The sequence below is a fragment of the Streptomyces sp. T028 genome, assembly GCF_048159505.1.
Lineage (GTDB): Bacteria > Actinomycetota > Actinomycetes > Streptomycetales > Streptomycetaceae > Streptomyces.
Map to the genome: position 1 here is coordinate 109,445 of NZ_JBLRVZ010000045.1, position 45,854 is coordinate 155,298.

Consider the following 45,854-nt stretch of genomic DNA (forward strand, 5'->3'; position numbering starts at 1 on the left):
CCCTGTCGCTTCTTTGTCCTTTTCGCGCCCCTTCCAGGACCGCACGAGCGGTCAAGGCTGAGAGAAAGTATGACTGCCACCGGAATGGGCGAACGATTTTCCGGCAAAGAAACACGTCCTTGCCGCACTTGTGCGGCAGTGGTGAGCGGCCCCGGGCCGCTCCTTTCATCCTGTGGTCATCCAGCACCCCCTCCGTCGTTGACTCTGTGCTGTCACAGTTGAGCCGTACGTGAGCATTCGACGCGAGGAGTACGCATGCACGCGCGCACAGCAGCCGTCACCAGCACCGCGCTCCTGGGCGCCGTCGCCCTTCTGCTCCCCGCGCACGACGCCCGGGCGGGCATCGCGGCCACCCACGCCGTGGTGGTCGCCCACAGGGGCGCTTCCTCGCTCGCCCCGGAGAACACCCTGGACGCCGTCGACGAGGCCGCCGCCCTGGGCATCGCCTGGGTGGAGAACGACGTGCAGCGCACCAAGGACGACGAGCTCGTGGTGATCCACGACGACAATCTGCGCCGTACGACGAACGTGGAGGAGGTCTTTCCCGACCGCGCGCCCTGGAAGGTGAGGGACTTCACCGCGGCCGAGATCTCGCGGCTGGACGCGGGCAGCTGGTTCGGCGCGACGTACGCGGGCGCGCGCGTGCCGACGCTGAAGCAGTACATGGAACGTGTGGAGCACAACCACCAGAAGCTGCTCCTGGAGATCAAGAACCCCGAGCTGTACCCGGGAATCGAGCAGCAGACGCTGAAGCTGCTGAGCAACGAGGGCTGGCTCGACCGGCGGCATCTGAGCAGTCGGCTGATCGTGCAGACTTTCAGTGCCGACTGTCTGCGCACGGTGCACGAGCTGAGGCCGGAGGTGCGGACCGGTCTGCTGGGTGCGCCGGCCAAGGCGGACCTGGCCCGGTACTCGGTCTTCGCCGATCTGATCAATCCCTCGCACACCGCCGTGTCCCGGGGCTACGTCGACGCGGTGCACGCGCTGAAGGGACCGCACGGCACACCGATGAGGGTCTTCGTCTGGACCGTCGACGACGCCGCCACCGCGAGGGCCGTCGCCGGGTACGGTGTCGACGGCGTGATCACCAACAAGCCCGACGTGGTGCGCAGGGCCCTGTACTGGTTCTGACTCCGCCGGCACCGACCCCGCTGTCAGTGGCAGGCCGTACGGTGGGGGAATGGACAGCAACGGGCGGAACGGGCAGCAGGTCGTGTGGGCCGTCGTCGGCACCGACATCGGGCCGCTGCTGCTGGCCGCGACCCACGACGGCCTGGTCAACGTCGTCTTCCACGCCACCGAGGCGGTCCGCGACAGGGCCCTCGGCAGGCTCGCGGACCGGCTGGGCACGGAGCCCGTCGAGGCGCCCCGCTCCCCGCTGCTGGCCGAGGCGATACGCCAGGTCGACGCCTACTTCGCGGGTGAGCGGCGCACCTTCGAGCTGCCCCTGGACTGGGCGCTGATCTCCGGCTTCAACCGCCAGGTACTGCGCGAGCTCGCCTCCGGTGTGCCGTACGGCGCGGTCGTCGGCTACGGCGACCTGGCCCAGCGGGTCGGGCAGCCGGGGGCGGCACAGGCGGTGGGGACGGCGATGGGCGCCAACCCGCTGCCGGTCGTCGTGCCGTGTCATCGGGTGGTCGAGAGCGACGGCGGCATCGGCGGGTTCGGGGGCGGTCTGGAGACCAAGCGGAAGCTGCTCGCGCTGGAAGGGGTACTGCCCGAGCCGCTGTTCTGAGGGCCTCCGGGGCCGGCGGGGCTCCTCGTCGTCAGGAGCGCGGCCGTCATGCGTCGCCGGCCGGTGGCGTCCCCCACAGGCCGCCGGGGTTTGGCCGGGTGCGCCGCCCGCCAGAGATGAGGGAAGACCCGAGGACAGGAGACGGACGCATGGTGCTGGTGGTGTCGGAAGAGGTGCGGGAGGCGGTCGACGCGCGTCGACCCGTGGTGGCTCTGGAGTCCACGATCATCGCTCACGGGCTGCCACGCCCCCGCAACCTCCAAGTGGCGCTGGAGCTGGAATCGGCCGTCCGCGCGGAGGGTGCCGTTCCGGCGACGATCGCCGTGCTGGACGGGCGGCCCCATGTCGGTCTGGACAAGGAGCAGTTGGAGCGGGTCGCCAACGAGGACGGCATCCGCAAGCTGGGCCACCGTGACCTGCCGCTCGCGGTGGCCTCGGGGGCCAGCGGGGCGACCACGGTGTCCGCGACGGCGTTGCTGGCGGCGCTGGCGGGTGTGCGGGTGTTCGCGACGGGCGGGCTCGGCGGGGTGCACCGGGAGTGGACGGTGACCCAGGACGAGTCGGCCGACCTGGGTCTGCTGGCGCGCACCCGGATCACGGTGGTGTGCGCGGGCGTGAAGTCGATCCTGGACGTTCCGGCGACCCTGCAGCGCCTGGAGACACTGGGGGTGGCCATCGCCGGTTACGGCACGGACCGCTTCCCCGGCTTCTACCTGTCCGACTCGGGGCATCCGGTGGACTGGACGCTGGAGACACCCGCGCAGGTGGCCGGGGTGATGCGGGCCCAGGACACGCTCGGCGGGCCGGAGTCGGCGCTGATCGTCGCCAATCCGGTGCCCGAGGAGGAGCAACTGGATCCCGAGTTGCACGCGCGCGTGCTCGCCGACGCGCTGCACGCGTGCGAGGAGGCGGGCGTCACCGGCCAGGGGGTCACACCGTTCCTCCTGGACTATCTCGTCCGGCACACCGACGGCGCGTCCCTGAGCGCCAACCTGGCGGCGGTGCGCGGCAACGTACGGCTGGCGGCCCGGATCGCGGCGGCTTGGGCCGAGGGGTGACCGGACGCCGAGGCGGGTCGGAACACGCGCACGGCGGGCCGGAACGCGCGCGGGTCGCTGCCGGGATGCCGTCGGGCGGGGCGCTGCTGGTCGTCGGGGACGTGGTGACGGACGTGATCGCTCGGCATCGGGGGTCGCCGGCGCCGGGGACGGACACGTCCGCCGTGATCCGGACCCTGCCGGGCGGCGCGGGCGCCAATGTGGCGTGCTGGGCGTCGCACTGGGGGTGTGCGGACGTACGGCTGCTCGGCCGCGTGGGTGCGGACTCGGCTGCCTGGCACGAACGGGAGCTGACCGCCTGCGGGGTAAGGCCCCGGCTTGTCGTCGATCCGCGTGCCCCGACCGGAACGGTGATCTGTCTGGTCGACGCGGAAGCCGCGGCCGAGCGGACGTTCCTCACCGACAGCGGCGCCGCGCTGCGGCTGGAACCCGGCGACTGGTCGGAGGAGTTGCTGAACGGGGTGGGCCGCCTGCATCTGTCGGGCTATCTGCTGTTCTCCGAGTCCGGGCGGGCGCTGGTGCGCACGGCGTTGGCGTCGGCACGCACGCGTGGGGTGCCGGCGAGCCTCGATCCGGCGTCGGCGGGCTTCCTGACAAAGCTGGGCGCCGACCGTTTCCTCGACCTCGTCGAGGGGGTGGAGGTGCTGCTGCCCAGCCGGGACGAGTCGTGTCTGCTGACCGGGTTGCCGGACGGGGCGGAGGCAGCGGCGGAACTGAGTCGCCATGTTCCGCTCGTGGTGGCCAAGCAAGGGGCGGGCGGGGCGCTGATCGCGGGCGCCGGCGCCGTCCTCGCCACGGTCCCGGCCGTCCCGGCGACACCCCGGGACACCACGGGTGCGGGGGACGCCTTCACGGGCGCCTTCCTCGCGTCCCTCCTCCGGGGCGACGAGCCCGTGGCCGCGGCGGCCGAGGGATGCCGGGCGGGAGCGCGCGCGGTGGAACGGATGGGCGCCCGGCCACCCACGTCCGGGGATGCGGCGACGCCGACGGAGGCGAACGCGGCCCCTGCCGTCGGCTGAGGCCGCGTCGCCGGCGTTGCGTCGGCTCGGGCCGTGCCGCCTCGGATGTGCTGGGCAGCCCCCGCAGCCCCTACGCCTTCCGCCCCCAAGCCGAGATCATCGGTGCCGTGGCGAGGTCCATGGTGCCGGAGGCCACGTCGGCCAGGTGGCGGTCGATCTCCTCGTCGGTCGCGAGTCCGGCGGTGACGAGTCGCTCGCGGATCTGGCGGACCGTCGCCGACTCCAGGGCCGCGCAGGCGGGTGAGGTGACGGGGAAGTAGGCGTCGGCCTCGACGCGCTGCAGTCCGGCCTCGCGGAGCAGACGCGGCAGCTTGCGACCGTAGGAGAGGTCGGCGCCCCGGTCGGCGAGCAGCTTGCGGAAGCCGTGCCGCAGTCGGTTCGCCAGCTGCTGTTCGGGGCCGTACTCGTCGGGGCAGAGCAGAGGCTGCAGTGCGGGGTCGCCGTCCTCGACCAGGATGCGTCCGCCGGGGCGCAGGGCCTTCACCATGGAGCGCAACGCCCGTTCCCGGTCCGGGACATGGACCAGGACGAGCCGGGCGTGCACCAGGTCGAAGCCCTCGGCGGGGGGCGCCTCGGCGCCGACGTCGTGGACGCGTACCTCGACCGGCGGGCGGGCGGCCGAGGTCAGCCGGGAGGTGTCGATGTCGGTCGCGACGACCTTGCCGGTGGGACCGGCCTTCTTCGCCAGCCAGGTCACCACCGAGGTCCCGCCGGCCCCCACCTCCCAGCAGCGCCAGCCGGGGCCCACGCCCAGCTCCTCGAGATGGCGGAACGTCGTGGGGTCGAAGAGGGCGGCGAAGGCGTCGAAGCGTTCCGCCGCCTCGGTCTGCCGGTTGTCCAGAAGGTACCCGTCGGTTCGCGTCATGGGCTGATCATCCCAGTTGTCCCGCTTGCCGGAGGCGGTCGACGCGGCCATGAATCCATGGCGGGAAAGAGCGCGGGGCAGGGCGGTGTTCATGCCGGAGCGGGCGGGGAAGCCGTACCGGACGTGACCCTGAGCCTCGTTGTCCACAGGCGGGAACAAAGCGGAACCGGCCCTTTCCACAGGCTTGCCCACGGCATCCGCGAGCCTGGCAGACTGGCTGGCCAGGGCGCGGAAGTACGGCGCGAGGAGAGCCACGCAAGGAGATCCAGATGACCATGGCAGGGAATCTGCGGAAGGTCACCGGCCTCGGAAGGGTCGGCGGCCTGCGCAGGGTCGCGCGGTTGGCCCGGCAGCGTGCCCGGGTCGACCTCAGTCACCCCGCGCGCTCCCCGCTGGGCTCCTCGGTGGTGAACTGCGTGACCTACAAGGAGGGTGTGCGGACGCCCGTCAGGGACGACCTGGTCGAAACGGTGGAGCGGGTCCGCAAGAGCGGCCAGGGCTTCGTGTGGCTCGGTCTGCACGAGCCGACGAACGCCGAGTTCGCGGGCATCGCCGAACTCTTCGACCTGCATCCGCTGGCCGTGGAGGACGCCGTCGAGGCCCACCAGCGCCCCAAGGTCGAGCGGTACGGCGAGACGCTCTTCGCGGTGTTCAAGACGGTCTGCTACGTCGAACACGAGGAGCTCACGGCGACGAGCGAGGTGGTGAACACAGGCGAGATCATGGTGTTCGTCGGTCAGGACTTCGTGGTCACGGTACGGCACGGGCGGCACGGCTCGCTGGGTCCGCTGCGCGAGGAGCTGGAGTCCGATCCGGCGCAGCTCGCCAAGGGCCCGTCGGCGGTGCTGCACGCGATCGCGGACCATGTCGTCGACGACTATCTGAACGTCACGGACGCCGTGCAGGCGGACATCGACCAGGTCGAGGCGGACGTCTTCGCGGAGAGCGGGGCACGGGCCGACCCGGGGCGCATCTACCAGCTCAAGCGTGAGCTCCTGGAGCTGAAGCGGGCGGTGGTCCCGCTGAAGCGCCCGCTCATGGACCTCGCCGACCGGCCGGTGCGGGTCATCGAGCCGGAGATACAGGCGTACTTCCGGGATGTCTCCGACCACCTGCTGCGGGCCACGGAGCAGATCGCCGCGTTCGACGAACTGCTGAACTCGATCCTGCAGGCGCATCTGGCGCAGGTCACGGTCGCGCAGAACGAGGACATGCGGAAGATCACGGCCTGGGCCGCGGTGATCGCGGTGCCGACGATGGTCTGCGGGGTGTACGGCATGAACTTCGATCACATGCCCGAGCTGCACTGGAGGTTCGGCTATCCGCTGGTCATCGGCGTGATATCCGTGGCCTGTCTGGTGCTGTACCGCGGCTTCCGGCGCAACGGCTGGCTCTGAGGGGCGCCGGGCCCCGCGCCGGGCGGCGGCGGGACCGGGTCGTCGTCAGTGCGGGGCGGGGCCTGTCCTGGCGTAGACGCTCTCCGCCCAGGAGGCGATCTGCCCCTCGCTCAGGTGCCGGGCGAGGTCGGCCTCGCTGATCATGCCGACCAGGCGCTTGTTCTCGATGACGGGCAGTCGGCGGATCTGGTGGCTCTGCATCTCGCCGAGCACGTCGCCGACGTCGGCGCTCGCGTCGATCCAGCGCGGGGTGCCGCGGGCCATCTCTCCGGCGGTGACCCGGGCCGGGTCACGGCCCACGGCCACGCAGCCGACGACGATGTCGCGGTCGGTGAGGATGCCGCAGAGCCGGTCGTTGTCGTCGCCGATGGGCAGGGCTCCGACATTGAGTTCGCGCATCAACTGTGCGGCGCGGTCCAGGGTTTCATGGGCGGCGATCCAACGGGCGCCCCGGTGCATGATGTCTCCGGCTGTGGTCATGGGTACCTCCCGGTGCCGGACGGCCGGCGCGGCGCGGGGGGCACCGCTGGTCCCGGCGCCCCTCCATTCTCGCCGCGCCCGCGGGCACCCGCATCTCACCGGAGCGGGGCGGGCCGAGAAGGCCGAGAAACCCACGATCTTCCGCGGGACGACCCGGATGACCGGTTCGGGACCGCTCCTCGAGAACCGTCCGGGCTCCGGGTCGCTTCACCCGCCCCATGCCGGATGGCGGGGATCGTCCGCGCGGACGAGGACGTCGGCCGTGGCGGCGGGGTCGGTGTCGTCGGCGTACGCGTCGAAGGCGGGCAGGGTCCACCGGTCCGCGTCCGGGGTACGGCGGCGCAGGGCGGCCGGGGAGAGCTGGACATGGACGGTGAGGTCGAAAGGGAACCAGTGCCGCAGCAGGAGGGGGCCGTGCAGCAACAGGAAACCGCCGGGTGGGAGGTGAACGTAGGGGCTGCGGGTGGCCCGGTCCGTGGCCGGATCCCAGAAGTCGGGCAGGATCCGCCCGTCGCCGCCGGGCTCGAGGGGGCCGAACACCTCGCGCCAGAGGGTGCCGGTGTCGAACCAGCCGTTGTAGTAGGCCTCGACGTCGTGACGGCCGTACTCCAGGCGGAGGGAGGCGGGGCGCAGGAAGCCGTGCGTGTCCACGACGCGGGAGGCGCGGCCGCGTATCCGCAGCGCCTCGGCGACACGTGCGGCGAGGTCCCCGGGGCGGGCCGCCGGAGCGCCGTCGAAGGCGATGCGGGGCCAGGGGCTGCCGTCCGCCGGCTTCAGGTCGAGGAGGCGCTGGGCGAGCAGGTCGCCGAGCCGTTCCCAGGTGATCGCTTCGAGTCGCACACGGCCCATGATGCGTCAGGCACCTACCGGAACGCTTCGGAGTCGCCACCGGACACCGGATCGCTCCGTTCCGACGGGAACAGAGCCGGCGGAACGGAGCCGGCGGGCACGTGCTACCGCGACCACCGGCGGGAATGAAGCCTGCATGGCAGCACTGGCAACTCTCGTGTCCCCCACCGGTCTTCTCGTCGTGCAGCCGCTTCGGCGGAAGTACTGTGCGGGATGCCGTCGGGGTCCGCAGCCGATGCTGGTGCTGGAGGAGGGCGGGGCCCGCTGCCTGGACTGTGCGGACCTGGGGCACCTGGTGTTCCTGCCGCGTGGGGACACGGCGCTGACGCGCAGATCGCGGGAGGAGAGCGCGCTGTCGGCGGTGGTGGTGCGGTTCAACCGACGCAAGGGGCGTTACGAGCGACAGGGCGTCCTGGTCGAGGAGGCGGGACTCGCGCGGGCCGAGCAGCGGTGTCTGGCAGACGCGGAGGCGCGACGGCGGCGCCGGCTGCGGGACGCGCGGCGGCGGGCCGTGGAGGACGACCGGTTCGCGGGGGTGTTCGCGGCGGAGATCCTGCGGCTGCTCCCCGGCTGTCCGGTGGAGCGGGCGCGGGAGATCGCGGCGCACGCCTCGGTGCGGGGCAGCGGGCGGGTGGGGCGTAGCGCCGCCGGGCGGGCGTTGTCCGAGGGCGCGGTGGTCTCGGCGGTCGCGGCGTCCGTACGGCATCTGGACACGCCGTACGACGAGCTGCTGATGAGCGGTGTGCCCCGCAACGAGGCGAGACGGCGCATCGCCGCGCAAGTGGAGGGGCGGCTGCGGGAGTGGGGGGGAGGGTGGGGAGGGGGAGGGGGGAGGGGCCCCCACAGACACCGGCTCGGCCGCCCAGCCGGGTGGACCCGGGGCGCGGCGCCCCGCCGAGCCCCACCCCGCATGACCACATGCGCCCTCGCGCACCGCGCCCGCGGTCACGGATCATGTACGGGTTTTCACTTGAGGTGACGACGTCGGGCCGGGCAGGATCTTCGGACGACACGGGGAGTTGACGGTGACAGTGATCGATGGACCGTATCGGATGCTCGCGCTGCTGGGCTCCGTCACGACGGGGGTGATGGCGGGGGTGTTCTGCGCGTTCTCGGTGCTGGTGATGCGGGGGCTCGCGAAGCTGCCGGCCGCGCAGGGCGTCGCCGCGATGAACGCGATGAACGCGTCGGCGCTGACGCCGGTGTTCATGGTGCTGTTCCTGGGTTCGGCGGGGCTGTGCGCGGGGATCGCCGTGGTGACGTTCCTGTTGTGGCCGGACGAGGGGACGCTGCCGCTGCTGCTGGGCAGCGGGCTGTACCTGGTCGGTGCCTTCGGGGTGACTGTCATGGCGAACGTGCCGCGCAACGAGACGCTGATGAAGCTGGGGCCGGGGACGCCGGAGGCCGAGGCGTACTGGCCGGCGTACGTGCGCGGGTGGACGCGCTGGAACCATGTGCGGGTGGTCGCCTCGGCGGCGGCGGCGATCGTGTACGCGCTGGCCCTGGTCTGATTCGGCCCTGGTTCGAATTGGGCCCGGTCCGGCTCTCTGCGTGGGTGGCGGACGGGACGTATCGTGGCCGAAAGAGTGCCGCCCGATGACGCTCGGCCTGTCCCACGCGTACGCAAGGAAGACGCCCATGGCCGATCCCAAGGGATTCATGACGACCCCCCGCCAGGACTGGCCCCGCCGGCCGGTCGAGGAGCGGGTCCGGGACTGGGACGAGGTGTACGTCCCCGGGGCGCTCCTGCCCATCGTCAGCAGGCAGGCCGACCGTTGCATGGACTGCGGGATCCCCTTCTGCCACGACGCGTGTCCGCTCGGCAACCTGATCCCGGAGTGGAACGACCTGGTGTCGCGGGAGGACTGGCGGGCGGCGAGCGACCGGCTGCACGCGACGAACAACTTCCCCGAGTTCACGGGGCGGTTGTGTCCGGCGCCGTGCGAGGCGGGGTGTGTCCTCGCCATCAACCAGCCGGCCGTGACCATCAAGAACGTCGAGGTGGCGATCGCCGACCGGGCCTGGGCCGAGGGGTTCGCGCCGCCGCGCCCGCCGGACCGGCTCTCGGGGAGGACGGTGGCGGTGATCGGGTCGGGGCCGACCGGGCTGGCCGCCGCGCAGCAGCTGACCCGGGCCGGACACACGGTCGCGGTGTACGAGAGGGACGACCGGATCGGCGGTCTCATGCGGTACGGCATCCCCGAGTTCAAGATGGAGAAGCGTCATCTGGACCGGCGGATCGAGCAGATGATCGCCGAGGGGACCCGGTTCCGTACGGGGACGGCGGTCGGCCGGGACGTGGGCGCGGACGAGCTGCGGTCGCGCTACGACGCGGTGGTGATCGCCACCGGCGCGACGGCCTGGCGGGAACTGCCGGTGCCGGGCCGGGAGTTGGCCGGAATACATCAGGCGATGGAGTATCTGCCGCTGGCGAACCGGGTGTGCGAGGGCGATCTCGAGGTCTCGCCCGTGTCGGCCGCCGGCCGGCACGTCGTGATCGTCGGCGGCGGGGACACCGGGGCCGACTGTCTGGGGACGGCGGTCCGCGAGGGCGCGGCCTCCGTGACCCAGCTGGACATCTACGCCCAGCCCGGTGTGGATCGCGACGAGGACACGGATCCCTGGCCGACGTATCCGAAGATCTACCGGTTGTCGGCCGCGCACGAGGAGGCGCGCGATCTGCGGAGTGCGCCGGCGGCCGACGCGGACGCGCGCCTGTTCGCGGCGTCCACGCTCCGTTTCACCGGTGACGGGGACGGGCATGTGCGGTCGCTGCATCTCGTCGAGGTCGACGCGCGGCGCCGGCCGGTGGAGGGCAGCGGGCGGGTGCTGCCCGTGGACCTGGTGCTGCTGGCGCTCGGTTTCTCCGGGCCCGACCGGAAGGACGGGCTCGTGGACCAGCTGGGGCTGACGCTCGACCCGCGCGGCACCATCGCGCGGGACGGCGACTTCGCGACGAACGTCCCGGGGGTGTTCGCGGCGGGGGACGCGGCGCGTGGGCAGTCGCTGATCGTGTGGGCGATCGCGGAGGGGCGTGCGGTGGCGGCGGCGGTGGACCGCCGGCTGTCGGGCGGTTCACGGCTGCCGGCGCCGATATCGCCGTACGACCGGCCCATGAGCGTGTGACGCCCCCGACGCCCCCGCGGTCGTCGAGGACGGCGACGGCCTCGACGACCGCGGGAAGAAGTTGGGCGGCGCTGAAGGCCCTGTGCGAGGTTCTGCCGCCGCCGGGGTCGCGGCCCGGTCCTGGTTCCGGCCGGGGCGGCCGCGGGCCGTCTCAGGCCGGAGGGGGAGGCTCCGCGTGCTGCTACCGGACCAACGCCCGGCGAGCCCTGCGGCCGCCTCCGCACCTCCCCTCCTGGATGTCCGAAAAGTGGCTTACGGGCTGCAGGGATCGGAACAGCGGTGGGATCATCGGAACAGGAGGTGTGCTGTCGTCGTGTCCGGAACCGGAGCGGTAGCCCGATCCTGATCGGCAGCGGCCCACCCCATCCTTCGTTCCGCCGTCAGGCGCAGGGCCCATCCCGCGCGTCCCCCCTGTTGGCGGTCGGTCCGGGAGGGTGTTGATGACGACGCTCGACGAACGTCACGGAGAACGTGACGGAAACGGTGCCCACGGCGGGGAAGGCCCCCGGGGCCAGGTCGCCCTCGGCCCGGTGGGGATCCACGGCCCAGCCACCGTCCCCCTGGAAGAACCCGGCGCCGGTGTCCCCCGCCTGGCGGGGTCCAAGGCCGCGAACCTCGCCCGTGCGGCCCGCGCAGGACTGCCCGTACTCCCCGGATTCGTGGTCCCGCACGGCGCGGGAGGCCACCCTGTCGCCCTGTGGCGAGCCTGGGACGAACTCTCCGACGGCGGCGTCCGCCCGCTCGTCGTGCGCTCCTCGTCGCCGCAGGAGGACACCGAGGACTCCTCGCTGGCGGGCCGGTTCGCCTCGGTGCTCGACGTGCGCGGATGGCCCGCCTTCCGTACGGCCGTGACGACCGTGCTCGACTCGGCGCATCGGCCCGACGGGTCCACGGCGCCCATGGCGGTGCTCGTGCAGCCGATGCTCACGGCACGGGTCGGCGGGGTGCTGTTCGGTGCCGACCCGGTCGAGGGGCGGGCCGACCGGATGCTGGTGAGCGCGGTGCGCGGCGGGCCGGACAGCCTGGTCAGCGGCGAGCAGGCCGGGACCAACTACTGGCTGGGCGGACGCGGACGGCTGCTGCGGACCGAGCCCGGCCGGGCGGAGCCGCTGCTCACGCGCGCGGAGCTGGCCCGGCTGGCGCGGCTCGCCCGGCGGGCCCGGAAGGTCTTCGGCGGGCCTCAGGACATCGAGTTCGGGTTCGGTGCGGACGGGCGGCTGTGGCTGTTCCAGAGCCGCCCCATCACGGCGATGGCGGTACGGCCGCCGCGCGGGGCCCGGCTGCTCGGGCCGGGGCCGGTCGCCGAGACCCTGCCGGGGCAGTTGGCGCCGCTGGAGGAGGACCTGTGGGTGACTCCCATGGCCCGGGGACTGGCCGCCGCCCTCGACATCGCGGGCAGCGCACCGCGCCGGCTGCTGCGGACGGTGCCGGTCGTCACCACGGTGGGCGGGCGCGCGGCAGCCGATCTGCGCCTGCTCGGTGTGGTCCCGCCCGCGCACCGGTGGCTCGCGCTGCTCAATCCGGCGCCGGGCGCGCGCCGGCTCGCGGCGGCCTGGCGGGTGGGACGGCTGGCCTCGGCGCTGCCCGGCCTGGCCACGGACCTGGCCGCGGACGTCGACCGCCGGCTGGCCCGTATCCCCGCACCTGACGCGCTCCCCGCTCCCGGTCTCGCCGCCGAGCTGCGCTGGACGCGCAGGGCCCTGGTGTCGCTGCACGCCCAGGAGACCCTCGCGGGCGCACTCCTGCGGGAGCCCTCCAGGAGCCGTACAGCGGCCGGCACGGCCCTGACCGCGCTGGCCGCCGCCCGCGCGCGGGGCCTGTCCGACGACGCGGCGATCGCCGCGCACCCGGTGATCCTGGCCCTCGCGGCACCGAGCCTGGAGCGCCGGGCGCAGCCTCCGCGGACACCTGCGGCGCGCCCGCCCGCGTCGGCAGTGGCCCCGCCGCTGCCCCTGCCCGCCGGCACCCCCGTCCTCCCGCCCCGCGAGGCGCTCCGGCTCCGGATCCGCTGGGTGCAGGAGCTGCAGGTCCGGCTCGTGCGGGAGGCGGCGGGGCGGGTGGGGGCCGGCGTTGCGGACGTGGCGCTGCTGCGCTGGCGGGAGCTCGGCGCCGCGCTCGACGGCGGACCGCTGCCCGACGACCTCCACGCGCGCGTGCCGCGTGCCGCCTCTCCCCCGCTGCCGGACGCGTTCCGGCTGGCGGAGGGTGAGGTCGTGGTCGCCGAGGACCGTGACGGCCACGGTGACGGCGGGCGGGGCGTGTCCGGCGGGCGGGCGGTGGGCACGGTCTGGGACGGGACGAGCGCCCGGCCCGAGGACCCGGTGCTGGTCGTGCGCACCCTGGACCCCTCGCTGGCCCCCCTGCTGCCCGGGCTCACCGGCCTGGTCGCGCAGACCGGCAGTCCCTTGTCGCATCTGGCGGTGCTGGCCAGGGAGTTCGGGCTGCCCGCGGTCGTCGGTGCCGCCGAAGCCGTACGCCGCTTCCCGGTCGGCTCCCGACTCACGGTCGACGGGACGACGGGGGACGTACGGATCGCGAGCACGGGTGACGTACGGCTCGGGGACGACGTACGGCTCGGGGACACGGACGACGTACGGCTGGGGGGCGCGGACGACGTACGGCTGGGGGGCGCGCCGTGAGGAGAGTCGCGTTCGTGCTCGCCGGACTGGCCGCCGCCGGGGCGGCCACCTATCTCGTCGTCTATCTGTACTGGTGGCAGTGGCAGCGGGCGCTGATCTGCGGAGTGCTGCTGCTGGTCGTGGAGGTCATGCTGTTCGGCGTCGTCCTGCTGGGGCGGCTGGCCCGGATCGAGGAGCGGCTGCGCGACACCGACCGGCGTCAGCGCGAGCTGGACGCACGGCAGGAGGACGTCCTCGCCCGGCTCCGGCAGCCCGCGGCGGAGCGGGAGGAGGCCCGGTTCAGATGGCTGGAGGACCCCGCGGACCGTACGTACGTCTTCGTACCGGTCCTCATGGTCACCGGTGTCCTGCTGTCCGGGCTGGCCTGGGTGGTGCAGCGGATCGCGTCCGCCACCTCGCGGCCGGCGGAGCACCGGCTGGCCGGGCGGCTGGCCGTCCTCACCGCGCCTGATCCGGGTGGCCCCGACAACCCCTACGGCGCCGGTGGTTCCTACCTGCCCCGCCAGTCCTACGACCCCTACAGCCGTTACGGCCCCTACGCCCGCTACGACCCCGACAGCGCCTACGACCCCTACGACCCCGACGACCTGGACGGCCTCCCCCGGCCGGGCGGTGCCCCGCCCGGCCGGGGCCGTCGCGCGCGCGTGGCCGCGGTCTACGTCACTTGCGCCGCGCTGCTCGCCGGGCTGGTCGTGGGGATCGCGCAGCTCACGCAGACGCGGGAGGAGAAGGAGAACCGGAACGAGGCGACCTCCGTGATCGTCCGGGTCGACATACGGGGCGCGGACATGACGGCGGCACGCCGGTCCCTGGCCGCCCAGCAGGTCTGGGAGCGCTGTCGGGACTCCACCTCCGTGCCGCTGCGCCACGCGACCCTCGGGGACCTCGGTGACGGTCTGTTCGCCGGGACCGTACGGCCCGCGCTGACCGAGCACGACCGCTTGCGGCTGACCGGCTGTCTTGAGGACGCCACCCTGGAGCGGGCGCACCTCACGGTCGTCGCCATCGGCGACGCGGACACGGACGACGACTGATCGCCTGCCCCACGCACGCCACATGCCTGTTGCGTGGAGGCCATATGGTCCAGATATGCATGCGTACACAGACAAGACGGACAAAGGGTTCCCGGGCTACCATGCCAGAGCGCCCACGTCCCCTAGTCCCGTCTGGTCGCTCATGGCTGTCCTCGCCGCTACCCTGCCCCACCCGGCTCTGCGCAAGCGCCCCGTCACCCGGCGTGCGCTGCGCGTCCTGATCACCATCGTCATCGGTTACCTCGCCCTGTGGGCCGTCGGTGCCGGCGGCATCGCGGCCGCGTCGTACTGGGCACGGGAGGAGACCCCGGCACCGGTGGGCACCCACGCCGTGCAGGGCATCCACAACTTCCAGCCGGTGGGCACGAAGGGGAAGCTGTGGCGCGGCGCCGCGCCGTCCCCGGCGGGATACCGCGCGCTGGCGGGCCTCGGCTTCACCACGGTCGTCGACCTGCGCGCCGAGGACCTGAGCGCGTCCCAGCTCGCGGAACCCGGCAAGGCCGGGCTGAACGTCGTACGACTGCCCATCCGTGACGGGCAGACGCCGAAGCCCGAGCAGGTGCAGCGGTTGCTGGCCGCCGTGACGAAGGCGCCCGGGAAGGTGTTCGTGCACTGCGGCGCCGGAGTCGGCCGCACGGGCACGATGGCCGCGGCCTACCTGGTGGAGACCGGGCAGGAGTCCCCCGCGGCGGCAGTCCGGCGCAATCTCTCGGTCGGACCGCCGTCGATCGAACAGATCTACTACGGGCTGCGTCTCGAACGCAGCGAGGCCGAGCAGCCGCCGCTGGCGATCGTCGCCGTGAGCCGTCTGGTGGACGCCCCACGGCGCATGCTGACCTGGTTCTGACCTTTCGGTGCTACGGCTTGCGGGCCACCGCCCCGTAGCCCGGGATGACCCCGTCCTCCTGACCCGGGACCGGCTCGCCGAGCTCGGGGTGCCAGTCGGGTACGACCGCCACGCCCGGGTCGACCAGCTCGAGGCCGTCGAAGAAGCGCCCGAACTCCTCGCGCGAGCGCAGGGCGAGCGTGATGCCCGCCGCCCTGAGCTTCTCGGTCGCCGCCGCGGACTCCTCCGGGGTGAAGTCGGCGGTGGCGTGGGTCATCATCAGGTAGCTGCCCGAGGGGAGCTCGGCCAGCAGCCGGTCGACGAGTTCGTGCGCGCCGTCCTCGTCGGAGATGAAGTGCAGCAGCGCGACCAGCGACAGGGCCACCGGCCGGCTGAGGTCCAGGGCCTTCCTGGCCCCCTCGACGATGGCGGCCGGATCGCGGACGTCCGCCTGCAGATACTCCGTGACGCCGTCGGGTGTGCTGCGCAGCAGCGCCGCCGCGTGGGCGAGCACAATCGGGTCGTTGTCGCAGTAGACCACCCGGGCGTCCGGTGCGATCTCCTGGGCGACCTGGTGCAGGTTGGGCTCGGTGGGGATGCCCGTGCCGATGTCCAGGAACTGGCGTATGCCGTTCCCGGCCAGCCAGCGCGTGGCGCGGTGCATGAAGGCGCGGTTGACTCGTGCCATCACCGGCACGCGCGGGTCGAGCGCGAGCATCTGGCGGCCCATGGCCTCGTCGACGGGGTAGTTGTCCTTGCCGCCGAGGTACCAGTCGTACATCCGAGCGGGATGGGGCTTGCTGGTGTCGATCTCGACGGCGGGGGTGGGCTCCTGCCCGGTCATGAGACGCTCCGTAAGACGCAATGAGTAATCAAGTCAGTGCCAAAATCAGGAAGTTGAACGAAAGAAACGAAAGGCCGAAAGAACGACAATCGAAAGGCAAGGGAAGGACGCTCAGGTCCAGGTCCAGGTCCAGGTCTCAGGGCTCAGGTCCAGGTCATGACAGCAGGAAGTCCGCATCTCCCGCCTTGGCGCCCTGGATGAAGGCCGTCATCTCGTCGGTGGTGTAGATCAGCGCCGGACCGTCCGGGTCGGTCGACTGGCGGACGGCTATCCGGCCGTCGGCGAGCTTCATCGCCTCCAGGCAGTTGCCTCCGTTGCCGCCGCTCCAGGGCTTGTGCCAGCCTTCGCTGCCCAAGTCCCGCGCGGGCATGCCGTTGTAGACCCGTTTGCGCGGCTTGATGAAATCCATTCACAGCTCCTTGCGGAAATCCCTGAGGATCTCCTTCGTGCGATGTGCAGTAGCGGCCTGCGCCGCCATGCGGTCCATGACCTCGAGATGGGTCGCCACCTCGGTGCGCGCGTCGAGATAGACGGCGCCGGTCAGGTACTCGCTGTAGACCATGTCCGGAAGCTCCGGCATGGCGAATCGGAAGAGCACGAAGGGCCCGTAGGTGCCGGGGTGCGGCCCGTTCGCGAACGGGGCCACCTGCAGCGTCACGTTGGGCAGCTTCGTCACCTCGAGCAGTTTGTCGATCTGCGCGCGCATCACCTCCGGGCCGCCCACCGGGCGGCGCAGCACCGTCTCGTCCATCACGACCCACAACCGGGGCGCGTCCTGACGAGTGAGCAGTTCCTGGCGTTGCATGCGCAGGTCGGCGAGACGCTGGATGTCCTCCGGCCGGGTCTGGCCGATGGCACCGGACTTCAGGACCCCGCGCGCGTAGTCCTCGGTCTGCAGCAGACCGGGGACGAAGTGCGGTTCGTACTGGCGGATCAGGGCAGCCGCGCCCTCCAGGCTGACGTGCATCGAGAACCAGCCGGGCAGGACGTCGTGGAAGCGCTGCCACCAGCCGGGCTTGTTGGCCTCCTCGGCCAACTGCACAAAGCCCTCGGCCTCCTCGTCGGTGACGCCGTAGGCCTTCAGCAGCAGTTGGAGGTACGGGATCTTGAGGCCGACCTCGGCCATCTCCATCCGGCGGACGGTGGCGGGTGCGACCCGGAGGATGCGTGCGGCCTCCTCGCGCTTGAGCCCTGCGCGTTCCCGCAGATCCAGCAGGCGCCGGCCGAGGACGACCTGTCCGACGGTCGGCGCGGACCGCGGTTCGCTCACGCTCCACCTCCACGAAGAGCCCCGGCCGACCGGTGTCCTGGCGGCGCTGGGCAGCCCCGACCGGCCGGTGACGGAACGAATCCTGACAGCCTTACGGCGCCATTCGAAGACCTATTCGAAGATCTGTACGACCGCGTACGGGTCTCCGGTGATCCCAACTGGCGCCGCTCAACATGCTGTTGCGAGCAGTGTGCCACGGCGCTCCACCGCGTCACACAGCACTCTGCATTTTTCAGAGTGACACTTGCCAAGTGTTCACGGCGCGGCGATAGTGGCAAGCGTGATTCCGTCCGCGCCCTTAGGAACAGACGCCGCCGCAGGCCGCCCCCAGGGTCTCGGTGCCGCCCCGGGAGCAGGCCCCGACCAGGCCGCTGCCGAGCGCCGGTTCCGATTCGAACTGGCCGCCCATCCGGGTTCCCCCGCCCAGGCCAGACACCTGGCACGGGCCCGGCTGACCGGCTGGTCGGTGTGCGAGGACACCTGCGACACCGCGGCTCTCGTCATATCCGAGCTGGTCACCAACGCGATCGTGCACACGGCCAGCGATGTCGTCGTGTGCGAGCTGCTCGACGGTGACGACGTGCTGCGCATAGCCGTACGCGACCAGGGCTGCACTCCCGACGATCCGCATCCCTCGCCGCAGCGTCCCGAGGAGGAGCACGGGAGGGGGCTGCTGCTCGTCGAGGCCCTCTGTCACTCCTGGGGCGCCCAGGAGCACGGCTCCGGCCTGCTGGTCTGGGCGGACCTGCCGCGCGGCGCGGACGCGCAGGCCGAGGCCGCCGAGCCTTGTGACAGCGCGAGCGCGGACGGTGCGCAGGTCGAGCACGCCGAGCCGCGCGACGACCTCGGCTGGGGCGCCCGTCCCAAGCCCGGCCCGGCCGACGGCTCCGGGGACGAGGACGAGCCGGTCGAGCAGGCCCACTGCGCCCGAGGGCCGCAGGGCGGCGGCGCCCAGGCGATACGCCCGGCTCCCTCGCGCGGTGCGGCGGAGGCGTACGCGGCCGAGCTGATACGCAGGGCCCCGCTCGGCGTGCCGAAGCCCGGCGGCCGGACCCCGGTCATGCCCCCGGCCAAGGAACACCACGGCCCGGACCAGCGCGCGGCCAACCCCTTCGGCCCGGACCGCCGCACTCCGGACCAGCGTGTGTCCGACCTCTGCGTCCTGGACCACCACGGCCCGAGCCATCACGCTCTGGACCCGACGCCCTACGGGCACACCCCGCTCGGTCACGCTTCCGCGAGCCACGGCCACAGCCCGCTGCACCACCGCCCGCCGGATCACCGTACGCCGGACCACCGCGCCCTCGACCCCCACTGCGCGGACGAGCGCGGCACGGATCACCGCACCCCGGGCCACCACACCCCGGCCCACCCGGTCACCGGCCACTCCCCCGCCCCCGTCACTCCCGTCGGTGAGGCCTCCGTCCCGCGTCCGTTCCCCGGTGTCGGGGTCGGCACGGGGCTCGCCCGGTTCGAGAGAAGCCGAGAGCGAGGGAGGGCATGAGCGGCGCGCCCGGCCGGAGGCCGGTGCGCTCCCTCGACACACTCGTCCGGCTGCGGCGCGACCTGGGCCCCGCCCCGGAGCCTCCCCGCCGGCTGACCGTGCCGGACGGTATGACCGCCCCGCTGGGCTGCGACGCCGTGGCCGTACCCGCCGGAATCGGCCCGCTGCTCATGCCCCGGCTGCCGCGTGTGGGCTGTGTCTACGCCGACGAGGGTCACTGGTGGTGGCTCGTCCCGTCCGATTCCGACTACGCCCTGGAGTGGCCCGCCCCCGCGCGCTACACACCGGGCGCGATCGTCCCGGAGTCCCTGCCCGCCCCGGACCTCATCCACCGGCCGGACGGCACGCTTCCGTACACCCCGCCGATCCCCCTCTACCTGGCCCTGTGCCGCCTCACGGGCACGACGCCCACCTGGTCGCGGCCCATCAGCGCGTAGCCGCCGCCGCGTACGGCCGATCGGCCCGGGCCGCCGTGCAACCGGCCCCCTGGAAACCTCACGCCGCGTACAACGGGCCACGCCGGAAACCCACGCCGCCGTGCAACCGGCCCCCCAAACACCCCACGCCCCGGTGAGACCGCCCGGCCCAGCGGCCTCACGCCGCGTTGCCACCCGGCCCCCGGCGTACGCCCCCGCGCATCCTTCTTCCGCGCCCCGCGCTCTGTCCTGACCCGCCGCCTCCCGCGATAGTGGCCGTTCGTCCACGATCGCGGGAGGCGGAAAAGGTGGGGAAGGCGGGAAAGGCGCACAATCCGAAGGGTCCCGACGAACGCGAGGTGTCCGAGTCGGAACGGCTGCTCTTCGGTGGCCCGCTCCGCTACGACATGGGCTGGAACCAGCACGGGGACGCCTTCCTGGAGCTGGGTTTCCGCGCCATGGTGATCCGGCTGCCCTCCCTGCTGGCCGTGAGCCTGCGGCTGGCCCGGCAGGCCGACCCGCGGGCCGCCCGTACCGTGCTGGCCGCCGAGGTCGGCCGGGGCGCGGCCCAGGCGGTGAGTCTGCTGGCGGTGAACTCGGTCCTGGGCCGACTGATCGACGGCAGCCCGATCAGTGACCGGCTGCGCGGTGCGTTACCCGCCCTGGTCGTCATGGCCGTCGTACTCCTTGTGGGAGCGCTGCTGCGGGCCGCGTCGACGTATGCCACCGGGCGGCTGGAGCCCAAGGTGGAGCGGGTGGCGACCGAGCTGTACCTGGAGCGGGCGGCGGCGGTGGAGCTGGCCGCGATCGAGGACCACGCCTTCCACAAGCTGCTGGACACCGCGCAGTACGGCGCCTCGTCCGCCCGGCGGATGATCATCTACGGCACGCGCGTGGTGAACGCGATGATCTCGCTGGTGGCGGCGGCCGGTGTGCTGACGGTGCTGCATCCGCTGTTGCTGCCGCTGCTGATCACGATGACGCTGCCGAGCGCCTGGAGCGCGCTGACGAACGCGCGGCGCCGCTACGAGTCGTTCCACACGTGGGTGCAGCACGCGCGCGCGGGTCATCTCATCGCCTCTCTCCTCACCGAGCCGGAGGCGGCGCCGGAGATCCGGGTGCACGGTGTCGGCCCGTTCCTGCTGCGGCACTTCCGGGCGATGTCGGAGACCGCGGAGGCGGAGCAGGCCCGGCTGGCCCGGCTGGCCGCCCGCACCGGTCTGATCGCGACCACCTGGACGGGTCTGGCGACGGTGGCGACGTACGCCACGCTGGGCGGGCTGCTGCTCAGCGGGACGATGGCGCTGGCGGTCGCGGGCACCGCGGTGATCGCGATCCGCAGTGGCTCGGGGAGCCTGAACACCCTCGTCCTGGAGGTCAACCAGCTGCACGAGGAGGCCTTGTTCGTCGGGGATCTGCAGCGGCTCTACGTCGAGGCGGCCGAGCGGGCGATCCCGGAGGGCGGGGTGGCCCTGCCGGAGGACCCGCGGGAGATCCGCTTCGAGAACGTCACGTTCGGCTATCCGGGCGAGTCGGCCCGGCCCGCCCTCGACGACGTGACGCTCTCCCTCCCGCTCGGCCGGATCATCGCGCTGGTCGGGGAGAACGGCTCCGGCAAGACGACCCTGGTGAAGCTGTTGGCCGGGCTGTACCGGCCGGACCGGGGGCGGATCCTGTGGGACGGCGTGGACGCGGCGGACGCGGACCGGCGCCTGCTGGCCGAGCGGATCGCGATGGTGGCGCAGGACTTCAAGCGGTGGCCGTTCACGGCGCGGGTGAACGTGGCCGTGGGGCGTTCGTCGGTGTCGCTGACCGAGGAGCGGCTGGCGGGTGCGGTCGCCGACGCGGGCGCCGAGGAGGTGGTCGCGGATCTGCCGCGCGGCCTGGACACCCTGCTGGCCCGGAACTTCAGCGGCGGGCACGAGCTGTCCGGCGGCCAGTGGCAGCGGCTCGGCATCGCGCGGGCGGCGTACCGGCGCGGCCGCATCCTGATCGTGGACGAGCCGACGGCGGCCCTGGACGCCCGGGCCGAGCTGGAGGTGTTCGACAGGATCCGCGCGCTGGCGGGCAGCGGCCAGACGGTCGTCCTGATCACCCACCGGCTGGCGTCGGTGCGCCACGCGGACCTGGTGCACGTCCTCGACCGGGGTCGGCTGGTGGAGTCCGGGACCCCGGACGAGCTGCTGGCGTGCGGGGGTGTCTACGCGGAGCTGTACGCGCTCCAGGCGGAGCAGTTCAGCCCGACGGCGCCCACGTCGAGCGTCGGCTGACGGATCACTCTGCGGCGTCGCCCCGGACGATCACCAGGAAGGTGTCGGTCGCGAGGTCCATGACGACCTCGGCGGCCAGTCCCTCCATGCGCCGCGCGTGCGCGAACTCCTCCGCGGGCCACGATCCGCGCGGCCCGCCTGCGGGAAAGCACTCGAGCACGGTTCGCCCGTTCACCATCTCGCACCTCCAGAAAGCGTCGTACTTGTAGGAGTTAACGCCCTACGGAGGCCGGGAAGCTCGCTCAGTTGCGTTACTGAGACGTAGTTGACACGGGTTCGGCGCGGACCGTGAGGTTCCAGTCACGTTCCGGGTGCGGATCGGCTGACGTGGGAGCCCCCCGTACGGCGAGTTCGCCGAGGAGTTCGGCGAGCTGGGCGCGGTGCCCGGGGGTGAGCCGGCCGGTGTCGTCGAGGTGGACGGCGCAGGCGGTGGTGGTGTCGACGAGCCGTTCGAGGACGGCGGCGACCTCGTCGGTGCCCTCGGTGTGCCGGGCGAGGGCGGGCAGTTCATGGGCGGCGAGGGCGATGGCGGTACGGGCCTCGGCGAGGGTGCGGTAGGCCTCGCGGCGCAGGGTCCAGCGGGCGGCGCGGTCGTCGGAGCCGTCGAGGACATGGGTGAGGTAGGCGTGCGCGGCGGTGGAGGCCGCGGCGAGCCGGGCGCGCACCTGGCCGCCGCGCTCCCCCGGCATCGGCAGGTGTCCGACGATCAGCACGATCGCGCAGGCCAGCAGGGTCTCCGCGATCCGGCTGACGGAGGCCTGGGGCTCGCCGCCGACCATCACCAGGGACAGCACGAGGACGGTGACGACGGCGGTCTGGGCGGCGAAGTGCCGGGTGGAGACGGGGACCAGCGCGCCGCAGACGGCGACCAGCGCGATGAGCCCCTCGGGCCGGGGCAGTACGGCGGCGAACGCGGCGAACAGCAGTGCGCCGAGCACGGTCCCGGCGGCCCGGCACAGCACCCGGGACACCAGCGGCCCGAGGTCGGGCTTGACGAGGAACACGACGGTGGCGGGCAGCCAGTACCAGTGGGTGTGCTGCCCGTACCAGTGGGACCAGTGGGAGTGGTGCAGGGCCTGGGCGATGGCCGCGCCGGCCCCGAAGCAGAGGGCGACCCGCAGCCCGTACTCGCGCCCGCCCGCCCCGAACGCGGTCCGCAGCAGATCGCGCGCACTGCGCCGGCGGGTGTGCAGATCGCTTCCGCCGCCCTGGTCGAAGGCCTCGGCGGCGTGCAGCAGCGCGTCGTCGAGGGCGCGCAGGGCGGGCGCGGACCGGGAGGGCGCGGGCAGTGGCCCGGTGGGTGTGTTGTCGCGTACGGAGGCGGCGAGCCGCCGGGGGCCTTCGGCGGCGCGTTCGGAGACGGGTTCCCCGGCCCAGGCGAGGGCGGTCGCGGCTTCGGCGAGGGGCAGGGCGGCGGCGTACTGGGCGTGCAGCCGGCGTTCGGCGGACGAGCTGGCGAAGCGGCGCAGGCGGGGGCCGGTGAGGGCGTCCTGGGCGTGGTCGAGGGCGGCGGTGAGCGCGGCGCGGCGGGCGGTGGCGTGCCCGGTGCCGGTGGCGTCGAGGAGTCCGGCGACGGCGTCGTACACCCGGGCGACCGCGGCGCGTTCCCCGTCGAAGCGGAAGTCGCCGGTCATGGCGCCGGGCGTGGGCAGGACGAGTCGCAGCGCGATCAGCCAGCCGGCGCCGGCGAGAAAGGCGAGGGCGCGCGTCCATCCGGCCTCGGGCACCGGCATCCCGGCGCCGATGGCCGCCGCGACGAGCAGCTGTGTCCCGGCCCCGGAGGCGACGGGCCCGATGGCGCTCATCCCGCCGGCGAGCAGGCCGAGCCCGGTCAGTACGGCCGTCAGCGCGACGGCTCCCACGTGGTCCCCGACGTACGTCCCGACGAGCATTCCGCCCGCTCCCGCGAGCGCGGGCGCCCCGAGCCGGTTGACGGCGGCCCGTCGGCTGCCGGGCCGGTCGTTGATCCCGGCGAGCATCGCGGCGATGGCGGCGACGACTCCGAGGGAGGCGTGGTCGGTGAGGACCGCGACCAGCAGGAGCGGTCCGGCGGCCAGTGCGCCGCGGGTGACCGCGCTCCAGGGGACGGGTCCGCGCTGGGCGCGCAGGGCGTGGGCGAGCCAGGGCGGCAGGACTGTGCGATCGGCAACGGCGGAACGCGGGAACACGGGGCTCCTGTCGTGGAGGGCCTGCCCGGCGGATCAGGCCGGAGCAGAGCTGCGGCACCGAATCAGCGTCTCCGGCCTGATCCGCCGGGCAGGCCCTGGGGCGGGTGTGCCTTCGGGCGACGGTGGCCGGGGCGGCAGCGGGGATATGACACAGGCTCTGAGCTGTGGTGTCCACGGTAAAGGGTGGTTTTGGGGATCGTGGGGCTGTTGCGTTTCGGCGAGGTGACGTCTGCGCCGGATCCCGCTTTCTTTATGAACGCAACGCCGGAGCGGGGCCGGAGGCGTAGCCTGCCTCCGGCCCCTGTCGATGCCGCCCATGTGGCACGCCGGCACGCTTGAGGACCCAGGTCAGTCGTGATGTCGTCGCGTCCTGCCTTTGGACCACCGCACATCGAGCTGCGCGGGCTGGACTTGAACCAGCATTTCGACGTCCGGGGGCCTGGGCCCGGTCGATCCGGCGATCGGCGGCGAATGCTGAGTCTGGAGCGAGAGTCTGAGATTCAATGAATGATCACGACAAGCTTCAGCTTCAGCTTGCGCTCCTCGCGCACCCCGGCCTCATGGGGCCGGGGGGTCTGAAATCGGCTGCTCGGAAATTCGGTTACTCGAAGAGGTAGCCGAATACCGCGTCACCGACACGCTGGTCGACGACGTCGACACCATTCGCCTCTTCCCGGGCGAATTTCACGGCCTGCTGCACCTTCTCCACGCGGGCCAGGAGTTCGTTGACCCGGCGGGCCGGAAGCGCTCCGGAGAACTTCACGGTCGTCCAGTAACCGATCGGCACGTCCTCGTAGTACACCTCGACCTGCGCCGGGTGCTTCTCGGTCGCCTCCGCCTTCACATGGTTGCGGGGCACCTTCTTGGTCCTGAGGGTCCGTACCGGCTCGGTCTTCCACGCGTCGGTGGAGGGGTCCTCGACCCAGGCCTCGGAGGCGTCGAGGACCGGCAGCTTCCGTACGAAGGTGTTGAGGTCGACGAGCTGCTTCTCCAGGAAGAGCAGATAGGACACGGGTACGTCGGCGACGAGGACCCGTCCGTCCACCTTCACGTCGGCGCGGGCGGTGCAGTTGGCCCAGTCCTTCGTGGCGGTCACGTCGAACAGCCGGGTCAGTGTGGCCGCGGTCTCCCGCAGCACGTCCTCGGCCTGTACCTGGACCCGCGTCGACTCGGGCGGCAGTTGCTCGCCCTCCTCGTCCTTGGGCTGGTAGGTACGCGAGATACCGGCCAGCAACGCGGGCTTCTGCAGCCCGTGATGAGCTGCGGTCAGGTCCTGGTGAGCCTTGGACTTGATGCCCTTCTCGACTGCGATGATCTGGTTGAGTTTCGCCACGAGAAGGACCGTAGCAACGGCAACTCGCCCCTTTCCAACGATTATTCGAGGGTGCGATTTTCCAAGGCGGCCCGTACGCATTCCTCGAGCAGATCCGAGGCCCGCTCCAGCACACTCACCAGCGCGCCACCCTCGGCGTTCCCGAGAAGGCGGACGAGTTCGTCGACGCCGCGCAGTCCCGCCCTTTCCAGCAGTCGTTTCTCGTTCGTCACCCATTCCCCGCGGGCCGCGAGCACCGCGTGCCCCGTCTGCGCGGCCGCCACGGCGAGCGCTCCGGCGGTCTCGGTCCGCCGTCCGGCGGGGGCGTGGTTGGTCGCGGCGTAGCCGAGAGTGGCGCGGGCGGTGCCGTACCAGCGGTCGGGTGCGGTACGGCGGAGCTCCGCGGGGTAGGCCGAGGGCTGCCGCAGCTCACCGCGCAGCACCCGGTCCACCGCCAACTCGGCGACGACGAGATAGCTCGGGATCCCCGCCAGATGGAACATCAGCGGCTCCACCCGGAACCGCCCCTCCTCCGCCTCCGCCCACTCGTGCTCCACGACGTCGAGGTCTCGGTAGTGCACATCGACGCGCCGCCCGTCGATCGTCAGCCATGCGCCCCCGTTGAAGACCCCGCCGCCCCACCCGCCGATCTCGGACACCTCGCCCTCCCAGCCGACGGCGCGCAGGTCGGCGGGGTCGAAGGCGCCCCGGTAGTAGACGGCCAGGTCCCAGTCACTGGCGGCCCGGTGTGTGCCCTCGGCCCGCGACCCGCCGAGCGCCACGGCCCGGACTCCGGGGAGGGCTGCGAGACGGTCGGCGGTGGTGTCGAGGAACTCGGCGTCGCTGAGGGCGGGCACGGGCATCGGCCTCCCGGAGGTCACGGTGGCAGTGGCGGGGCGGGTGCTCCGGCACGCCAGGGTGGCAGTGATTGGGCGGGTGCCACGGCAGACAAGGATGGTGGGGCGGCGCGGCGGATGTCGAACGGTTATCGCCGGCGACTTCCGGGCGACGGCGTCAGGACGTCCCCCACGCCCTTCTCTTCGGCACCGGCCGCGCGAAGCTGCCCGCCCTGCTCGTCGTCAGGCCCAGGCCCACCAGGGACTCCGCCAGTTTCACCGCGGCCCCCACGCCGTCCACGACCGGCATCCCCAGTTTGTCCGCCACCGCCGACTGCAGGCCGGTCATCCCGGCGCAGCCCAGGACCAGTACCTCCGCGCCCGCGTCCCGTGCCCGTTCGGCGGCCGTGAGGAAGGCGGCCTCGGTGCGTTCCTCGTCGCCGAGGTCGAGGACGCCGAGGCCGGTGCCGACCACGGCCGCGCAGTTGCGGCCGACGCCGGCGAGTTCCAGGCTGTCCTCGATCTGGCCGCAGGAGCGCTCCAGGGTGGTGACGACGCCGTAGCGGCGGCCGAGCAGACAGGCGAGGTGGGCGGCGGCCTCGGTGATGTCGACGACGGGGACGTCCACGAGTTCCCGCACGCCCTCCCGGCCGTGCTCGCCGAAGCCGGCCAGGACGACGGCGTCGTAGGGCGGGCCGTCGTAGACGCGCAGGCGGTCGATGACGGCCGCCGCCGAGAGGTAGCTGTCCAGCCAGCCCTCCGCCGACTCCGGTCCCCAGGCGGGGGTGAGGCCGAGCACGGCGGTGCCCGGGCCTGCCGCGGCCCGGGCACCTCGCACGATCTCCTCGGTCATCTCCTGCGTGGTGTTGCAGTTGGTGACGACGATCCGTACGTTCCGCACGCTTCTCAGACCTCCGCGGGCTGTTCGGGGACGGCCGCCCGCTCGGTGCGGGTCAGCAGGACGTACAGGCCGGCCGCGAGGGCCGTACCGATGAACCAGGAGTACGGGGCGATGTCGCTGAAGGTCTTCACCAGCGCGAGCACCGCGGCGACCGCGGCGGAGGGCAGGAACGCCCACAGGGCCTTGGGGTTGACGCCCTTGCGGTAGTAGTAGCGGGAGCCGGGGGTGGCGTCGAACAGTTCGTCGACGTCGACGCGGCCGCGCTTGACCAGGTAGTAGTCGACCATGATCACGCCGAAGAGCGGGCCGAGGAAGGCGCCGAGGCCGCCGAGGAAGTAGTTGACGACGGTCGGGTTGGAGAAGAGGTTCCAGGGGGTGACGAGCAGCGCGGCGACCGTGCTGATCATGCCGCCGACCTTGAAGGTGATCTTCTGCGGCCAGACGTTGGCGAGGTCGTACGCCGGGGAGACGAAGTTGGCGACGATGTTGACGCCCATGGTGGCGATGGCGAAGGTCAGCGCCGCCAGGACCAGCACCCAGGTGTTGCCTACCTTGGCGACGAGCTCCGCCGGGTCGGTGATGGCCTCGCCGAACACCTCCAGGGAGCCGGCGGTGACGATGACCGAGACGACCACGAAGGCCGTGGAGTTGACGGGCAGGCCCCAGAAGTTGCCGCGGCGGACGGTGCGGTCGTCGGGGGCGAAGCGGGAGAAGTCGCAGAAGTTGAGCATCAGGGTGCCGTAGGTGGCGAGGATCAGTCCGATCGCGCCGAACCACTGCCGCCACTGCTCGCCGACGGAGACCGGGTGCGGGGTGGTGGTGAGCGAGATGGTCCAGTCGGCCTTGGCCAGCACCCACACCGCCAGCGCGATCATCACCAGCCAGATCGCGGGGCCGCAGAAGTCCTGGAACTTGCGCACCGACTCCATGCCCTGGCTGATGATCAGCGCCTGGATCAGCCAGAGGGAGACGAAGGAGACCCAGCCGAGGGCGTCGAGGCCGAGGAAGGAGTGGTGGGTCCAGGACTGAAGGCCCGGCCAGGCCGCCAGCAGCATCACGTTGACGGCGACGGAGGCGAGGTAGGTCTGGATGCCGTACCACATGATGGCGATCACGGCCCTGATCAGGGCGGGGATGTTGGCGCCCCAGACGCCGAAGCTGATCCGGCTGACGACGGGGAAGGGCACGCCGTGGCGCTGGCCGATCCTGCCCATCCAGTTCATGCCGATGTAGATGAGCACGAAGCCGACGAGGAGGGAGGTGAAGACCTGCCAGACGTTCATGCCGAGGACCAGCAGACCGGCGGCGAACGTGTAGTTGCCGAGGTTGTGGACGTCGGACATCCACATGGCGAAGAGGTCGAAGACCTTCCAGTTCCGCTTCTCGGCGGGGGCGAGGTCTTCGTTGGTGAGCCGGGGGTCGGGGACGAACGCGGGTGCGCCGGTGGCTTCGGCGCTGTCGGCGAGGGACACGGGGGCCTCCATGAGGTGGATCGCCTGATGCGGAATCCTCATTTGGTATACCAAACTGCGGTCATGGTCCTCCCGTCAAGCGTTCCGACCGATGTCCGTCCCGTTACGGCCCCGTAAAAGCGCCTCCGGGTCGGCGAAGATGGCCCCATGAGCTCCACGGCGAAGACCGAACCCCTCGGAGCGGTGCGCGAACACGTCCTGGCCACCCTGCGGCAGGACATCATCGCGGGCCGCCTGCGCCCCGGCGACCGGCTCGTCGAGCGCGAACTGGCCGAGCGGTTCGGCGTCTCACGGGTACCGGTCCGGGAGGCCATCCGCTCCCTCGTCGCCGAGGGCTTCGTCCTCTTCGAGTCGGCGCGCCGCACCGTCGTACGCCGCCTCACCCCCGACGACGTCAAGGAACTCTTCGAGCTGCGCGAGGCGTTGGAGGTGTACGCGGCCGGACTGGCCGCCGCACGGGCCACCCCGCAGGCACTCGCGGAGCTGCGCGAACTCCTCGGCCAGGCGGCCACGGCGACCGCCGCCGGGGACGCCGAGACCATCACCGACATCAACACCCGCTTCCACGACGGCATCCTCGCCATGGCGGGCAACAGTCTGCTGATCTCGGTCATGGAACCCGTCGACGGCCGCATGCGCTGGCTCACCCGGCAGAACGAGGAGTGGCCCCAGCTCCTCACCGAACACCGCGAGCTCTACGACGCCATCGCCTCCGGCGATCCGGAGCGGGCCCGCGCCCACGCTCTGCGTCACGTCCAGGCCAACTACCGCTCCAGCGTGCGGCATCTCTTCGGAGACCTGTCCGAACAGTCATCCGAATAGACTCTCCCGGGGTCGACCCTCCACGTCGACCGGCCAACGGGAGGAGAACAGGAACATGGTCAGCAGACGCGGGCTGTTGAGCGGAGCCGCACTCGTGGGGGCGGGCGCGGTGACCGGTGTGATCGGCGGTGCGGGGAGCGCCGCCGCCGACGCCCCGCTCGACACCCCGTTCACCCCGGTCGCCGCCCCGCACCTCGTCGAGGCCGAGCGGATGGTCCAGTACCAGCGGATGCTGGCGGCCGGTCATCTGCCCGCCGGCCTCGCCGGGCACTGGTCGCTGGACGGCTCCGGCGCCGACCGCTCCGGCCGCGACCAGCCCCTCACCCTCGGAACCGGCGCGACCTGGTCGACCCTGCGGGCCGGCGGCGAGCTCAGCTTCGACGGCACCTCCGGGGCGTACGCCGCCACCGCCTCCGTCCTGGACACCACCGCCCCGTTCACCGTCTCGGCCTGGGTACGCCTCGCCGCCGACGCGAACCCCGCGAACATGTACACCGCCGTCAGCCAGGACGGCACCAGCTGCAGCCGCTTTCTGCTCCAGTACGACGACACGGCCGCCACCTGGGCCTTCAAGGTCCGCGCCGAGGACCAGAGCGCAAAGGTCTCCGCCCTCGCCACCACCACGCCCGTCCTCGGCCGCTGGACCCATCTGACCGGCGTCTGGGACGGCACCCGCATCCAGCTGTACGTCGACGGAACCCTGGAAGGCAGCGCCGACGCGACCCTCTCCTGGGCCGCCGGCCAGGGCTTCAACATCGGCCGGGCCCGCTGGGACGGTGCCTACGTCAACCGCTTCAAGGGCGCCGTCGACGACGTCCGCGCCTACGGCCGCGCCCTCACCGCCGCCGAGATCTCCCTGATCAGCGGGCGCACGGCCCAGGCCAACAACGTCTACCTGATCGGCTCCCCCTCGACCGTCACCTGGGGCACCCCCGACGACCTGACGAGCTGGATCGCCCACGCCCGCTGCTCGTCCTTCCTCACCTGGGTGCTCCGGCACACCTACGGATGGGCCACGGACGACTACTTCAGCCAGTACTTCCAGGACCGCATCCCCGAGGCCGCCGACTACCGCAAGGCCTTCACCGACGGCACGGGCGGCCCCCGCTTCCAGCGTGTCCGCAAGGTCACCGACCTGCTGCCGGGCGATCTGATCGCCGTGGACTACATGGGCACGGTCGAGAACAACACCGGGCACATCGTCATGGTCCGCGAGGTCAAGGGCGTCTTCAGCGGGGTCGCGGACTTCAGCGGCGAGACCCAGTACGCCGTCGAGGTCGTCGACTGCACCGCCGAGCCGCACGGCGTGTACGGCCTGACCAACTACCCCAGGTATCCCGACACCCGCATGGTCAGCGACGTGGACGGCGAGAACCTCGAGGGCGTCGGCATCGGCCACATGATGTTCTACGCCTCCGACACCACCGGCGAGTTCTCCCGCTACCGCTGGAGCGTCAACTCGTCCAAGACGACCAGCACCTGGCCGGTGTCGGAACGGCCGGTCGCGGCGGCGCGGGTGGCGTGATCCGGGGTGCGCGGGGGGCGGCCGGTGGTCCCACCGCCCGCACGCCGGAGGCGTGTGGAACATCGTCGCGGAGCTGGTCACCCGGCTGGGTGCGGTCGTCCTCGACCCGAGCGGTGCCGGAGTCGTGTGCCGGGCGGAGGAACATGCGCACCTTCCGCCGGCCATGCGGGACGATGCCATCGTGATCGAGATGACGGGTGAAGCCCTCGAGACCGCGCTCACCGGACCACGGCACTCCTGAGCGGCACCCCGCGCTTCAGTCCGGCAGCCCCGCCGCCTCCGCCGCCGTGCGCAGTACGTCTCTCAGCATGTCCGGGGTGAGCCGGCCGGTGAAAGTGTTGCGCTGGCTGACGTGGAAGCAGCCGAACAGCTCCAGCGTCCTTTCGTGGTCCTCCGCTCCCGCCAACTTCACCCGTGCCCCATGTCCGAAGGCCGGGCGAGGCCGGGGAACCGTCCACCCCGCCTCGGCGAACGCGGGCAGTGCGGCCTGCCAGCCGAACGCCCCGAGGACGACGGCCGCACGCAGCGTCGGCCGCAGCAGCCTCAGCTCCTGGACCAGCCAGGGCCGGCAGGTGTCGCGCTCCGCCGGGGTGGGCTTGTTCGCCGGTGGTGCGCAGTGCACCGGCGCGGTCACCCGGACCCCGTACAGCCGCAGTCCGTCGTCGGCGGAGACGGAGGTGGGCTGCGAGGCGAGCCCCACGTCGTACAGCGCCTGGTACAGCACGTCCCCGGAACGGTCGCCGGTGAACATACGGCCCGTGCGGTTGCCGCCGTGCGCCGCCGGCGCGAGCCCCACGATCAGCAGCCGGGCGTCCGACGGGCCGAAGCCGGGGACCGGGCGGCCCCAGTACGTCCAGTCGGCGAAGGCCGCCCGCTTGGTACGGGCCACCTCCTCACGCCACGCCACCAGCCGAGGGCACGCCCGGCAGTCCGCGACCCGCCGGTCGAGCCCACCGAGACCGGCGGGAGCGGCGGGACCGGAGCGGTCTGGGGCGGCCATGCCTCCACCGTACGACCGGCTCCTGGTCGAGATCGCGATCAGGCGGGCTGCCACAGCTCGATCCGGTTGCCCTCGGGATCGGTGACCCAGCCGAATCGGCCGACGCCCTCCATGTCCTGCGTTTCCTCGGCCACGTCCGCTCCCTGGGCACGCAGTTGCGCGAGCATCGCGTCCAGGTCGCGGACCCGGAAGTTGAGCATGGTCTGCTGGGCTCGGGAGCCGAAGTACTCGGTCTCGGACTCGAACGTCGCGAACACCGTCAACCCGGCTCCCTGACGCCACAGGCCGTGCTCATCGGCGTCCAGCCCAGGCACTCGCGATACCAGGCGCCCAGGGCCGCGGGGTCGGCGGCCCGCAGGAAGTAACCACCGATCCCCAGCACACGTTCCATGCCGCCATCTTGCCAGGACCGCGATCGGACGGGCCCGCACAACGCCCTCGCCCGCTTCCCCCGTCCCTCCCCTCTTTCTTGTCCCCGGCCCCCTCTCCGTCTCTGTCTCCGTGGCGGGGGACTTCTCACTCCTCCATCCGCACCGCCCTCACCCAGATCCCGTCCTCCGTCAGATAGCGGTCCACTCTCAGGCCCGCCTCCGCCAGCGCCTCCTCGAACTGGTCCTTGGTGAGTGGTCTGGCCAGGAACGTCTGGGTCCATGTCGCGTCCGGGAACACGAACTCCGAGTGGACCGAGTGGACGCCGTCCCCTACCGGCTCCGAGGACACCATCCGTAGCGTGAAGCCTTTCGGGTCGGCCCGTTCGCGGGGCAGGTTCGTGTGGTAGTCGGCGCCCTCGCGCTGGATCAGGACGCACCCGCCGTCGGCCACATGCTGTGCGCAGGCGCGCAGCAGGCCCCGGCGGACCTCGGTGTCCCCGCTGTGCACGAGGAACGAGGCGAGCATCACCACGTCGAAGGTCTCGTCGAGGTCGAGGTTCTCGATGGAGGTACATAAGGTGCGCGCCCCGCGGACGCGCTCCAGCATCTCGGGGGACTCGTCCACCGCGGTGACGGTGAAGCCGCGTTCCAGGAGGGCGTGGGTCACGCGTCCGACTCCGCTGCCGAGTTCGAGGATGTGGGAGCCCGCGGGCACGGCCGCGGAGATGATGTCGGGCTCGTCCCTCACCGGCAGGCGTGAGTAGAACTCGACCGCGCAGCCGTCCGGGGTGATCGCTCCGGGGCCCGTGCCCGCATATCCCTGTCGCATTTCAAGTCGCATGCCCGTCCAACGGCCCGCTCCCGGTCAGCCGTTCCCCTCTCGCACACGTTCACCCGTCCGAGTTACATCGGGAGCCGGCCGCGTCCGATGTCACCGGGCTTTCCCTCCCTGGAGAACGTCCGGACGGAAGAGTACGTTTCAAGGGAGGAATGGTGATCCCGATGCGTACGGGCAGTGAGCCGGTGACAGCGCGCAGTGCGCTGCGGATGCGTCTGTGGCTGACCGTGTGGGGGCTGCTGTGGGCGATCTTCGGGACGACCGCGTTCGCGCTCGCGGGGCGTCCCGGGTGGGCGGCCGCCTGCGGGGTGCTGTGGGTGGTGGTCACCGTCGACCTGATGGTGATCCTCCGGCACCTCCGGCAGGGCCCGCACTACCAGCCCGGTCGCGACATCCCGCCGTACCGGCCGCCGGATCACCGCTACCGGTGAGCACCGGCATCGCCGGTCAGGTCTCGAAGCGGGCCGCCTTGAGGTACTGCGGGTTGGGGTCCAGCGCGGCAGCCAGGCGGAAGTGGCGCTTCGCCTGGTCGCCACGGCCCTGCCGCTCGTAGGTGCGGGCGAGCGCGAAGTGCGCGTACGCGTTGTCCGGCTCGCGCTCCAGTACGACGGTGAACTCCAGCTCGGCGGGCCTGAGTTGCGCGGCGGCGAAGAACGCGCGGGCGCGCAGCAGGCGGGCGGCGGTGTTCTCGGGGTGTGCGGCTATGACACCGTCGAGCAGCTTCACCGCGCCCCGCGGGTCCCGTGCGGCGAGCAGATGCTCCGCGGCACGGAAGTCGATGACATGCGTCTCCGGAGTACGTCCGGTCGAACCGCTGGTTTCGGGCACGGAAAAATCCTTCCCTTGCTGGCAGGGTTCAACGCGCGGAACGAGCGCCCCTATTCCGAGCTCCCCTGTTCCGCGCGCCCTATCCCGTGGGCTGCTGCGCTCTGCGCGTCAGCTCGGCCCACACGTCCTTCACGCGCCGCTCCAGCTCCGCCAGGGGTACGTCGTTGTCGATGACGACGTCGGCGATCTGCCGGCGTTGCTCGCGGGTCGCCTGGGCGGCCATCCGGGCGCGGGCGTCCTCCTCGGTCATGCCGCGCAGCCGGACCAGCCGGTCGAGCTGGGTTGCGGGGGTGGTGTCGACGACGATCACGAGGTCGTAGAGCGGGGCGAGGCCGTTCTCGGTGAGGAGCGGGACGTCGTGGACGACGACGGCGTCCTCGGGGGCGGCGGTCTCCAGTTCGCGGGAGCGGGCGCCGACCAACGGGTGCACGATCGAGTTGAGGACGGCCAGCTTCTCGGGGTCGGCGAAGACGACCGAGCCCAGCCTGGGCCGGTCGAGGCTGCCGTCCGAGGTCAGTACGTCCTCGCCGAAGGCGTCGACGACCGCCGCGAGCCCGGGCGTTCCCGGCGCGACGACCTCGCGGGCGATGCGGTCCGCGTCGATCAGCACGGCCCCGCGCTCCACGAGCAGCCGCGACACCTCACTCTTGCCGGCACCGATCCCGCCGGTCAGCCCCACCTTCAGCATGAGGCGAAGCTTAGGGCCTGCCGCCGTTGATCAGCCGGGCAGGCCCTGTGCCGCTCCCGCTCGGGTGGCTCAGTTGTCGCCTTCGCGTTCCGCCAGGAAGCGCTCGAACTCCAGGCCGATCTCCTCCGCCGACGGGATGTTCGTCGGCTCGGCGAGCATGTTGCCCCGGGTTTCGGCGCCGGCAGCGGCGTCGTACTGGTGCTCCAGGCCCTGGACCAGGGAGGTGAGCTCCTCGTCGCCCTCACGGATCTGGCGGTCGATCTCCGTCTGTGTACGGTGGGCGTCGGTGCGCAGGCTGTGCGCGATGCCGGGCAGGACCAGGCCGGTCGCCGCGGTGATCGCCTCGAGGACGGTGAGCGCCGCGTCCGGGTAGGCGGAGCGGGCGATGTAGTGCGGGACGTGCGCGGCGACGCCCAGGACGTCGTGGCCGGCCTCCATGAGGCGGTACTCGATGAGCGCCTCGGCGCTGCCGGGGACCTGGGCCTCGTCGAAGGGGCTGCGATGCCCCGGGACCAGGTCCGTGCGGTTGCCGTGCGGGGTCAGGCCCACCGGGCGGGTGTGCGGGACGCCCATGGGGATGCCGTGGAAGTTCACCGACAGGCGTACGCCGAGACGCTCCACGATCTGCTTCATGGCCGCGGCGAAGCGCTCCCACTCGACGTCGGGCTCGGGGCCGGACAACAGCAGGAAGGGTGCTCCGGTGGTGTCCTGGACGAGCCGCACCTCGATGGTGGGCTCCTCGTACTCCGTCCAGCGGTCGCGCTTGAAGGTCAGCAGCGGCCGGCGGGCGCGGTAGTCGACCAGTCGGTCGTGGTCGAAGCGGGCGACGAGCTGGTGGGGCAGCGAGTCGAGGATCCGGTCGACGATCTGCTCGCCGGTCTCGCCCGCGTCGATGTATCCGTCGAAGTGGTAGAGCATGACAAGTCCGGCCGACTCCTGGGCGAGCGCCATGTCGACGACGGCCAGCCCCTTCGGCTCCCACGCGTACAAACCCTGCGGATCAAGCACCTGGACCGCTCCTCCTCGTGTTCGTACATCACAACGCGCGTAGGTGCCGCGACATTCCCAACGAGGGTGAGAACAACTCCCTTGAGGGGCGCGGGGAACTGCGCGAAGCACCCCCACTGTCCCGCACCCGACCCTGTTTCTGGACAGCGCTGAGGGGCCGCACCTCGAAAGGTACGGCCCCTCAGACAATCGGCTAAACCTCAGCGGTTGGGGGTACCCCCTCTGGGGGAGTTCAGCTCTGGCCGCCCGCCAGCTTCTCGCGCAGCGCCGCCAGCGCCTCGTCCGAGGCCAGGGCACCGGAGGTGTCCGCGCCCTCGGAGGAGTACGAGCCACCGGTCGCGGCCGGAGCCGCAGCCTCGCCGCCCTCGGCGGCAGCCGCCGCGTCGGCCTCGCGGGACTTGATGACCTGCTGCTGGTGCTGCTCGAAGCGGGTCTGCGCCTCGGCGTACTGGCGCTCCCACTCCTCGCGCTGCTTCTCGTAGCCCTCGAGCCAGTCGTTGGTCTCGGGGTCGAAGCCCTCGGGGTAGATGTAGTTGCCCTGGTCGTCGTAGGACGCGGCCATGCCGTACAGGGTCGGGTCGAACTCGACCGAGGCCGGGTCGGCACCGAAGGACTCGTTGGCCTGCTTCAGCGAGAGGCTGATGCGACGACGCTCGAGGTCGATGTCGATGACCTTGACGAAGATCTCGTCGTTGACCTGGACGACCTGCTCCGGGATCTCCACGTGGCGCTCGGCCAGCTCGGAGATGTGGACCAGACCCTCGATGCCCTCGTCGACGCGGACGAACGCACCGAACGGAACCAGCTTCGTGACCTTGCCGGGCACGACCTGGCCGATCTGGTGGGTGCGGGCGAACTGCTGCCACGGGTCTTCCTGGGTCGCCTTCAGCGACAGGGAGACGCGCTCGCGGTCCATGTCGACGTCGAGGACCTCGACCGTGACCTCCTGGCCGACCTCGACGACCTCGGAGGGGTGGTCGATGTGCTTCCAGGACAGCTCGGAGACGTGGACCAGACCGTCGACGCCACCCAGGTCCACGAAGGCACCGAAGTTGACGATCGAGGAGACCACACCGGAGCGGACCTGACCCTTCTGGAGGGTCGTGAGGAACGTCTGGCGGACCTCGGACTGGGTCTGCTCCAGCCAGGCACGGCGGGACAGGACCACGTTGTTGCGGTTCTTGTCCAGCTCGATGATCTTCGCCTCGAGCTCCTTGCCCACGTAGGGCTGGAGGTCGCGGACGCGACGCATCTCGACCAGGGAGGCCGGGAGGAAGCCGCGGAGGCCGATGTCGAGGATGAGACCACCCTTGACGACCTCGATGACGGTACCGGTGACGATGCCGTCCTCTTCCTTGATCTTCTCGATGGTGCCCCAGGCACGCTCGTACTGGGCGCGCTTCTTCGAGAGGATCAGGCGGCCTTCCTTGTCCTCCTTCTGGAGGACGAGGGCCTCGATCTCGTCACCGACGGCGACGACCTCGTTGGGGTCGACGTCGTGCTTGATCGAGAGCTCGCGGCTCGGGATGACACCTTCGGTCTTGTAACCGATGTCGAGCAGGACCTCGTCCCGGTCGACCTTCACGATGACGCCGTCGACGATGTCGCCGTCGTTGAAGTACTTGATCGTCTCGTCGATCGCGGCGAGGAAGGCTTCCTCGTTACCGATGTCGTTGACCGCAACCTGCGGGGTGGTGGCGGTGGTCTCGGTGCTGCTCGTCATGTGGGAAAGGGCTCCGGTTACGGACAGAAAGTCGTAGGTACTGCTACGCCGGGAGCCCGTATCGCTCTGAAGAAGCCGGACAGCTTAGGAAGCGCCCCACCGCTGAAACCGGTGATGCGCCTCGACAACCGAGGGGACATACAACAGATGCGAGCGCAGCCTGCTCCGTCTGAGGTGCGCAGGCCCGCAGCGCAACTTGTAGCATACGGGGGCAGCCGGGCAGGGTCAATGCGCGAAGGCGCACACCCGGGGCAGAACGCCGCATACCCGGCACACAACCTTTCTCCTGAGGCCACGCAGGCCGCAGGAGGCCCCTCCGGTGACACGCGCTGACACCGTCGGGCGGGTTGCACGGAAGAGCCCGCAGACTAGTACGAGGGAGCCGATCATCCAAGAGCCCGCATCGTCCGCGCCCCTGTCCGGGCCGGCCTTCGAGCCCGAGGCCACCCGGCGCGACGCCGACGTCATGGAGAGTTCCCGGGCCAACCGGGGCTGGTGGGACCGCAACGCGGACGAGTACCAGGTCGAGCACGGCACGTTCCTCGGCGACGACCGCTTCGTGTGGGGTCCCGAGGGCCTGGACGAGGTGGAGGCCGAGCTGCTGGGCCCGGCCGAGGACCTCAAGGGCAGGGACGTCCTGGAGATCGGCGCCGGCGCGGCCCAGTGCTCGCGCTGGCTGGCCGCCCAGGGCGCGCGTCCGGTCGCCCTGGACCTCTCGCACCGCCAGCTGCAGCACGCGCTGCGGATCGGCGGGGCGTTCCCGCTGGTGTGCGCGGACGCGGGCGCGCTGCCCTTCGCGGACGGCTCCTTCGACCTGGCCTGCTCGGCGTACGGGGCGCTGCCCTTCGTCGCCGACCCGGTGCTGGTGCTGAAGGAGGTCCGCCGGGTGCTGCGACCCGGCGGGCGGTTCGTCTTCTCGGTGACCCACCCGATCCGCTGGGCGTTCCCGGACGAACCGGGCCCGGAGGGGCTGACCGTGTCGGCCTCGTATTTCGACCGTACGCCGTACGTCGAGGTGGACGAGAAGGGCCAGGCGGTCTACGTCGAGCACCACCGCACGCTCGGCGACCGGGTCCGCGACATCGCGGCGGCCGGTTTCCGTCTGGTCGACGTGGCCGAGCCGGAGTGGCCGGCGTGGAACACAGCCGAGTGGGGCGGCTGGTCCCCGCTGCGCGGCAACCTGATCCCGGGCACGGCCATCTTCGTCTGCGAACGGGACTGACCCGCCGTACGGCACTGCCGTACGACACTGGGGGCGTGATCCTCCGTGACGACGCCCTCGACGCGCTGCCCGTGCGCGCCGCCCTGCCCGCCCTGCACGAGGCTCTGGACGGGCACGGCACCGCCGTCCTGGCCGCGCCGCCCGGCACCGGCAAGACGACGCTCGTGCCGCTGGCGCTGGCCGGGCTGCTGGGCGAGGGGCCGGGGCGGCGGGTGGTCGTGGCCGAGCCGCGGCGGATCGCGGCGCGGGCGGCTGCCCGGCGGATGGCGTGGCTGCTGGGCGAGAAGGCCGGCGACAGGGTCGGGTTCACCGTGCGCGGGGAGCGGGTCGTCGGGCGGCACACGCGCGTGGAGGTCGTCACGACCGGTGTGCTGCTGCAGCGGCTCCAGCGCGACCAGGAGCTGACCGGCGTCGACGTCGTCGTGCTCGACGAGTGCCACGAGCGGCATCTGGACGCGGACACGTCGGCCGCGTTCCTGTGGGACGTACGGCAGACCCTGCGGCCCGAGCTGCGGCTGGTGGCCGCCTCCGCGACGACCGACACCGAGGGGTGGGCGCGGTTGCTGGGCGGGGCGCCGGTGGTGGCGGCCGCGGGAACGTCGTACGACGTGGAGGTGGTCTGGGCGCCGCCGGTCCGTCCGGTACGGCCGCCGCACGGGATGCGGGTCGATCCGGCGCTGCTCGCGCACGTGGCGTCGGTGGTGCGGCAGGCGCTCGCCGAGCGGTCCGGGGACGTGCTGTGCTTCCTGCCGGGCGTCGGGGAGATCACGCGGGTCGCGGGGCTGCTCGGGGGTCTGGACGGGGTGGACGTGCTCCAGGTGCACGGGCGGGCGCCGGCCTCCGTGCAGGACGCGGTGCTCGCGCCGGGTGGGCGGCGGCGGGTGGTGCTGGCCACCTCGGTCGCGGAGTCCTCGCTGACGGTTCCCGGGGTGCGGGTGGTCGTCGACTCGGGGCTGGCGCGGGAGCCGCGGGTGGACCACGCGCGCGGGCTGAGCGCGCTGACGACCGTGCGGGCCTCGCGGGCGGCGGCGCGGCAGCGGGCGGGGCGGGCCGGGCGGGAGGCGCCGGGCGCGGTGTACCGGTGCTGGACCGAGGCGGAGGACGCGCGTCTGCCGCGTTTCCCGGCGCCGGAGATCAAGGTGGCCGACCTGACCGCGTTCGCCCTTCAGGCGGCCTGCTGGGGCGATCCCGAGGCATCCGGGCTGGCGTTGCTGGATCCGCCGCCGGGTGGGGCGATGGCGGCGGCGGGGCGTCTGCTGACGGCCATCGGAGCGGTCGACTCCGTGGGGCGGGCCACTGATCGGGGGGTTCGGCTCGCGCGGTTGGGGTTGCACCCGCGGCTGGGGCGGGCGCTGGTGGACGGGGCCGCGGTGGTGGGGGTGGAGCGGGCCGCGGAGGTGGTCGCGTTGTTGAGTGAGGAGGTTCCTCGGGAGTACGGGGATGATCTGGGGGGTGCGTTGCGGGCTGCGCGGCGTGGGGGTGACGCGTATTCCGGGCGGTGGCGTGCGGAGGTTCGGCGGCTGCGAGGGGTCTTCTCCGGCATTTCCCACCCACCCGCCCATGACTCCTGGCTGAAAGGCGAGGCCGAGGTCGGGCCGACTGCCCCAGCCGACGAAGCCACCGGACTCACGGCCGACAACCATCCCGCCACGCCCGACGCCATCGACCGCCGTCCCGTCAGGCTCGTCGCCGGCGACGAGCGGGTTGTGGGGCTCGTTGCCGCTCTTGCCTTTCCTGAGCGGGTTGGTCGGGGCGGCGGTGGTTCTTGTCTCATGGTGTCCGGGACCCGCGCCGAACTGCGCGAGGGGTCGGTGCTGCGGTCCGCTCCGTGGGTTGCCGTGGCTGTTGCCGACCGGCCGTTGGGGAAGGGGCATGCGCGGGTGCAGCTTGCGGCGGCGGTGGACGAGGAGGTCGCGCGGAGGGCGGCGGGGGCGTTGCTCGACGAGCGGGACGAGGTGCGCTGGGCGGACGGGGACGTCGTCGCTCGGCGGGTCGAGCGGCTCGGGGCGGTGGAGCTGACGGTGCGTCCGCTGAAGGACGCCGACGCCGGTCTCGTACGGGAGGCTCTGGTGGAAGGGCTCCGGCAGGAGGGTTTCCGGTTGTTGCGGTGGTCCGCGGAGGCGGAGGTGCTGCGGCAGCGGCTGGCGTTTCTGCGGCTGCATCTGGGTGAGCCGTGGCCCGATGTGTCGGACTCGGCGTTGCACGCGCGCGTGGGTGAGTGGCTGGAGCCGGAGCTGGGGCGGGCCCGGCGGCGGGCGGACCTTGCGCGGATCGATGCCGGGGAGGCGCTCGGGCGGCTGCTGCCCTGGGCGTCCGGGGAGGCGGCGCGGCTGGGGGAACTGGCGCCGCAGCGGATCACCGTGCCGAGCGGGTCGGGGATACGGATCGATTACTCGGACCCCGAGCAGCCGGTTCTCGCGGTGAAGTTGCAGGAGATGTTCGGGCTGCAGGAGTCGCCTCGGGTCGCCGGGGTGCCGCTGCTGGTGCATCTGCTGTCGCCCGCGGGGCGGCCGGCCGCCGTCACCGCCGATCTCGCGTCCTTCTGGAAGGACGGGTACAAGGGGGTGCGGGCGGAGCTGCGGGGACGGTATCCGAAGCATCCGTGGCCGGAGGACCCGGCCTCCGCCGAGCCGACGCGGCACACCAACGCGCGGCTCAGGCGGTGACCGGTTCCCGTTCGACCGCTCGGGCCGGTGGCGGGCCCGCCGGGCGGCGTCCGCGGGCCTCCAGGTACAGGGCGAGGGCGAGGAGCAGGATGCCGAGGGTGAGAAAGCCCCAGGGCAGGTAGGAGGTCATCAGCAGGACCAGGGTGCGGTTGTGCTTGACCAGGGCGACGGTGTGCTCGGTGTAGTCCTCGCGCATCTTCACGTGGCCCGCGAACGCCGTGACCTCGGCGCGGTCGCCGAGGAGGGTGCCGCCGCGCAGTTCCTCCTTGTGGATCTCCTCGCCGTAGACGGGCGCGCCGGTGAGCGGTTCCACCCAGAACTTGCGGACGGTCGTGTACCAGCGGGTGGTTCCGGTCTTGGCGACGGTCTCGGGGGTGATGCCGGCGACGGGCATCGTCTTGGGCATGGAGACCTTGGTCCAGGGGATGGTCTGCTCGAAGTAGTAGACCTTCACCCCGCGGAAGTTCTGGGTGCCCTTGTAGTGGATGGGGTTGCTGGTGCGGGTCTGGGCGTCGAAGTACTGGTAGTCGCGTTTCTCCGTGAGGAAGGGCCACTTGAACTCGATGCCCTCACGGCGGACGGGGTCGCCGTCGACGGACTCGCCGGTGGCGTGGACGGGTTCCTGGGTGTGGGCGTCGAAGATGTAGCGCTCGGGGACCTTGGAGACCATCTTGCCGTCGGGGCCCTGGATGTAGGAGAGGCCGTCCCAGACGACGACGTCCCGGCCGGCCGTCTTCTCGATCTTCTCGGAGGCCGCCACATCGCCCTTGAGGGTCTGCACGATGGTGACCTTGGGGACCGTGCGGGCGGTCATGGTGCCGTAGTCGAGGAGGGTGGCGTTCTTCGCCTCCAGGACCATCGTCTGGTACTCGTTCGCCGGGATCTTGGCCAGGCGCGGGAAGGCGTACCAGCGCACCAGTGGGGCGAGTGCCGCGCAGAACACGGCGAGGGCGAGCAGGACCAGGCTTGTCTTGCGGCGCATCTCGGCCTCCCTGCGGGCGTTACGGGTGGGCGGGCACGGTGGTCAGCAGCGGTTTCGGTGATGTCCTGCCGGTGGGTGTGCCGATCGCGGAGAGGGTCAGGACGAGGGCGAGCGCGACGGCGAGACCGGTCGCGGCGGCGATCAGGGCGCGCATACGGGCCTCCCGTCGAGCACTGCCTCGGAGCTGACTGGGCGTCAGGTGCGGCACCGTAGCAACGGGCGGGTGAGATGAGAACACGTCGGACAACAGCACTGCGGCGCCCCTCCGTCGGGAAGGGCGCCGCAGTGGCCGTACGGGAGCGTGTTCTGCCGGGTTACGACCCGGAGGTGGTCGACGACTCGCTCGCCGAGGCGCTGCTGCTCGCGCTGTCGCTCGGGGACGGGCTCGCGCTCGACGACTCGCTGGGCGTCGGTTCCGGGGTCGTGGACGCGGCGGCGGTGACGGTCAGTTCGACCGTGAGGGTCGCTCCGCCGGTGGTGGTGATGCGCAGCAGGTACGTGCCGGCGGTGTCGTCCGCGTACAGCTTCGGCAGCTGCAGGACGCCGTTCGCGTCGGTCTGCAGGTCCGTGAGGGTGCGGACGGGGTTGCCGGAGGCGTCCTTGAAGTAGGGGCCCTTGTCGTTGGCGGTCGGGTCCTCGGCCGACTTGATCAGGGTGGCCGTGGCGGCGACCTTGTCGGCGACGGCGCCCTTGTAGGTGGCCTTCACCGTGACCTGGTCCGCGAACTCGCCGCCGGCGACACAGGTCAGCGCGGTGTCGGCGGTGCGGGCGAGGGTGTCGGCGGCGCGCGCGGTGACGGTGGCCTTGTAGTCGAGGGCGGTGATCGTGCGGCCGACGATGGTGGCACGGACGGTGAACGTACCGGTCTTCTCGCCCGCCTGGAGCGCGGGCGCGACGGCGACGCCCTTGCTGTCGGTGGCGACCGTGGCGACGCTCTCTCCGCCCGCGAAGGTGAGGTCGGCGTCGCCGACGATGGTGAAGCGGACCCTGACCTTGGCGACGGCCTTGCCGGCCGCGGTCTCCGCGCGGGTGCTGACCTTGGTGGTGAAGGCGTCGCCCGCCATGGCGGTGAGCTTGGTCGTGCTGCCCGCGTTCTCGAGGTGGTCGACCGTGTCGGTCGGCGTGGGCGCCGGGGTGCTCGGCGTCGACGGGGTGCTGGGCGTGCTCGGGGTCGACGGCGTGCTGGGCGTCGACGGGGTGGACGGTGTGGAACTCGTGTCGTCGTCGCTGCGGTTGGACGGCACGCTGCCCGTCCCGTCGGGGATGGAGTGGGTGCCCTTGCGGTAGTACTCCAGCCACGAGATCACGGTGTTGTAGTAGGCCGTCGAGTTGTTGTAGCTGAGGATCGCGCTGCGCATGCCCGATGTGGTGGACATGTCCCAGTTGTAGCGGCACAGGTAGTGGCCTGCGGCGAGCGCGGCGTCGTAGATGTTGTTGGGGTCCTTCTTGCCGTCGTCGTTGCCGTCGCGGCCCGCCCACGCCCAGGTGGAGGGGATGAACTGCATGGGGCCGACGGCGCGGTCGTAGGTGCTGTCGCCGTCGTAGGCACCGTTGTCGGTGTCGCTGATGTTGGCGAAGCCGTTGCCGTTGAGGACGGGGCCGAGGATCGGCGAGAGGGTGGTGCCGTCGGCGCTGACGTTGCCGCCGCGGGCCTGGCCGGACTCGACCTTGCCGATGGCGGCGAGCAGCTGCCAGGGCAGGTTGCAGCCGGGCTTGGACTGGGCGAGCTCCGCCTCGGCCTTCTTGTAGGCGTCCAGGACGGTCGCGGGGATGCCCGCCTCGGAGCTGCCGGTGCCGACCGGGCTGGTCGTGGCGCTCGAGCTGGGCGCGGGGTTCGGGCTGTTCAGCGGCGGCAGGTCCGTGTAGTACGGCGAGTTGCCCGTCGCGCTGTCGTCGGTGCTCGCGTCCGCTGCCGCCGGGGTGTCGGTGGCGGCCTGTCCGCTTTCGCTCACGCCGCCCGCTGCCACGTCCGGTGCCTGGGAAGCGGCCAGGGCCGCGACCGCCAGTGCGGCCACGGTGGTGTTGACCGCTCCCTTGCGCAGCCTCCTGCCGAAATGCGCCGACGCCATGAAGCGAACCCCTCCCGTGGACGCCCGAGCGCCCGTGTCCTTGTCTGCGCCCCGCCCGTGATGACGGTGGCGACCCCTGTGACTGTTGTGACGATCGGACCGCCCCGAGGGTTGCCCTCCATGCGGCCCGCGCCGGTCTGTTCTTCTGTTCGAACGGCACCCGACGGCATACGACCGCACGGCAACCCCAGTGACCCTACGACAACTTCTTTTGCACCGGCACCCGTTCGCACGTCGATTTCACCGGTTGGCCGGGTTCCGTTCGTGCGGGAACCACTCCCGCACACTGGGCGTCTTCGGTCATCGTGCCGGTCAAGACCTCCACCATCCGCCCCCGGGAGCCGCGTTGCCGTTCACTCTGAGCCACGCGGCGGCGGTGCTGCCCGCGGTGCGCACCGACGGAACCGGCCGTGGACGACTGGTTCCGGCCGTTCTCGTGGCGGGTTCCTTCGCGCCCGACCTGACCTACTACGCGGCGAGCGTCCTGTCCGGGGCCATGGAGTTCGGGGACGTCACGCACTCCTTCCCCGGTGTCTTCACCGTCGACGTGGTCATCGCCTGGACGCTGGTGGGGCTGTGGCTGCTGCTGCGCGAGCCGCTGGTGGCGCTGCTGCCGTCGTCGCGGCAGGCGCGGTTGGCCGCGCTGACCCGCTGTGGAAAGCCACGCGCGCGCGTGCGGCCCGCCATGGTGGCGTGGTGGTACGTCTCCGCGGTGCTCGGCGCGTTGACACACGTGGTGTGGGACGCGTTCACGCACCTGGATCGCTGGGGCATGCGGCTGTTCCCGGTGCTGGGCGAGACGGTGGCCGGCTCCCCGCTGTACTGGTACCTGCAGTACGGCGGTTCGGCCGTGGCCGCCGTCGTGATCGCCGCGTTCGTCGTGCACGCGCTGCGCCGGGCGCCGGCGGGCAAGCCGACCGGGGTGCCCGCGCTGTCCGCGCGGTACCGGTGGACGGCGGCGGCGGTGATCGGCGGGTGCGGACTGGTGGGGGCCGTGCAGCGGGTGTCGCGGTGGTGGGCGTACTGGGGGCCGCGCGGCGCGAAACCGTGGGAACTGATCCCGACGGTCTGCTTCGGGGCGGGCACGGGCCTGGTGCTGGGCCTGCTCCTGTACGCCGTCCGCGTGCGCGTGCGGCCTCCGGTCACCAAGGGTGCGGTCATGATCTGTTCGGGCCGCATACCCGAAAAGCTCGACGTGAACTGGAACCTTGAGGACCTGCGCTGAGAGGCGTCGTCGCGACGAAGACGGTGATACGGCGGGCCGGACGTCGTCCGCGCAGGCGGCCGAGGGTGCAGAGGGCCAGGGCCAGATGGGCGCGGGTCTGCTCAAGCCAGAGGCGCAGGGTGTCGTCCGGGAGGGCCGGCCGGGTCAGGATCCGGGCCGACGGGCCGGTCAGGCAGGTCGGGACCAGGCGGGCGGTGGCCTTGCGCAGGGCAGTGGCCGGGGTGGCGGGGACCCGGGCCGTGGAGGCGCCGGGCGCGAGGGCGGGGCGCGGTCGCCGGGGGTGGGCCGTGCCGGAGTCGCCCCGAGTGTCTGTGGTCGCCGTGGCGTCAACGCGTGCGGTGGCCGTCCGGCGGTGGTGCATGCGTATACCCATGGCGGCATCGTGGCGTGCGCAGGCCGTGAAGGGCGTGTTCTCGGGGGCCACGTGGGTGAGGGCCCTTCGGGGGATGTACCGGGGGTGACGGGTTGAGGGGCACCGCCGGGCCGCGCCGCCCTGGCGGATCGCCGTTGCGGCGGTAAGAAGCGCATCGCCGTTGCGGCGGAAAGAAGCGGAAGGACAACGCGCCGGCCCGGTGGGGAAGCGGAGGGAAAGCGGGGCCCCCCGTCCGGAGCGGGCCCTGTCCGTGCCGACCGGGCCCTCTCCACGCCAACCTCGGGAGCAAAGTCCCCGTTCCTCCGCCGCAGGCTAGAGCCTGTCCGGCGGATCAAGTCGCAGGAAAGCGACGGCGCCTATTAAGCACAGGTGAGCGGGGGCGATGGGGGTGCCCCCGCACGAGGTCGTTCGAGCGTGGGGGAGCGTCCAACTGCAAGGCGGAGGAGGGCGTCGACGCGATGGGGGTCCCCCCGCTCGAGCGCAGTCGAGAGTG

At 72.0% G+C, this 45,854-nt stretch carries 40 protein-coding genes and 3 pseudogenes; 21 read left to right on the forward strand and 22 right to left on the reverse strand.

Features of this window, described 5'->3' with window-relative positions; translation table 11 throughout:
* The first annotated feature begins 255 nt into the window (after positions 1-255).
* The 4 genes from ACLZN2_RS37500 to ACLZN2_RS37515 all read left to right on the forward strand — a co-directional run bounded on the left by ACLZN2_RS37500 (position 256) and on the right by ACLZN2_RS37515 (position 3,812).
* Positions 256-1,131 carry a glycerophosphodiester phosphodiesterase gene (locus ACLZN2_RS37500; RefSeq protein WP_416984052.1) on the forward strand — a complete coding sequence of 292 codons (876 nt, stop codon included), beginning with the start codon at positions 256-258 and terminating at the stop codon, positions 1,129-1,131.
* Between the two features lie 49 nt (positions 1,132-1,180).
* Positions 1,181-1,735 carry a methylated-DNA--[protein]-cysteine S-methyltransferase gene (locus tag ACLZN2_RS37505; RefSeq protein ID WP_416984053.1) on the forward strand — a complete coding sequence of 185 codons (555 nt, stop codon included), beginning with the start codon at positions 1,181-1,183 and terminating at the stop codon, positions 1,733-1,735.
* 149 nt (positions 1,736-1,884) lie between these two features.
* Complete coding sequence (locus tag ACLZN2_RS37510) at positions 1,885-2,793, forward strand: pseudouridine-5'-phosphate glycosidase (protein ID WP_416984054.1); 909 nt, start codon at positions 1,885-1,887, stop codon at positions 2,791-2,793.
* Positions 2,794-2,858: 65 nt separating this feature from the next.
* Positions 2,859-3,812, forward strand: a complete 954-nt coding sequence (locus ACLZN2_RS37515) for a carbohydrate kinase family protein (RefSeq protein ID WP_416984055.1) — start codon at positions 2,859-2,861, stop codon at positions 3,810-3,812.
* A 70-nt stretch (positions 3,813-3,882) separates the two neighbouring features.
* Here the strand turns inward: ACLZN2_RS37515 and ACLZN2_RS37520 are convergent, their stop codons facing one another.
* The gene (locus ACLZN2_RS37520) at positions 3,883-4,677 is read right to left on the reverse strand and encodes a methyltransferase domain-containing protein (RefSeq protein ID WP_416984090.1); all 795 of its coding nucleotides are present in this window, start codon (positions 4,675-4,677) and stop codon (positions 3,883-3,885) included.
* A gap of 269 nt (positions 4,678-4,946) precedes the next feature.
* Between ACLZN2_RS37520 and corA the strand changes: the two genes are divergently transcribed.
* Positions 4,947-6,074 carry a magnesium/cobalt transporter CorA gene (gene corA, locus ACLZN2_RS37525; protein ID WP_416984056.1) on the forward strand — a complete coding sequence of 376 codons (1,128 nt, stop codon included), beginning with the start codon at positions 4,947-4,949 and terminating at the stop codon, positions 6,072-6,074.
* Positions 6,075-6,119: 45 nt separating this feature from the next.
* Here the strand turns inward: corA and ACLZN2_RS37530 are convergent, their stop codons facing one another.
* On the reverse strand, positions 6,120-6,554 hold the full coding sequence (locus ACLZN2_RS37530; RefSeq protein ID WP_416984057.1) for a CBS domain-containing protein: 435 nt from the start codon (positions 6,552-6,554) through the stop codon (positions 6,120-6,122).
* A gap of 207 nt (positions 6,555-6,761) precedes the next feature.
* On the reverse strand, positions 6,762-7,403 hold the full coding sequence (locus ACLZN2_RS37535) for a uridine kinase (protein WP_416984058.1): 642 nt from the start codon (positions 7,401-7,403) through the stop codon (positions 6,762-6,764).
* A gap of 136 nt (positions 7,404-7,539) precedes the next feature.
* Here ACLZN2_RS37535 and ACLZN2_RS37540 point away from each other — a divergent pair.
* From ACLZN2_RS37540 to ACLZN2_RS37565, 6 genes and pseudogenes are all read left to right on the forward strand, one after another.
* Positions 7,540-8,214 (forward strand): annotated as a pseudogene (locus ACLZN2_RS37540) (DUF2293 domain-containing protein); the annotation flags it as partial.
* 220 nt (positions 8,215-8,434) lie between these two features.
* A complete protein-coding gene (locus ACLZN2_RS37545) occupies positions 8,435-8,914 on the forward strand; it encodes a DUF1772 domain-containing protein (RefSeq protein WP_416984091.1) in 480 nt (159 codons plus the stop codon).
* A 127-nt stretch (positions 8,915-9,041) separates the two neighbouring features.
* Positions 9,042-10,529, forward strand: coding sequence for a glutamate synthase subunit beta (locus ACLZN2_RS37550; RefSeq protein ID WP_416984059.1), 1,488 nt, complete (start codon positions 9,042-9,044; stop codon positions 10,527-10,529).
* 440 nt (positions 10,530-10,969) lie between these two features.
* Positions 10,970-13,168, forward strand: a complete 2,199-nt coding sequence (locus ACLZN2_RS37555; RefSeq protein ID WP_416984060.1) for a PEP/pyruvate-binding domain-containing protein — start codon at positions 10,970-10,972, stop codon at positions 13,166-13,168.
* Entirely contained in the window at positions 13,165-14,202 is a 1,038-nt protein-coding gene (locus ACLZN2_RS37560) for a hypothetical protein (RefSeq protein ID WP_416984061.1), read from the forward strand. Before ACLZN2_RS37555 ends, ACLZN2_RS37560 begins: the two co-directional genes overlap by 4 nt.
* Before the next feature lie 142 nt (positions 14,203-14,344).
* Complete coding sequence (locus ACLZN2_RS37565; RefSeq protein WP_416984062.1) at positions 14,345-15,049, forward strand: protein-tyrosine phosphatase family protein; 705 nt, start codon at positions 14,345-14,347, stop codon at positions 15,047-15,049.
* Between the two features lie 10 nt (positions 15,050-15,059).
* Here the strand turns inward: ACLZN2_RS37565 and ACLZN2_RS37570 are convergent, their stop codons facing one another.
* From ACLZN2_RS37570 to ACLZN2_RS37580, 3 genes are all read right to left on the reverse strand, one after another.
* A complete protein-coding gene (locus tag ACLZN2_RS37570; protein ID WP_416984063.1) occupies positions 15,060-15,872 on the reverse strand; it encodes an SAM-dependent methyltransferase in 813 nt (270 codons plus the stop codon).
* Positions 15,873-16,026: 154 nt separating this feature from the next.
* Positions 16,027-16,281, reverse strand: a complete 255-nt coding sequence (locus ACLZN2_RS37575) for a DUF397 domain-containing protein (RefSeq protein WP_416984064.1) — start codon at positions 16,279-16,281, stop codon at positions 16,027-16,029.
* On the reverse strand, positions 16,282-17,142 hold the full coding sequence (locus ACLZN2_RS37580) for a helix-turn-helix domain-containing protein (protein WP_416984065.1): 861 nt from the start codon (positions 17,140-17,142) through the stop codon (positions 16,282-16,284).
* Between the two features lie 271 nt (positions 17,143-17,413).
* Between ACLZN2_RS37580 and ACLZN2_RS37585 the strand changes: the two are divergent.
* From ACLZN2_RS37585 to ACLZN2_RS37595, 3 genes and pseudogenes are all read left to right on the forward strand, one after another.
* Positions 17,414-18,046: pseudogene (locus tag ACLZN2_RS37585) on the forward strand (ATP-binding protein); the annotation flags it as partial.
* A gap of 596 nt (positions 18,047-18,642) precedes the next feature.
* Positions 18,643-19,083, forward strand: a complete 441-nt coding sequence (locus ACLZN2_RS37590; protein WP_416984066.1) for a hypothetical protein — start codon at positions 18,643-18,645, stop codon at positions 19,081-19,083.
* 386 nt (positions 19,084-19,469) lie between these two features.
* Positions 19,470-21,332 (forward strand): ABC transporter ATP-binding protein, encoded by a 1,863-nt coding sequence (locus ACLZN2_RS37595; RefSeq protein WP_416984092.1) that lies wholly within the window; start codon positions 19,470-19,472, stop codon positions 21,330-21,332.
* Between the two features lie 4 nt (positions 21,333-21,336).
* On the opposite strand, the gene ACLZN2_RS37600 is transcribed toward ACLZN2_RS37595, so the two are convergent.
* The 6 genes from ACLZN2_RS37600 to ACLZN2_RS37625 form a co-directional block, all read right to left on the reverse strand.
* Positions 21,337-21,510, reverse strand: a complete 174-nt coding sequence (locus ACLZN2_RS37600; RefSeq protein WP_416984067.1) for a hypothetical protein — start codon at positions 21,508-21,510, stop codon at positions 21,337-21,339.
* Positions 21,511-21,583: 73 nt separating this feature from the next.
* Complete coding sequence (locus ACLZN2_RS37605; protein ID WP_416984068.1) at positions 21,584-23,500, reverse strand: FUSC family protein; 1,917 nt, start codon at positions 23,498-23,500, stop codon at positions 21,584-21,586.
* Between the two features lie 601 nt (positions 23,501-24,101).
* Complete coding sequence (locus ACLZN2_RS37610) at positions 24,102-24,833, reverse strand: hypothetical protein (protein WP_416984069.1); 732 nt, start codon at positions 24,831-24,833, stop codon at positions 24,102-24,104.
* Between the two features lie 41 nt (positions 24,834-24,874).
* Positions 24,875-25,675 carry a nucleotidyltransferase domain-containing protein gene (locus ACLZN2_RS37615; RefSeq protein WP_416984070.1) on the reverse strand — a complete coding sequence of 267 codons (801 nt, stop codon included), beginning with the start codon at positions 25,673-25,675 and terminating at the stop codon, positions 24,875-24,877.
* A 151-nt stretch (positions 25,676-25,826) separates the two neighbouring features.
* Complete coding sequence (locus ACLZN2_RS37620; RefSeq protein ID WP_416984071.1) at positions 25,827-26,549, reverse strand: aspartate/glutamate racemase family protein; 723 nt, start codon at positions 26,547-26,549, stop codon at positions 25,827-25,829.
* Positions 26,550-26,554: 5 nt separating this feature from the next.
* Positions 26,555-28,021 carry an NCS1 family nucleobase:cation symporter-1 gene (locus ACLZN2_RS37625; RefSeq protein ID WP_416984093.1) on the reverse strand — a complete coding sequence of 489 codons (1,467 nt, stop codon included), beginning with the start codon at positions 28,019-28,021 and terminating at the stop codon, positions 26,555-26,557.
* A 147-nt stretch (positions 28,022-28,168) separates the two neighbouring features.
* Here ACLZN2_RS37625 and ACLZN2_RS37630 point away from each other — a divergent pair, with 147 nt between their 5' ends.
* The 3 genes from ACLZN2_RS37630 to ACLZN2_RS37640 are packed head-to-tail and all read left to right on the forward strand — an operon-like array spanning position 28,169 to position 30,609.
* Positions 28,169-28,843 carry a GntR family transcriptional regulator gene (locus ACLZN2_RS37630; RefSeq protein WP_416984072.1) on the forward strand — a complete coding sequence of 225 codons (675 nt, stop codon included), beginning with the start codon at positions 28,169-28,171 and terminating at the stop codon, positions 28,841-28,843.
* Between the two features lie 55 nt (positions 28,844-28,898).
* Entirely contained in the window at positions 28,899-30,368 is a 1,470-nt protein-coding gene (locus ACLZN2_RS37635) for a LamG domain-containing protein (RefSeq protein WP_416984073.1), read from the forward strand.
* Between the two features lie 52 nt (positions 30,369-30,420).
* On the forward strand, positions 30,421-30,609 hold the full coding sequence (locus ACLZN2_RS37640) for a hypothetical protein (RefSeq protein ID WP_416984074.1): 189 nt from the start codon (positions 30,421-30,423) through the stop codon (positions 30,607-30,609).
* Positions 30,610-30,624: 15 nt separating this feature from the next.
* Here ACLZN2_RS37640 and ACLZN2_RS37645 read toward each other — a convergent pair whose 3' ends face one another.
* The 3 genes and pseudogenes from ACLZN2_RS37645 to ACLZN2_RS37655 form a co-directional block, all read right to left on the reverse strand.
* On the reverse strand, positions 30,625-31,368 hold the full coding sequence (locus tag ACLZN2_RS37645) for a uracil-DNA glycosylase (RefSeq protein WP_416984075.1): 744 nt from the start codon (positions 31,366-31,368) through the stop codon (positions 30,625-30,627).
* Positions 31,369-31,406: 38 nt separating this feature from the next.
* A pseudogene (locus ACLZN2_RS37650) lies at positions 31,407-31,759 on the reverse strand (VOC family protein).
* A gap of 125 nt (positions 31,760-31,884) precedes the next feature.
* Positions 31,885-32,580: a class I SAM-dependent methyltransferase gene (locus ACLZN2_RS37655; RefSeq protein WP_416984076.1), complete on the reverse strand. Its 696-nt coding sequence runs from the start codon at positions 32,578-32,580 to the stop codon at positions 31,885-31,887.
* 149 nt (positions 32,581-32,729) lie between these two features.
* On the opposite strand from ACLZN2_RS37655, the gene ACLZN2_RS37660 reads away from it, so the two are divergent.
* Complete coding sequence (locus ACLZN2_RS37660; RefSeq protein WP_416984077.1) at positions 32,730-33,008, forward strand: DUF6343 family protein; 279 nt, start codon at positions 32,730-32,732, stop codon at positions 33,006-33,008.
* 16 nt (positions 33,009-33,024) lie between these two features.
* On the opposite strand, the gene ACLZN2_RS37665 is transcribed toward ACLZN2_RS37660, so the two are convergent.
* The 4 genes from ACLZN2_RS37665 to rpsA all read right to left on the reverse strand — a co-directional run bounded on the left by ACLZN2_RS37665 (position 33,025) and on the right by rpsA (position 36,824).
* Positions 33,025-33,405: a tetratricopeptide repeat protein gene (locus tag ACLZN2_RS37665; RefSeq protein ID WP_416984078.1), complete on the reverse strand. Its 381-nt coding sequence runs from the start codon at positions 33,403-33,405 to the stop codon at positions 33,025-33,027.
* 79 nt (positions 33,406-33,484) lie between these two features.
* The gene (gene coaE, locus ACLZN2_RS37670) at positions 33,485-34,093 is read right to left on the reverse strand and encodes a dephospho-CoA kinase (RefSeq protein ID WP_416984079.1); all 609 of its coding nucleotides are present in this window, start codon (positions 34,091-34,093) and stop codon (positions 33,485-33,487) included.
* A 69-nt stretch (positions 34,094-34,162) separates the two neighbouring features.
* Positions 34,163-35,101, reverse strand: coding sequence for a PAC2 family protein (locus ACLZN2_RS37675; RefSeq protein WP_416984080.1), 939 nt, complete (start codon positions 35,099-35,101; stop codon positions 34,163-34,165).
* A 232-nt stretch (positions 35,102-35,333) separates the two neighbouring features.
* Positions 35,334-36,824, reverse strand: a complete 1,491-nt coding sequence (gene rpsA, locus ACLZN2_RS37680) for a 30S ribosomal protein S1 (RefSeq protein ID WP_201838872.1) — start codon at positions 36,822-36,824, stop codon at positions 35,334-35,336.
* A gap of 466 nt (positions 36,825-37,290) precedes the next feature.
* Between rpsA and ACLZN2_RS37685 the strand changes: the two genes are divergently transcribed.
* Positions 37,291-38,046: a class I SAM-dependent methyltransferase gene (locus ACLZN2_RS37685; RefSeq protein ID WP_416984081.1), complete on the forward strand. Its 756-nt coding sequence runs from the start codon at positions 37,291-37,293 to the stop codon at positions 38,044-38,046.
* Between the two features lie 38 nt (positions 38,047-38,084).
* On the forward strand, positions 38,085-40,712 hold the full coding sequence (locus ACLZN2_RS37690) for an ATP-dependent RNA helicase (RefSeq protein ID WP_416984094.1): 2,628 nt from the start codon (positions 38,085-38,087) through the stop codon (positions 40,710-40,712).
* Here ACLZN2_RS37690 and ACLZN2_RS37695 read toward each other — a convergent pair.
* The 3 genes from ACLZN2_RS37695 to ACLZN2_RS37705 form a co-directional block, all read right to left on the reverse strand.
* On the reverse strand, positions 40,702-41,694 hold the full coding sequence (locus ACLZN2_RS37695) for a DUF3068 domain-containing protein (RefSeq protein ID WP_416984082.1): 993 nt from the start codon (positions 41,692-41,694) through the stop codon (positions 40,702-40,704). The genes ACLZN2_RS37690 and ACLZN2_RS37695 overlap by 11 nt on opposite strands.
* 19 nt (positions 41,695-41,713) lie before the next feature.
* Entirely contained in the window at positions 41,714-41,848 is a 135-nt protein-coding gene (locus tag ACLZN2_RS37700) for an SPW_0924 family protein (RefSeq protein WP_416984083.1), read from the reverse strand.
* Between the two features lie 160 nt (positions 41,849-42,008).
* Positions 42,009-43,763 carry a lytic murein transglycosylase gene (locus tag ACLZN2_RS37705; RefSeq protein ID WP_416984084.1) on the reverse strand — a complete coding sequence of 585 codons (1,755 nt, stop codon included), beginning with the start codon at positions 43,761-43,763 and terminating at the stop codon, positions 42,009-42,011.
* 346 nt (positions 43,764-44,109) lie between these two features.
* On the opposite strand from ACLZN2_RS37705, the gene ACLZN2_RS37710 reads away from it, so the two are divergent.
* A complete protein-coding gene (locus ACLZN2_RS37710; RefSeq protein WP_416984085.1) occupies positions 44,110-44,988 on the forward strand; it encodes a DUF4184 family protein in 879 nt (292 codons plus the stop codon).
* The last annotated feature ends 866 nt before the right edge of the window (positions 44,989-45,854 follow it).

What these genes read in the sequence shown, in the direction of transcription:
- ACLZN2_RS37500 (WP_416984052.1), top strand. Translation starts at nt 256, where the DNA reads ATGCACGCGCGCACAGCAGCCGTCACCAGCACCGCGCTCCTGGGCGCC.
- ACLZN2_RS37505 (WP_416984053.1), top strand. Translation starts at nt 1,181, where the DNA reads ATGGACAGCAACGGGCGGAACGGGCAGCAGGTCGTGTGGGCCGTCGTC.
- ACLZN2_RS37510 (WP_416984054.1), top strand. Translation starts at nt 1,885, where the DNA reads ATGGTGCTGGTGGTGTCGGAAGAGGTGCGGGAGGCGGTCGACGCGCGT.
- ACLZN2_RS37515 (WP_416984055.1), top strand. Translation starts at nt 2,859, where the DNA reads ATGCCGTCGGGCGGGGCGCTGCTGGTCGTCGGGGACGTGGTGACGGAC.
- ACLZN2_RS37520 (WP_416984090.1), bottom strand. Translation starts at nt 4,677, where the DNA reads ATGACGCGAACCGACGGGTACCTTCTGGACAACCGGCAGACCGAGGCG.
- corA (WP_416984056.1), top strand. Translation starts at nt 4,947, where the DNA reads ATGACCATGGCAGGGAATCTGCGGAAGGTCACCGGCCTCGGAAGGGTC.
- ACLZN2_RS37530 (WP_416984057.1), bottom strand. Translation starts at nt 6,554, where the DNA reads ATGACCACAGCCGGAGACATCATGCACCGGGGCGCCCGTTGGATCGCC.
- ACLZN2_RS37535 (WP_416984058.1), bottom strand. Translation starts at nt 7,403, where the DNA reads ATGGGCCGTGTGCGACTCGAAGCGATCACCTGGGAACGGCTCGGCGAC.
- ACLZN2_RS37550 (WP_416984059.1), top strand. Translation starts at nt 9,042, where the DNA reads ATGGCCGATCCCAAGGGATTCATGACGACCCCCCGCCAGGACTGGCCC.
- ACLZN2_RS37555 (WP_416984060.1), top strand. Translation starts at nt 10,970, where the DNA reads ATGACGACGCTCGACGAACGTCACGGAGAACGTGACGGAAACGGTGCC.
- ACLZN2_RS37565 (WP_416984062.1), top strand. Translation starts at nt 14,345, where the DNA reads ATGGCTGTCCTCGCCGCTACCCTGCCCCACCCGGCTCTGCGCAAGCGC.
- ACLZN2_RS37570 (WP_416984063.1), bottom strand. Translation starts at nt 15,872, where the DNA reads ATGACCGGGCAGGAGCCCACCCCCGCCGTCGAGATCGACACCAGCAAG.
- ACLZN2_RS37575 (WP_416984064.1), bottom strand. Translation starts at nt 16,281, where the DNA reads ATGGATTTCATCAAGCCGCGCAAACGGGTCTACAACGGCATGCCCGCG.
- ACLZN2_RS37590 (WP_416984066.1), top strand. Translation starts at nt 18,643, where the DNA reads ATGAGCGGCGCGCCCGGCCGGAGGCCGGTGCGCTCCCTCGACACACTC.
- ACLZN2_RS37595 (WP_416984092.1), top strand. Translation starts at nt 19,470, where the DNA reads ATGGGCTGGAACCAGCACGGGGACGCCTTCCTGGAGCTGGGTTTCCGC.
- ACLZN2_RS37600 (WP_416984067.1), bottom strand. Translation starts at nt 21,510, where the DNA reads ATGGTGAACGGGCGAACCGTGCTCGAGTGCTTTCCCGCAGGCGGGCCG.
- ACLZN2_RS37615 (WP_416984070.1), bottom strand. Translation starts at nt 25,675, where the DNA reads ATGCCCGTGCCCGCCCTCAGCGACGCCGAGTTCCTCGACACCACCGCC.
- ACLZN2_RS37630 (WP_416984072.1), top strand. Translation starts at nt 28,169, where the DNA reads ATGAGCTCCACGGCGAAGACCGAACCCCTCGGAGCGGTGCGCGAACAC.
- ACLZN2_RS37635 (WP_416984073.1), top strand. Translation starts at nt 28,899, where the DNA reads ATGGTCAGCAGACGCGGGCTGTTGAGCGGAGCCGCACTCGTGGGGGCG.
- ACLZN2_RS37645 (WP_416984075.1), bottom strand. Translation starts at nt 31,368, where the DNA reads ATGGCCGCCCCAGACCGCTCCGGTCCCGCCGCTCCCGCCGGTCTCGGT.
- ACLZN2_RS37655 (WP_416984076.1), bottom strand. Translation starts at nt 32,580, where the DNA reads ATGCGACTTGAAATGCGACAGGGATATGCGGGCACGGGCCCCGGAGCG.
- ACLZN2_RS37660 (WP_416984077.1), top strand. Translation starts at nt 32,730, where the DNA reads ATGGTGATCCCGATGCGTACGGGCAGTGAGCCGGTGACAGCGCGCAGT.
- coaE (WP_416984079.1), bottom strand. Translation starts at nt 34,093, where the DNA reads ATGCTGAAGGTGGGGCTGACCGGCGGGATCGGTGCCGGCAAGAGTGAG.
- rpsA (WP_201838872.1), bottom strand. Translation starts at nt 36,824, where the DNA reads ATGACGAGCAGCACCGAGACCACCGCCACCACCCCGCAGGTTGCGGTC.
- ACLZN2_RS37685 (WP_416984081.1), top strand. Translation starts at nt 37,291, where the DNA reads ATGGAGAGTTCCCGGGCCAACCGGGGCTGGTGGGACCGCAACGCGGAC.
- ACLZN2_RS37695 (WP_416984082.1), bottom strand. Translation starts at nt 41,694, where the DNA reads ATGCGCCGCAAGACAAGCCTGGTCCTGCTCGCCCTCGCCGTGTTCTGC.
- ACLZN2_RS37700 (WP_416984083.1), bottom strand. Translation starts at nt 41,848, where the DNA reads ATGCGCGCCCTGATCGCCGCCGCGACCGGTCTCGCCGTCGCGCTCGCC.
- ACLZN2_RS37705 (WP_416984084.1), bottom strand. Translation starts at nt 43,763, where the DNA reads ATGGCGTCGGCGCATTTCGGCAGGAGGCTGCGCAAGGGAGCGGTCAAC.